The sequence below is a fragment of the Mycobacterium sp. AZCC_0083 genome, assembly GCF_014202335.1.
Lineage (GTDB): Bacteria > Actinomycetota > Actinomycetes > Mycobacteriales > Mycobacteriaceae > Mycobacterium.
In genome coordinates this window covers 1-55,707 of sequence record NZ_JACHGP010000004.1, presented here as the reverse complement: position 1 = coordinate 55,707, position 55,707 = coordinate 1, and the positions used below count along the sequence as shown (strand labels likewise).

The 55,707-nt window shown below is 67.1% G+C and carries 61 protein-coding genes (1 of these 61 only partly in view); 29 read left to right on the top strand and 32 right to left on the bottom strand.

Features of this window, described 5'->3' with window-relative positions; genetic code table 11:
* Nucleotides 1-558: the 3' portion of a phosphate signaling complex protein PhoU gene (gene phoU / locus HNP02_RS10555; protein ID WP_184437947.1), read on the top strand. Its footprint begins 111 nt before the window's first position; 558 of the gene's 669 nt are visible here — the last part of the coding sequence; its start codon lies beyond the left edge, outside the window; it ends in the stop codon at nt 556-558.
* Between the two features lie 4 nt (nt 559-562).
* Here the strand turns inward: phoU and HNP02_RS10550 are convergent, their stop codons facing one another.
* Together HNP02_RS10550 and HNP02_RS10545 are read right to left on the bottom strand one after the other, a co-directional pair.
* Complete coding sequence (locus HNP02_RS10550; protein ID WP_184437945.1) at nt 563-1,486, bottom strand: NADP-dependent oxidoreductase; 924 nt, start codon at nt 1,484-1,486, stop codon at nt 563-565.
* 28 nt (nt 1,487-1,514) lie between these two features.
* Entirely contained in the window at nt 1,515-2,024 is a 510-nt protein-coding gene (locus HNP02_RS10545) for a MarR family transcriptional regulator (RefSeq protein ID WP_184437943.1), read from the bottom strand.
* A gap of 81 nt (nt 2,025-2,105) precedes the next feature.
* On the opposite strand from HNP02_RS10545, the gene HNP02_RS10540 reads away from it, so the two are divergent.
* Complete coding sequence (locus HNP02_RS10540) at nt 2,106-3,077, top strand: zinc-binding alcohol dehydrogenase family protein (protein ID WP_184437941.1); 972 nt, start codon at nt 2,106-2,108, stop codon at nt 3,075-3,077.
* 58 nt (nt 3,078-3,135) lie between these two features.
* Here the strand turns inward: HNP02_RS10540 and HNP02_RS10535 are convergent, their stop codons facing one another.
* The 7 genes from HNP02_RS10535 to HNP02_RS10505 form a co-directional block, all read right to left on the bottom strand.
* Nucleotides 3,136-3,822: a response regulator transcription factor gene (locus tag HNP02_RS10535; protein WP_255506416.1), complete on the bottom strand. Its 687-nt coding sequence runs from the start codon at nt 3,820-3,822 to the stop codon at nt 3,136-3,138.
* A 59-nt stretch (nt 3,823-3,881) separates the two neighbouring features.
* Nucleotides 3,882-4,658, bottom strand: coding sequence for a phosphate ABC transporter ATP-binding protein PstB (gene pstB, locus HNP02_RS10530; RefSeq protein WP_184437940.1), 777 nt, complete (start codon nt 4,656-4,658; stop codon nt 3,882-3,884).
* Between the two features lie 15 nt (nt 4,659-4,673).
* Nucleotides 4,674-5,579 carry a phosphate ABC transporter permease PstA gene (pstA, locus tag HNP02_RS10525; protein ID WP_184437938.1) on the bottom strand — a complete coding sequence of 302 codons (906 nt, stop codon included), beginning with the start codon at nt 5,577-5,579 and terminating at the stop codon, nt 4,674-4,676.
* The gene (gene pstC, locus HNP02_RS10520) at nt 5,576-6,544 is read right to left on the bottom strand and encodes a phosphate ABC transporter permease subunit PstC (protein ID WP_255506415.1); all 969 of its coding nucleotides are present in this window, start codon (nt 6,542-6,544) and stop codon (nt 5,576-5,578) included. Before pstC ends, pstA begins: the two co-directional genes overlap by 4 nt.
* A gap of 94 nt (nt 6,545-6,638) precedes the next feature.
* Complete coding sequence (pstS, locus tag HNP02_RS10515) at nt 6,639-7,757, bottom strand: phosphate ABC transporter substrate-binding protein PstS (RefSeq protein ID WP_184437934.1); 1,119 nt, start codon at nt 7,755-7,757, stop codon at nt 6,639-6,641.
* Nucleotides 7,758-8,072: 315 nt separating this feature from the next.
* Nucleotides 8,073-8,942, bottom strand: a complete 870-nt coding sequence (mshD, locus tag HNP02_RS10510) for a mycothiol synthase (protein WP_184438877.1) — start codon at nt 8,940-8,942, stop codon at nt 8,073-8,075.
* Between the two features lie 14 nt (nt 8,943-8,956).
* Entirely contained in the window at nt 8,957-9,745 is a 789-nt protein-coding gene (locus tag HNP02_RS10505; RefSeq protein ID WP_184438875.1) for a response regulator transcription factor, read from the bottom strand.
* Between the two features lie 181 nt (nt 9,746-9,926).
* On the opposite strand from HNP02_RS10505, the gene lmeA reads away from it, so the two are divergent.
* From lmeA to HNP02_RS10470, 8 genes are all read left to right on the top strand, one after another.
* Nucleotides 9,927-10,724, top strand: coding sequence for a mannan chain length control protein LmeA (lmeA, locus tag HNP02_RS10500; RefSeq protein ID WP_184437932.1), 798 nt, complete (start codon nt 9,927-9,929; stop codon nt 10,722-10,724).
* Nucleotides 10,721-11,146: a thioredoxin family protein gene (locus tag HNP02_RS10495; protein ID WP_184437930.1), complete on the top strand. Its 426-nt coding sequence runs from the start codon at nt 10,721-10,723 to the stop codon at nt 11,144-11,146. Before lmeA ends, HNP02_RS10495 begins: the two co-directional genes overlap by 4 nt.
* Before the next feature lie 14 nt (nt 11,147-11,160).
* Entirely contained in the window at nt 11,161-11,280 is a 120-nt protein-coding gene (locus HNP02_RS44020) for an Ms5788A family Cys-rich leader peptide (RefSeq protein WP_375373663.1), read from the top strand.
* A gap of 90 nt (nt 11,281-11,370) precedes the next feature.
* Complete coding sequence (locus HNP02_RS10490) at nt 11,371-11,835, top strand: DUF4395 domain-containing protein (protein WP_309241504.1); 465 nt, start codon at nt 11,371-11,373, stop codon at nt 11,833-11,835.
* A gap of 36 nt (nt 11,836-11,871) precedes the next feature.
* Nucleotides 11,872-12,705: a sulfurtransferase gene (locus HNP02_RS10485; protein WP_184437928.1), complete on the top strand. Its 834-nt coding sequence runs from the start codon at nt 11,872-11,874 to the stop codon at nt 12,703-12,705.
* A gap of 1 nt (nt 12,706) precedes the next feature.
* The gene (locus HNP02_RS10480) at nt 12,707-13,009 is read left to right on the top strand and encodes a DUF1416 domain-containing protein (protein WP_184437926.1); all 303 of its coding nucleotides are present in this window, start codon (nt 12,707-12,709) and stop codon (nt 13,007-13,009) included.
* Nucleotides 13,010-13,236: 227 nt separating this feature from the next.
* Nucleotides 13,237-13,902, top strand: coding sequence for an FABP family protein (locus HNP02_RS10475; protein WP_184437924.1), 666 nt, complete (start codon nt 13,237-13,239; stop codon nt 13,900-13,902).
* Nucleotides 13,902-14,171 (top strand): hypothetical protein, encoded by a 270-nt coding sequence (locus tag HNP02_RS10470; RefSeq protein ID WP_184437922.1) that lies wholly within the window; start codon nt 13,902-13,904, stop codon nt 14,169-14,171. The genes HNP02_RS10475 and HNP02_RS10470 overlap by 1 nt, the downstream gene beginning before the upstream one ends.
* Nucleotides 14,172-14,180: 9 nt before the next feature.
* On the opposite strand, the gene HNP02_RS10465 is transcribed toward HNP02_RS10470, so the two are convergent.
* Complete coding sequence (locus tag HNP02_RS10465) at nt 14,181-15,017, bottom strand: ABC transporter substrate-binding protein (RefSeq protein WP_184437920.1); 837 nt, start codon at nt 15,015-15,017, stop codon at nt 14,181-14,183.
* A gap of 128 nt (nt 15,018-15,145) precedes the next feature.
* On the opposite strand from HNP02_RS10465, the gene HNP02_RS10460 reads away from it, so the two are divergent.
* Nucleotides 15,146-15,706, top strand: coding sequence for a MarR family winged helix-turn-helix transcriptional regulator (locus tag HNP02_RS10460; protein WP_184437918.1), 561 nt, complete (start codon nt 15,146-15,148; stop codon nt 15,704-15,706).
* 548 nt (nt 15,707-16,254) lie between these two features.
* On the top strand, nt 16,255-17,622 hold the full coding sequence (locus HNP02_RS10455; protein WP_184437916.1) for a hypothetical protein: 1,368 nt from the start codon (nt 16,255-16,257) through the stop codon (nt 17,620-17,622).
* Between the two features lie 330 nt (nt 17,623-17,952).
* Here the strand turns inward: HNP02_RS10455 and HNP02_RS10450 are convergent, their stop codons facing one another.
* Nucleotides 17,953-18,810: an aminodeoxychorismate lyase gene (locus HNP02_RS10450; RefSeq protein ID WP_184437914.1), complete on the bottom strand. Its 858-nt coding sequence runs from the start codon at nt 18,808-18,810 to the stop codon at nt 17,953-17,955.
* Nucleotides 18,811-18,865: 55 nt separating this feature from the next.
* Between HNP02_RS10450 and HNP02_RS10445 the strand changes: the two genes are divergently transcribed.
* Together HNP02_RS10445 and HNP02_RS10440 are read left to right on the top strand one after the other, a co-directional pair.
* Complete coding sequence (locus tag HNP02_RS10445) at nt 18,866-19,945, top strand: folate-binding protein YgfZ (RefSeq protein WP_184437913.1); 1,080 nt, start codon at nt 18,866-18,868, stop codon at nt 19,943-19,945.
* A gap of 148 nt (nt 19,946-20,093) precedes the next feature.
* On the top strand, nt 20,094-20,267 hold the full coding sequence (locus tag HNP02_RS10440) for a DUF3073 domain-containing protein (RefSeq protein ID WP_184437911.1): 174 nt from the start codon (nt 20,094-20,096) through the stop codon (nt 20,265-20,267).
* Between the two features lie 18 nt (nt 20,268-20,285).
* Here the strand turns inward: HNP02_RS10440 and purM are convergent, their stop codons facing one another.
* Nucleotides 20,286-21,368, bottom strand: a complete 1,083-nt coding sequence (purM, locus tag HNP02_RS10435; RefSeq protein ID WP_184437909.1) for a phosphoribosylformylglycinamidine cyclo-ligase — start codon at nt 21,366-21,368, stop codon at nt 20,286-20,288.
* Between the two features lie 137 nt (nt 21,369-21,505).
* Here purM and HNP02_RS10430 point away from each other — a divergent pair, with 137 nt between their 5' ends.
* Nucleotides 21,506-21,940, top strand: a complete 435-nt coding sequence (locus HNP02_RS10430) for a cupin (RefSeq protein ID WP_184437907.1) — start codon at nt 21,506-21,508, stop codon at nt 21,938-21,940.
* A 47-nt stretch (nt 21,941-21,987) separates the two neighbouring features.
* On the opposite strand, the gene purF is transcribed toward HNP02_RS10430, so the two are convergent.
* Both purF and HNP02_RS10420 read right to left on the bottom strand, forming a co-directional pair.
* The gene (gene purF, locus HNP02_RS10425) at nt 21,988-23,538 is read right to left on the bottom strand and encodes an amidophosphoribosyltransferase (RefSeq protein ID WP_184437905.1); all 1,551 of its coding nucleotides are present in this window, start codon (nt 23,536-23,538) and stop codon (nt 21,988-21,990) included.
* A 152-nt stretch (nt 23,539-23,690) separates the two neighbouring features.
* Entirely contained in the window at nt 23,691-24,083 is a 393-nt protein-coding gene (locus HNP02_RS10420; RefSeq protein WP_184437903.1) for a sterol carrier family protein, read from the bottom strand.
* 17 nt (nt 24,084-24,100) lie between these two features.
* On the opposite strand from HNP02_RS10420, the gene HNP02_RS10415 reads away from it, so the two are divergent.
* Both HNP02_RS10415 and HNP02_RS10410 read left to right on the top strand, forming a co-directional pair.
* Nucleotides 24,101-25,309 (top strand): MCE family protein, encoded by a 1,209-nt coding sequence (locus tag HNP02_RS10415; RefSeq protein ID WP_184437901.1) that lies wholly within the window; start codon nt 24,101-24,103, stop codon nt 25,307-25,309.
* A 44-nt stretch (nt 25,310-25,353) separates the two neighbouring features.
* Complete coding sequence (locus HNP02_RS10410) at nt 25,354-25,776, top strand: PPOX class F420-dependent oxidoreductase (RefSeq protein ID WP_184437899.1); 423 nt, start codon at nt 25,354-25,356, stop codon at nt 25,774-25,776.
* Here HNP02_RS10410 and HNP02_RS10405 read toward each other — a convergent pair.
* Genes HNP02_RS10405 through HNP02_RS10385 form a run of 5 tightly spaced genes read right to left on the bottom strand, consistent with a single transcriptional unit; the run spans nt 25,773 to nt 32,136 of the window.
* Nucleotides 25,773-26,402 carry a CPBP family intramembrane glutamic endopeptidase gene (locus HNP02_RS10405; protein WP_184437897.1) on the bottom strand — a complete coding sequence of 210 codons (630 nt, stop codon included), beginning with the start codon at nt 26,400-26,402 and terminating at the stop codon, nt 25,773-25,775. The two genes, HNP02_RS10410 and HNP02_RS10405, sit on opposite strands and share 4 nt — an antisense overlap.
* On the bottom strand, nt 26,402-28,126 hold the full coding sequence (locus tag HNP02_RS10400) for an alpha/beta-hydrolase family protein (protein WP_184437895.1): 1,725 nt from the start codon (nt 28,124-28,126) through the stop codon (nt 26,402-26,404). Before HNP02_RS10400 ends, HNP02_RS10405 begins: the two co-directional genes overlap by 1 nt.
* Complete coding sequence (gene purL, locus HNP02_RS10395; protein ID WP_184438871.1) at nt 28,123-30,423, bottom strand: phosphoribosylformylglycinamidine synthase subunit PurL; 2,301 nt, start codon at nt 30,421-30,423, stop codon at nt 28,123-28,125. Before purL ends, HNP02_RS10400 begins: the two co-directional genes overlap by 4 nt.
* A gap of 57 nt (nt 30,424-30,480) precedes the next feature.
* Nucleotides 30,481-30,846: a VOC family protein gene (locus HNP02_RS10390; RefSeq protein WP_184437893.1), complete on the bottom strand. Its 366-nt coding sequence runs from the start codon at nt 30,844-30,846 to the stop codon at nt 30,481-30,483.
* A gap of 15 nt (nt 30,847-30,861) precedes the next feature.
* Entirely contained in the window at nt 30,862-32,136 is a 1,275-nt protein-coding gene (locus HNP02_RS10385; RefSeq protein ID WP_184437891.1) for a M18 family aminopeptidase, read from the bottom strand.
* A gap of 52 nt (nt 32,137-32,188) precedes the next feature.
* Here HNP02_RS10385 and HNP02_RS10380 point away from each other — a divergent pair, with 52 nt between their 5' ends.
* From HNP02_RS10380 to HNP02_RS10370, 3 genes are all read left to right on the top strand, one after another.
* The gene (locus HNP02_RS10380) at nt 32,189-33,205 is read left to right on the top strand and encodes a Dyp-type peroxidase (RefSeq protein ID WP_184437889.1); all 1,017 of its coding nucleotides are present in this window, start codon (nt 32,189-32,191) and stop codon (nt 33,203-33,205) included.
* Nucleotides 33,202-33,999 (top strand): family 1 encapsulin nanocompartment shell protein, encoded by a 798-nt coding sequence (locus tag HNP02_RS10375; protein ID WP_184437887.1) that lies wholly within the window; start codon nt 33,202-33,204, stop codon nt 33,997-33,999. Before HNP02_RS10380 ends, HNP02_RS10375 begins: the two co-directional genes overlap by 4 nt.
* Nucleotides 34,000-34,169: 170 nt before the next feature.
* Nucleotides 34,170-34,919, top strand: coding sequence for an SDR family NAD(P)-dependent oxidoreductase (locus tag HNP02_RS10370; protein ID WP_184437885.1), 750 nt, complete (start codon nt 34,170-34,172; stop codon nt 34,917-34,919).
* Nucleotides 34,920-34,995: 76 nt separating this feature from the next.
* Here the strand turns inward: HNP02_RS10370 and purQ are convergent, their stop codons facing one another.
* The 3 genes from purQ to HNP02_RS10355 all read right to left on the bottom strand — a co-directional run bounded on the left by purQ (nt 34,996) and on the right by HNP02_RS10355 (nt 36,658).
* A complete protein-coding gene (gene purQ, locus HNP02_RS10365; RefSeq protein ID WP_184437883.1) occupies nt 34,996-35,670 on the bottom strand; it encodes a phosphoribosylformylglycinamidine synthase subunit PurQ in 675 nt (224 codons plus the stop codon).
* On the bottom strand, nt 35,667-35,918 hold the full coding sequence (purS, locus tag HNP02_RS10360; protein WP_184437881.1) for a phosphoribosylformylglycinamidine synthase subunit PurS: 252 nt from the start codon (nt 35,916-35,918) through the stop codon (nt 35,667-35,669). The genes purQ and purS overlap by 4 nt, the downstream gene beginning before the upstream one ends.
* A gap of 65 nt (nt 35,919-35,983) precedes the next feature.
* On the bottom strand, nt 35,984-36,658 hold the full coding sequence (locus HNP02_RS10355; protein WP_184437879.1) for an ATPase: 675 nt from the start codon (nt 36,656-36,658) through the stop codon (nt 35,984-35,986).
* A gap of 46 nt (nt 36,659-36,704) precedes the next feature.
* Here HNP02_RS10355 and HNP02_RS10350 point away from each other — a divergent pair, with 46 nt between their 5' ends.
* Nucleotides 36,705-37,358 (top strand): MBL fold metallo-hydrolase, encoded by a 654-nt coding sequence (locus tag HNP02_RS10350; RefSeq protein WP_184437877.1) that lies wholly within the window; start codon nt 36,705-36,707, stop codon nt 37,356-37,358.
* A 111-nt stretch (nt 37,359-37,469) separates the two neighbouring features.
* The gene (locus tag HNP02_RS10345; protein WP_184437875.1) at nt 37,470-37,868 is read left to right on the top strand and encodes a hypothetical protein; all 399 of its coding nucleotides are present in this window, start codon (nt 37,470-37,472) and stop codon (nt 37,866-37,868) included.
* 36 nt (nt 37,869-37,904) lie between these two features.
* Here the strand turns inward: HNP02_RS10345 and HNP02_RS10340 are convergent, their stop codons facing one another.
* The 4 genes from HNP02_RS10340 to HNP02_RS10325 all read right to left on the bottom strand — a co-directional run bounded on the left by HNP02_RS10340 (nt 37,905) and on the right by HNP02_RS10325 (nt 41,415).
* Nucleotides 37,905-39,551 (bottom strand): FAD-binding dehydrogenase, encoded by a 1,647-nt coding sequence (locus tag HNP02_RS10340; RefSeq protein WP_184437873.1) that lies wholly within the window; start codon nt 39,549-39,551, stop codon nt 37,905-37,907.
* A gap of 22 nt (nt 39,552-39,573) precedes the next feature.
* Complete coding sequence (locus tag HNP02_RS10335; protein WP_184437871.1) at nt 39,574-40,278, bottom strand: DUF2334 domain-containing protein; 705 nt, start codon at nt 40,276-40,278, stop codon at nt 39,574-39,576.
* Nucleotides 40,279-40,351: 73 nt separating this feature from the next.
* A complete protein-coding gene (locus HNP02_RS10330; protein WP_184437869.1) occupies nt 40,352-40,846 on the bottom strand; it encodes a glutathione peroxidase in 495 nt (164 codons plus the stop codon).
* 14 nt (nt 40,847-40,860) lie between these two features.
* Entirely contained in the window at nt 40,861-41,415 is a 555-nt protein-coding gene (locus HNP02_RS10325) for a TetR/AcrR family transcriptional regulator (protein ID WP_184437867.1), read from the bottom strand.
* 86 nt (nt 41,416-41,501) lie between these two features.
* Between HNP02_RS10325 and HNP02_RS10320 the strand changes: the two genes are divergently transcribed.
* Complete coding sequence (locus tag HNP02_RS10320) at nt 41,502-41,948, top strand: DoxX family protein (RefSeq protein WP_184437865.1); 447 nt, start codon at nt 41,502-41,504, stop codon at nt 41,946-41,948.
* Here the strand turns inward: HNP02_RS10320 and HNP02_RS10315 are convergent.
* Together HNP02_RS10315 and HNP02_RS10310 are read right to left on the bottom strand one after the other, a co-directional pair.
* Nucleotides 41,877-44,015: a S9 family peptidase gene (locus HNP02_RS10315; RefSeq protein WP_184437863.1), complete on the bottom strand. Its 2,139-nt coding sequence runs from the start codon at nt 44,013-44,015 to the stop codon at nt 41,877-41,879. The two genes, HNP02_RS10320 and HNP02_RS10315, sit on opposite strands and share 72 nt — an antisense overlap.
* The gene (locus HNP02_RS10310; RefSeq protein ID WP_184437861.1) at nt 44,012-44,902 is read right to left on the bottom strand and encodes a phosphoribosylaminoimidazolesuccinocarboxamide synthase; all 891 of its coding nucleotides are present in this window, start codon (nt 44,900-44,902) and stop codon (nt 44,012-44,014) included. The genes HNP02_RS10315 and HNP02_RS10310 overlap by 4 nt, the downstream gene beginning before the upstream one ends.
* A gap of 30 nt (nt 44,903-44,932) precedes the next feature.
* Here HNP02_RS10310 and HNP02_RS10305 point away from each other — a divergent pair, with 30 nt between their 5' ends.
* Both HNP02_RS10305 and HNP02_RS10300 read left to right on the top strand, forming a co-directional pair.
* Nucleotides 44,933-45,550, top strand: a complete 618-nt coding sequence (locus tag HNP02_RS10305; RefSeq protein ID WP_184437859.1) for a hypothetical protein — start codon at nt 44,933-44,935, stop codon at nt 45,548-45,550.
* 107 nt (nt 45,551-45,657) lie between these two features.
* Nucleotides 45,658-46,515 (top strand): type IV toxin-antitoxin system AbiEi family antitoxin domain-containing protein, encoded by an 858-nt coding sequence (locus HNP02_RS10300; protein WP_184437857.1) that lies wholly within the window; start codon nt 45,658-45,660, stop codon nt 46,513-46,515.
* 38 nt (nt 46,516-46,553) lie between these two features.
* On the opposite strand, the gene HNP02_RS10295 is transcribed toward HNP02_RS10300, so the two are convergent.
* Both HNP02_RS10295 and purB read right to left on the bottom strand, forming a co-directional pair.
* Nucleotides 46,554-47,804: a cytochrome P450 gene (locus HNP02_RS10295; protein ID WP_184437856.1), complete on the bottom strand. Its 1,251-nt coding sequence runs from the start codon at nt 47,802-47,804 to the stop codon at nt 46,554-46,556.
* Nucleotides 47,801-49,219 carry an adenylosuccinate lyase gene (purB, locus tag HNP02_RS10290; RefSeq protein ID WP_184437854.1) on the bottom strand — a complete coding sequence of 473 codons (1,419 nt, stop codon included), beginning with the start codon at nt 49,217-49,219 and terminating at the stop codon, nt 47,801-47,803. The genes HNP02_RS10295 and purB overlap by 4 nt, the downstream gene beginning before the upstream one ends.
* Before the next feature lie 41 nt (nt 49,220-49,260).
* On the opposite strand from purB, the gene HNP02_RS10285 reads away from it, so the two are divergent.
* Both HNP02_RS10285 and relZ read left to right on the top strand, forming a co-directional pair.
* Nucleotides 49,261-50,133, top strand: a complete 873-nt coding sequence (locus tag HNP02_RS10285) for a DUF429 domain-containing protein (protein WP_184437852.1) — start codon at nt 49,261-49,263, stop codon at nt 50,131-50,133.
* A gap of 4 nt (nt 50,134-50,137) precedes the next feature.
* Nucleotides 50,138-51,883 carry a bifunctional ribonuclease/(p)ppGpp synthase gene (gene relZ, locus HNP02_RS10280; protein WP_184437851.1) on the top strand — a complete coding sequence of 582 codons (1,746 nt, stop codon included), beginning with the start codon at nt 50,138-50,140 and terminating at the stop codon, nt 51,881-51,883.
* Between the two features lie 4 nt (nt 51,884-51,887).
* On the opposite strand, the gene HNP02_RS10275 is transcribed toward relZ, so the two are convergent.
* Nucleotides 51,888-53,063, bottom strand: a complete 1,176-nt coding sequence (locus tag HNP02_RS10275; RefSeq protein WP_184437849.1) for a 4-hydroxybenzoate 3-monooxygenase — start codon at nt 53,061-53,063, stop codon at nt 51,888-51,890.
* Nucleotides 53,064-53,210: 147 nt separating this feature from the next.
* Entirely contained in the window at nt 53,211-53,822 is a 612-nt protein-coding gene (locus HNP02_RS10270; RefSeq protein WP_184437847.1) for a TetR family transcriptional regulator, read from the bottom strand.
* Between the two features lie 97 nt (nt 53,823-53,919).
* On the opposite strand from HNP02_RS10270, the gene HNP02_RS10265 reads away from it, so the two are divergent.
* Together HNP02_RS10265 and HNP02_RS10260 are read left to right on the top strand one after the other, a co-directional pair.
* Nucleotides 53,920-54,831 carry an alpha/beta hydrolase family protein gene (locus tag HNP02_RS10265; RefSeq protein ID WP_184437845.1) on the top strand — a complete coding sequence of 304 codons (912 nt, stop codon included), beginning with the start codon at nt 53,920-53,922 and terminating at the stop codon, nt 54,829-54,831.
* A 277-nt stretch (nt 54,832-55,108) separates the two neighbouring features.
* A partial coding sequence (locus tag HNP02_RS10260; protein ID WP_184437844.1) for a transposase occupies nt 55,109-55,707 on the top strand: 599 nt, incomplete at its 3' end.

The following is a 55,707-nucleotide window of genomic DNA, read 5'->3' as shown; positions in this document are numbered from 1 at the left end:
GATCTGGCACTCGCCGAGCAGGTCATCACCGATCACGAGCAGATCGCCACCATGAGCACGCGCGCCGAGGAGGCCGCATTCGTGTTGCTGGCGTTGCAGGCACCGGTGGCAGGCGACCTGCGCGCGATCGTGAGCTCGATCCAGATCGTTGCCGACGTCGACCGGATGGGCGCGCTGGCGCTGCACGTCGCCAAGATCGCCAGGCGCCGTCACCCGCAGCACGCCCTGCCCGAAGAGGTCAACGGCTACTTCGCCGAAATGGGCAGGGTCGCCGTGGAGTTGGGCAACAGCGCGCAAGAGGTGCTGGTCACCCGAGATCCGGAGAAGGCCGCCAGGATTCGCGAAGAAGACGACGCGATGGACGACCTGCACCGCCACCTGTTCAACGTGTTGATGGACCGGGAGTGGAAGCACGGGGTCACCGCCGCCGTCGACGTGACGTTGCTGAGCCGTTTCTACGAGCGGTTCGCCGACCACGCGGTGGAAGTCGCCCGGCGAATCATCTTCCAGGTCACGGGCCAGTTCCCCGAGGAAGAAGACGTGCCCACCCCTCGCTAAGGGGTCAGGGGCGAAGCACCAGCTTGCCGCGGGTGTGCCGCGCCTCCAGTGTTTGGTAGGCCTGCCGCACGTCGTCGAGGGGGAACGTGCCGGCGATCGGCACCTCGAGTTGCCCTGCGGCGATCAGTTCGGCGAGTTCGGCCAGCATCGCGGTGTTTCCCTCGGCGTTGCCCGCGGCCTTGACGCCGAATCGTTCCACTGCGGCGAAGTCGATGATGGTGTCCACCCGGTCGGGGGCGATGCCGAGGTCGGTGACGGCAAGTTCCACGTAGCCGCCGCCGAAGAAGTCCAGGAAGGCGTCGATGCGCCCGAAGCCGCGGAGCCGGTCGGCCAGGCCGTCGCCATAGTTGACCGGGATGGCGCCGTGCTCGGTGAGCCACTCATCGTTCGACGGCCCGGCGATGCCGAGCACCGTGGCGCCGGCCCTGACGGCCAACTGCACGGCGATCGTGCCGACCCCGCCCGCCGCGCCTGCGATGGCCACCACGTCGCCCTGCGTCAACCGCACCGCGCCAACGGCCGCGTAGGCGGTAGTACCCGCGACGTACAGTGCGCCCGCCACGTCCCACGGCACCGCCGCGGGTTTGGCCGTCAACTGCCCCGCGGGCACCACGACGAACTCGGCCTGACTGGCCCGTGAATCGGTGAAACCCAGCACCTCGTCGCCCACGGCGAACCCCTTGGCGTCATCGCCGACGTCGGCCACCACACCGGCGAAGTCACTTCCCTGGCCGGACGGAAAGGTGGACGGCCAGCGGTCGTGCAGTACTCCCTTGCGGATCATCGCCTCGCCGGGGTTGATGGCGGCCGCCTTCACCTGGACCAGAACCTCACCCGGACCCGCCTGCGGACGCGGTACGTCCCGCACTTCGAGGACGTCGATGCCGCCGTACTGATCGAACTGCACTGCCCGGGACTGGTTGGCCATGACGGGTATGACGGCTTCGGTCCTGGCGCTATTCCCCGACTACGAGGCGCACTCCGACCTTTCTGGCTGCCTGCAGATCCCGCAACACCATGGCGAGCACTTGCAGTTCGGCGCCGCTGTAGCGCAGCAGGAAGTCGTGCAGTCCGTCCGCCATCTCCTCGTGCAACCGCCGGTGGGCATCGACGATGAGCTCACCATCGGCGGTCGGGCTCAACTCGATCTCCTTGCGGTTGCCTGGGACGGGCGTGCGGGCCACCAGACCGGCGTCCACCAGCCGTTGGACGTGTTTGGACACGGTGCCCTTCAACTGACCGGACCGCGCAGCCAGCCCGACGACGCTGACGGGCCCTTCGGCAATGACGGCAAGGAGGTGCATCGACAGCGTGGGGAGCGACCGGACATTGTGCTCCAACCGCTTGGGACACCGTTCCACGATGAAGTCGCGCTCCGCGTCGCCGTCCTCGTCGGCGTCGAACTTGTCACCAACGGCACCGACCAACTCGTCGATCTCCGCGATGAGGGCCGATTTGGTTTTCACGGAAACCATCTTGCCACGAACGCATCACTTCGGTACATTGTTTCCACAGAAACCATTTCTGCCGAAACGAAGGAACGCGTGATGAAAGCCGCCGTAGTGAACGAATGGGGCCAGACGCCCGTCTACACCGATCACCCCGAGCCGGAGGCCAGCGACGGCGCGATGATTGCCGCGGTCGAGGCGTCCGCGCTGAGCAACCTCAGCCGCGGCATCTCCTCGGGAAAGCACTACTCCAGCAGGGGGATTCATCTTCCCGTGATTCCTGGCGTCGACGGCGTGGTCCGCTTCGACGACGGCAGGCGGGCCTACGTAGGCCCGCTGTCGCCCCACGGCATGATGGCCGAACGCACGCTGGTCGATCCGCACGAGGCCGTCGAAGTCCCCGAGGACGTCGACTCGGTGACCGCAGCCGCCATCCCCAATCCCGGCACCTCGGCCTGGATGTCCCTCGAACACGCGGCGGCGGTAGGTCCCGGCGATCACGTGCTGGTGCTCGGCGCCACCGGGGTCACCGGGTCCATCGCCGTGCAACTGGCGAAGTCGGTGTTCGGCGCGGGCCGGGTGGTGGTGGCGGGCCGCGACACCACGCGCCTGCAGTGGTTGCAGGACACCGCTGCCGCCGACGACGCGATCGCGCTCGGCAGCGAGGATCTCGGCACCCGCGTCGCCGCCCTGCACGCCGAGCGCCCGTTCGACGCGGTGCTGGACTACCTCTGGGGCGAGCCGGCCGAGCAGGTGCTCACCGCGCTGACCAGCCAGCGGGCGGCCTATCACGTCACACGGTTCGTCCAGATCGGCTCGATGGCCGGGCCGACCATGAATCTGGCTGCCGGCATCCTGCGCAGCACGGCCATCACCATGTCCGGTGTCGGGCTTGGCAGCGTGCCGCCAGACGTCGTGGCGCGGATCCGCACCGAGGCCCTGCCGCGGCTGTTCGCCATGGTCGCCTCCGGCGATCTGGACCTGCGCACCCAGGCCCGGCAGCTGGCCGACGTCGAACGGGTATGGACGTCCGCCGAGCCGTCGGGCACTCGGGTCGTCTTCACCCCGTAGCGATTTGGGCGCGGAAACGGTCGCTCACCGATCGGAAACGCGCCCAGTCGCTGGGAAACTAGGCGCAGATGGAGGGGGCGAGCCGGTACCCGGCCCCGCGGACGGTGCGGATGTACTCACCGTGCTCGGGGTCGGCTCCGAGTTTCTGACGGAGCCGTTTGACATGCACGGCAACGGTATTGGTCTCCGACGGGTGTCCCCACACCGCCTGACTGATCTCTTCGGTACTGGTCACCGTGCCCTGGTGGACGATGAGGAAGATCAGCAGTTCCAGTTCACGCTGCGTCAGTTCGACGTAGCGATCGCCCACTCGGGTTTCGTAACCGCGCCGGTCGACGCGGATCGGGCCCGCGACGAACAGGCTGGGCTGTTCCTGCTGTTTACCGTTGGCGTTGAGCGCAAATGGCGCAATCGCGGTGATGTCGTACGGCCGGACGATGACGGCAGAGGCGCCGGCCTCCAGTGCTTCGCTGGCGAGATCCTCCTCGCCCGGTGCGGCCCCCACCAGGATGGGCAGACTCCAGCGACTGCGCACCGCGGCGGAGATCCGCGCCGCGCTGACGGTGTCGGTGTGAGCGGCGATCACCAGGACGCTCGGCGGGTTGGCGCCAACGGTCAGCAGCGCGTCGGCACCGTCACGACACCACGTCGTGTCGATCCCGATCAGCGCCGCGGCCTCCATGAGTGCAGCGGCCACAGTCGAAAGCGCTTCGACGACAACCAGACTGCCCGTCTCGGTGGTCAATCCCGTTGACCGCCTCTCTGCCTAACCATGCGCACGTGCGCACGCGGGACCCGGTCGGGTCAGCCGAAGCGTCCCGAGATGTAGTCCTCGGTCGCCTTCTGGGTCGGGTTGGAGAAGATCTTCTCGGTGTCGTCGATCTCCACCAGTCGGCCGGGCTTGCCCGTGGCTTCGAGGTTGAAGAACCCCGTCTGGTCGCTGACCCGCGCGGCCTGCTGCATGTTGTGGGTGACGATGACGATCGTGTAGTCCTGCTTGAGCTCGGACATCAGATCTTCGATCGCCAGCGTGGAGATCGGGTCGAGCGCCGAACATGGCTCGTCCATCAGCAGCACGTCCGGTTGCACGGCAATGGCCCTGGCGATGCACAACCGCTGCTGCTGACCGCCGGACAACCCGCCGCCGGGCTTGTCCAGCCGGTCCTTGACCTCGTTCCACAGGTTGGCGCCCTTGAGTGAACGCTCGGCGGTCTCGTCGAGCGTCTTCTTGCTACGGACTCCCTGCAGCCTCAACCCGGCCACCACGTTGTCCTTGATCGACATCGTCGGGAACGGGTTCGGCCGCTGGAACACCATGCCGATGGTCTTGCGCACGCTGACCGGGTCGACGCCTGCGCCGTAGATGTCCTCGCCGTCGAGCAAGACCGAACCCTGGACCCGGGCGCCGGGGAGCACCTCGTGCATCCGGTTCAGGGTGCGCAGCACGGTGGACTTGCCGCAGCCCGACGGGCCGATGAAGGCCGTCACGCTGCGGGGTGCCACCGACAGTGCCACGTCCGCGACCGCGTGAAACGAGCCGTAGTAGATGTTCAGATCCTTGAGATCCAAGCGCTTGGCCATATCAGCTCCTAAGTCCTACACGCGATTTCGGTTGAGTAGCCGGATTACCAAGGCGGCCGCGAGATACAGCGCTGCCACCAGCAGGATCAGCGTGAGCGCAGCGCCCCAGACCCGCAGTCGCCCAGCGGCTTCGGGGTTGGTCAACTCGGTGTAGACCAGCAGTGGCAGTGACGCCATGTTGCCGTTGAATGCGTCGTAGTTGATCGACCTGGCGTAGCCGACCAGCACCAGCACCGGGGCGGTCTCGCCCATCACCCTGGCCAGCGCGAGCAGGATTCCACTGATGATGCCGGGGAGCGCAGTGGGAACGACGATGCGCGCGATGGTCTTCCACTTCGGAATCCCGAGCGCATACGAAGCCTCACGCAGTTCGTCGGGCACCAACTTCAGCATCTCTTCGGTGTTGCGCACCACGACCGGCAGCATCAACAGCACCAGGGCCAAGGACACCGCAAACGCGCTCTGCTCGAACCCCAGTGTGGCGATCCACAACGCGAAGACGAACAGTGCGGCCACGATCGACGGCACGCCCGCCAGGATGTCGACCATGAACGTGGTCACCTTCGCGAACCGGCCGCGGCCGTACTCGACCAGGTAGATGGCCGCCATGATGCCCAACGGCACCGCCAGCACGGCCGCGATCAACGCCTGGATGATCGTTCCGTAGATCGCGTGATAGACACCGCCGTTGAACTGCTCCGGCAGCACTCCCGCCAGCGACCGGCTCCACCACGTCGACGAGATGATCGCCTGGAAACCCCGCGAGAGCACGGTGTAGAGCAGCCACACCAGCGGGATCATGGCGATCACGAACGATGTTCCGAACAGGATCGTGGCGATGTTGTTCTTGAGCTTGCGGGCTGTACCGATCGGGTGAAAGGTCGGCGATTTGACCGCGCGGTCCAGCATGGTGTCGGTCATCCTCCGCTCACCCTCCCTCCGGCTGCCAAACGGGCCAGCGCATTGACGATGAATGTCAGCGCGAAGAGCACGAAGCCCGCCGCAATGTAGGCACCCGTTGGCAGCGGCGCGCTGAATTCCGCAGCGGCCGAAGCAATCTTGGATGCGAACGTGTAGCCACCGTCGAACAGTGACCAGTGCCCCGCCTGCGCCGCCGTCCGCAGGATGATCAGGATGGCGATGGTCTCACCGAGGGCACGCCCAAGGCCGAGCATCGATCCGGCGATCATTCCGCTGCGGCCGTACGGGAAGACGGTCATCCTGACCACTTCCCACTTCGTGGCACCCAGAGCCTGGGCGGCCTCGACGTGTCCCTTGGGGGTCAGGCTGAACACTTCACGCGTCACCGAGGTGATGATCGGCAGGATCATCACCGCGAGCACGATCCCCGCTGTGAAGATCGTCCCGCCGCCGGCCAGCGAGACGTTGCCGTCGCCGAACAGGAAGAACCAACCGAGGCTGTCGTTGAGGAACTTCGCCACCGGCTCGAGCCATGGTGCGAGCACGAAGATCCCCCACAGGCCGAAGACGATCGACGGCACCGCGGCGAGCAGGTCGACGAGCATGGCGAATGGCCTGGCCAGGTTGCGCGGCGCGTAGTTCGTCAGGAACGCGGCGATGCCGATGGCGATCGGTACCGCGATCACCAGAGCGAAGATCGAGCTGAGCACCGTGACCTGGAAGAGGTCGCGGATGCCGAACCGCAGGTTGTCCGCATCGGTGGTGTTGAACTCGGTGCTGGTGATGAAGTTGGCGTGGTTGGCGCCAAGCGACGGGATCGCGCGGATCAGCAAGAACAGCGCCATCAGGCCGATCGCGCCGATGATGGTGGCACCGGCGGCGATGGCGACGGACTTGAAAACGCGGTCTCCCCAACGACCGTCACCGCTCTTAAGGGTGGGCCCCTTAGGTGGTTTCGTTGGCATATCCGGAGTATCCCCGATCTTCTGTGGGCTCGCCGGTGGTGTCGACGAGCCCACAGAGGTCGAGTCTGGTGAAACCGACATCAGTTCCGATTACTTACGCGATTGCCTTGACGGCGTCAGCCAACCGGGTCTTGAACTTGTCGGGCACGGGGATGTACCCGTTCTCGTCCAGGCCCTTCTGCCCATTGCCCAGCGCCGACGTCAGGAACGCCTTGACGGCCTTGGAGACGTCGGCATCCGCGTACTTCGAGCAGACGATCTCGTAGGTCCCGAGCATGATCGGGTACGAACCCGCCTCGGTGGGCTTGTAGAACGACGCGGTGTCCAGCACCAAGTCGTTGCCCTCGCCCTTGATCTTCACGCCGTCGATCGCCTTACCTGCAGTCTCGGCGCTGAGCTCGACCGGATCGGGGCCCGCCGAGGTGACGATCTTGGCAATCGCGAGGCCCTGGCTCTTCGCGAACGACCACTCGTTGTAGGTGATCGAACCCGGGGTGCTCTTGATGGCCGCCGACGTGCCCTCGTTGCCCTTGGCGCCCTCGCCGACACCGCCGGCGAACGTCTTGCCTGCGCCCTTGCCCCATGCGCCGTCGGATGCGGCGTCGAGGTACTTCTGGAAGTTGTCGGTGGTGCCCGACTCGTCGCTGCGGAACAGGACGTTGATCGGCTCGCCCGGAAGCGTCGCGCTCGCGTTCAGCGCCTTGATCTCCGGGGCGTCCCACGTCTTGACCGTGCCGTTGAAGATCTTGGCCAGGGTGGGTCCGTCCAGCACCAGTCCGTCGACGCCCGCCACGTTGTAGGTGACGGCGATAGGACCGAACACCGTCGGCAGGTTCCATGCGGGGCTACCGCAGCGTGCCGCAGCCTTGTCGACCTCGCCCTTGTCCTTGTTCAGCGGCGAGTCCGAGCCACCGAAATCGGTTTGGCCGCCGATGAACTCGGAGACGCCGGCACCGGATCCGCTCGACGTGTAGTTGAGGGTGGAGCCGGGGCAGTCGGACTCGTAGGCGGTGACGAAGCGCGTCACCGCGTTCGCCTGCGCCGAGGAGCCACTGGCCTTGAGCGCCTTCTTGCCACCGCAGTCACCGGCGGCGGCAGTGCTGCCGCCTGATGTCGATCCTGGAGCGGCGTTGTTGTCACTACCGCACGCCGACAGCAGCAGGGTGCTTGCGGCCAGCAGGCTCAGCACGGCACCCGTTCGATTGGCCTTCACGTAGCTCCTTCAAGATGAGGTGACGCTGGTGCACCCGACAGGCGCAGCCCATCGACGGGAACACAGTGCGTCGAGCGAAACCGTCGCCGCTCGGCAGAAAACCTAAGTGCTGACCATGAACGACGAACCGCCGCAATATGAACGGCAAATGAACCCGGGCTGGGCGGTGGACGCCGCTCCCGGCAACTGCTGAAATCACAGAATCAACCCATGGGCAACGACTCAACGCTCGCTGAGAATTCCTCGGAATCGTTGAAGCGGGCTTCGATCCGTACCGCGCTTGCAATTACGGCAAACGGCGGTTGGCGATGAGGTTCAGCCGCGGGTGTACGCCACGTCGGTGGCGAACACGTCGAATCCCAGCCGCCGATACGTCTTCACCGCACCGGCGTTGTCGGCCTCGACGTAGAGCATCACGGTGTCGGCGCCCCGCTCGGCGAGGTGGTGCAGCCCGACCAGTGTCAGGGTGGCGCCAAGACCCCGGCCCTGGGCGTCCGGGTCGACGCCAAGCACGTACACCTCGCCAAGTTCGGGTCCGTGGGTCTTGGTCCAGTGGAATCCGAGCAACCCGCCGGCATCGGCGTCGAACGCGAGGAACAGTCCGTCGGCGTCGAACCACGACTCCTCGCGACGCTCCGCGATCTCGTCCTCCGTCCACCCCCCTTGTTCGGGGTGCCATGCGAAGGCGGCATTGTTCACCCGCAACAGCTCGGCGTCGTCTTCGGGGCCGGAGTAGGTGGTCAGCCGGACGTCGGGCGAGACGGTCACCGGCGGCAGGTCGGTGAGGCTTCGGCGCATCTGCAGTAGCTCGCGCGCTTTCACGAGACCCATGGCGGCGGCCGTCGCTCTTGCCGGTTCGAGGTTGCCGTGCGCCCAGACCTGCGCGCCGTCGCCGGCTTCGGCCAGACCAGCCTCGATCAACTCCGACCCGATGCCCCGCCGTCGGGCATCCGGGGACACCACCACCTCGGCCATCGCAGCCGAATCTGGCGTCGCTGCAACGAGATTGAGATAGCCGACGATACCGTCGCGGACACGGGCCACCAGGTGCCGGGTCCGATCGTGGGGCAGCTCGCGCAGCACCTGATCGCCGACGGGTGCGACGCCGTCGTGCGCAGTGGCGGCATCGATCAAATCCCGGATCCGGTCTTGGTCGACGTTGGAGAGCGCCGTGACCCTGCCGATCGTGAAGTCGCTACTCACTGACTGCGCAGCGGGTCGCTGAACGACTCCGGTATGGCGTCGGGCGCGGCGTCGTAACCGTCGGGGTCGTCGATGTCGTCGGGCAGCTCGGCACCGGCAATGGGGGGCCGTCCGCGCGCCGGCCGCACCGCCTTGTACCCGACGTTGCGCACCGTGCCGATCAACGACTCGTACTCAGGACCCAGCTTGGCGCGCAACCGCCGGACGTGAACGTCCACCGTGCGGGTGCCGCCGAAGAAGTCGTAGCCCCACACCTCTTGCAGGAGTTGCGCGCGGGTGAACACCCGGCCCGCGTGCTGCGCCAGATACTTCAGCAGCTCGAATTCCTTATAGGTGAGGTCGAGCGGACGCCCGCGCAGCCTCGCGGTGTAGGTGCCCTCGTCGATGACGAGCTCGCCGAGGTTGACCTTGCCGAGGCTCTCCTGATCGGCGACACCGCCGCGTCGGCCGACGAGCAGCCTCAGTCGGGCGTCGATCTCGGCGGGTCCGGTGCTTGGCAGCAGGATCTCGTCCAGCCCCCACTCGACGTTGACCGCAACGAGTCCACCCTCGTTCACCACGGCCACGACGGGGACCGACGTCCCGGTGGTGCCGAGCAACCGACACAGACCGCGTGCAGCGGCCAGATCAGTGCGCGCGTCGACGATCGCCACGTCGGCGGTGCCCGCCTCGAGTAGCGAGGACACCTCGGTCGGTGCCGACCGCACGTTGTGCGCCAGAAGCGCCAACGACGGCAGAACCGACTCGGGATGCGGGTCGACGGTCAGTAATAACAGGTCCAACAGGTCCTCCAGCACGCCCGGGGGGTCGCCCGGCCCCATCCACGACGACGGAGTCCGGTCACCGCCCAGTTTCATGGCTGACACGTGGTCGTTACCGACCAACGATTGCCTAACGATAGCGTGCTACCTGCTAATTAGCCGCGCTGAGCGTCGAGGACGGGTTCCGGTGGGCCAGAATGTGCGGATGCGCAAGGTGCTGATCGGCCTCCTAGCGGCGGTGACGTCGCTGGTAGTGGCCGCCGTCGGCGCCGACTTTGGTGCGGCGATCTACGCCGAATACCGCTGGGCACGCTCCGTGCGCGCGGCAAACGAGCTCAGTTTCGACCCCTGGGTGGGCATCCTCGGATTCCCGTTCGTCACGCAGGCCGCCGGACACAAGTACCGGGAGGTGGAGATCCGCGCGGGCGCCGTCGACCACCCCGTCGTCGGCAGGGCGTCTCTCGAGGCGACGTTGCACGCCGTCGACCTGACCGACGCCTCCTGGTTGATAACGCCCTCCGCAAAACTGCAGGTCGGCAAGCTGGAGAGCCGGATCATCGTCGACTCGACCCATTTCGGGCGCTTCATGGGCATCAAGGACCTGCTGGTCGAGGCGCCACCGAAGGAGACCAACGACGCTACCGGCGGCACCACCGAATCGGGGATCTCGACCAGCAAGGGGCTGGTGTTCACCGGCACCCCGAAGGCGGCTGACTACGACGAGAAGGTCAGCGTGTCTGTCGACCTGTCCGTGGCGGGTGACGAGTCGAGGACCCTGGTGTTCACTGCCACCGGCGTGCTCACCGGTGCGGGGACGGCCGATCGGGAGGTGCCCGAGGACAAGAAGGCTGCGGTGCTGAAGTCGTTCACCGGCAGCATGCCGGGAATGACGCTGCCGTTCGGCATCGCGCCGACCAGCGAGGGCGCCAGAGGCTCCGACATCATCATCGAAGGCATCGCGACGGGAGTAACCGTGGCACTCGATGGGTTCAAACAACCATGAGCTCTTCACTCGTCGTCGTGATCGCGGTGCTCGTCGCCGCGCTCGGGGTGGCGTACGTGATCGGCAGGCTGCTGACGCTCCGCGCCGGGATGCTGCGCCAGACCGCCGAGGATGCCGCCAACGTCGACACCTCCGACCTGGGGTTGTCAGGCACCGGACCGACGGTGGTGCACTTCAGCGCGGTGTGGTGCGGTCCGTGCGCAGGGGTGCGACGAGTGGTCAACCAGGTGTGCGCGGACCTGCCCGAAGTGGCTCACGTCGAAATTGACATGGATGCCAATCCAGCGGCTGCGCGGCGGCTTTCGGTGTTGTCGTTGCCCACTACCTTCATCTTCGACGCCGACGGACGACAGCGGTATCGCGCCCCCGGCGTTCCGAAGGCTGCTGACCTGCGTTCCGCGCTCGAACCGCTATTGGCTTGACGGCTTCGTTTTTTATGGCGGACTTGGGTAAGCTCACGGGCGTGTCACCCCGCATTGAGCTCGTGCTCACCAAGCGCCGCGCAGTCGATCTGTGCCGCGTCGCGGGTTGCTGCTGTTGTTGTTGTAGCTGCTGAGTAGCCGCGCCCCTTCTTCGCGCCGCACTCGGAGCAGCCCCCTGTGGCTTGCCCCACAACCCCTCTTTGACAACAAGCAGGAGCATTCTCGTGTCGAACAAGATCACCGGACCGCAGCAGGTAGACGTGCGCGGCCCCCGTTTCACCGCGTGGGTGACGACGGTCGTCATCGTGGCCACGCTCGTCGCCTCCGCATTCAGCAATGTCGCGGCGGCCGTCATCCTCGGCCTGCAAGCCGTGGTGTTCGCCATCGGTGCGGTAGGCGGCCCACGTCAGCATCCCTACGGCCGCATCTTCGCCACCTTCGTAGCACCGCGAATCGGCCCCGTAACCGATCGGGAGCCGGTGCCGCCGCTCAAGTTCGCCCAGCTCGTCGGGTTCCTGTTCGCGGTGGTCGGCGCAGCCGGCTTCGCGTTCGGGCTTCCGGCGCTGGGTCTTACGGCCACCGCATTCGCGTTGGTCGCCGCCTTCCTCAATGCGGCGTTCGGCATCTGCCTTGGCTGCCAGCTCTACCCGCTCGTCACTCGTTTCCGCCGTACCCCCAGCCCGGCCTAACGGCCGAATCGCGAAGCAATCGAAAGGATTTCATCCATGACACGCTCCGACGTCCTGGTCACGACTGACTGGGCCGAGAGCAATCTCGACGCGCCGAACACCGTATTCGTCGAGGTCGACGAGGACACCAGCGCCTACGAAGGCGGCCACATCGCCGGCGCCGTCAGGCTGGACTGGAAGACCGAGCTGCAGGACCAGGTCAAGCGCGACTTCGTCGACGCCCAGCAGTTCTCCAAGCTGCTGTCGGACAAGGGCATCAGCAACGACGACACCGTGATCCTCTACGGCGGCAACAACAACTGGTTCGCCGCGTACGCCTACTGGTACTTCAAGCTGTACGGCCACCAGGACGTGAAGCTGCTCGACGGTGGCCGCAAGAAGTGGGAGCTGGACGGCCGCCCGCTCGTCAAGGACGTGCCCGATCGCGCGTCGACGTCGTACACCGCGCAAGCGCCGGACAACGACATCCGCGCATTCCGTGACGAGGTCATCGCCGCCATCGGGGACAAGAACCTGGTCGACGTCCGTTCCCCCGACGAGTTCTCGGGCAAGATCCTGGCGCCGGCGCACCTGCCTCAGGAACAGAGTCAGCGGGCTGGGCATATCCCGACCGCCATCAATGTTCCGTGGAGCAAGGCGGCCAACGAGGACGGGACCTTCAAGTCCGACGACGCTCTCGCCGCGTTGTACGCCGACGCTGGGCTCGACGGATCGAAGGAGACCATCGCGTACTGCCGGATCGGTGAGCGTTCGTCGCACACCTGGTTCGTGCTGCGTGAGCTTCTCGGCCACACGAATGTGAAGAACTACGACGGCAGTTGGACCGAATACGGCTCCCTGGTGGGAGTCCCGATTGAGTTGGGAAGTTGATATGTGCTCAGCACCGAAGCAAGGACTGACGTTGCCCGCCAGCGTTGACCTCGAGAAGGAGACGGTGATCACCGGCCGCGTCGTCGACGGCGCTGGCCAGTCCGTGGGCGGTGCGTTCGTGCGCCTGCTGGACTCCAGTGACGAGTTCACCGCCGAGGTCGTCGCGTCGGCCACCGGCGACTTCCGGTTCTTCGCCGCGCCCGGCACCTGGACGCTGCGCGCCCTGTCGCCCGCAGGCAACGGCGACGCCAGCGTCGCGCCGTCCGGTGCAGGCATCCACGAGGTCGACGTCAAGGTCGCCTAGTCCGACGAGCGGTGCCCCGACGTGTCGGGGCACCGCTGAGGCTGGGCTGAACCCCCGGGTCGCTCCGCTCCTGCCCGCCGGACGTCGATCCCCCGGTCGCTCCGCTCCTGCCCGCCGGATAGACTCAACATCGTGGTGCTCTTCTTCGAGATCATGCTCGTTGCGGCGACCGTGGTCATCACCTGGTTCGCGCTGTACGCGGTGTACCGGCTGATCACTGACGACTAGTGAGCGCCGAGGACATCCCCCAGGGTTCGGTTCCCCAGCTTTCCGGAGACCGCGCCGTCGCGGCAGCCGTTGAGCGGGCCAAGGCCACCGCAGCGCGCAATGTGCCCGGCTTCGAGGACCTTCCGCTTCCCGCCGACACCGCCAACCTCCGCGAAGGCGTCGGACTCAACGACGCTCTCCTCGCGCTGCTGCCCCTTGTCGGCGTCTGGCGCGGCGACGGCGAGGGCCGCGATGCGCAGGGCGACTACCGATTCGGCCAACAGATCATCGTGTCCCACGACGGCCGTGATTACCTGAACTGGGAAGCCCGCTCTTGGCGTCTCTCCGACACTGGCGAATACGAAGGGCCGAGTCTGCGTGAGACCGGTTACTGGCGTTTCGTCGACGACCCGAACGACGTCGCCGAGTCACAGGCCATCGAACTGCTGCTCGCCCATTCGGCTGGCTACGTCGAGCTGTTCTACGGCAGCCCGATCACCCAGTCATCCTGGGAGCTCGTGACGGATGCGTTGGCCCGCAGCAAGTCCGGCGTCCTCGTCGGCGGCGCCAAGCGGCTCTACGGCATCGTCGAGGGCGGTGACCTCGCCTACGTCGAGGAGCGCGTCGACGCCGACGGCGGCCTGGTGCCGCATCTGTCCGCCCGGCTGACGCGGTTCGTCGGCTGATGCGGTTGCCCCACCCGGCCGCGCGCGTCAGCGCCGCGGTCGCGCTCTTCACGGTCGCCCTCTTCGCCGCGTCCTGCGGATCTCCGACCGAACCGCAACCCGCACCAACGACCCAACCGGTGGGCCACGGTTCGTATGCGTCCTGCCTTGCCCACAACGGGGTGCCAACGCCGCCTGCCGGGCCCGCTGCACCTCCTGGCGTCGATCCGCAGACCTGGGCGAACGCACAGCAGGCCTGTGCGGACAAGGCGCCGGGACCGGCGTCCTGACCGAGCGCACTACGACAGCACGGGAGCCTTCCCTGCATCGGAGAGCCACGTCTCCTGCAGCTTGGTCAGCGTGCCGTCCGTCCGCAGCGCATCGACCGCGGACGACACGCACCGGGTCAGCGGACTGTTCTTGCCGAGCACGATGCCGAACTGCTCGACTTCCCCTGCTACGTCCGGCAACTGGCCGATGATCACACCGTCGCGCAGCTCCCCCGCGACGGCGAAAGCGGTCGGCAAATCGGCCACCAGCGCGTCGATCTCGCCAGTGTTGAGCGCCATCTTGGCGTCGCCGTTGGTGTTGTACACCGAGACCGGGATGCTGGCGCCCACGGCTATCGCGGCCGTGTAGCTCGTAGTGCCCACTTGCACACCGAGTTTCAGCGACTTGAGGCCACCGAGATCGCGGACGTTGGCAGCGGGCGACGTCTTCACCGCGACGACGGCCTGCGTCACGTCGAAGTACGGTGACGAGAAGTCGACCGCGCCCTGCCGTTGCTGGGTGATCGAGAACTCGGAGAGGTTGATGTCGAACGACTTTGGGCCAGGGTCCAACGCGGCGTTGAACGGCACCCGCACCCACCGGACGACGTCCCGTCGGTAGCCTAGATGACCGGCAACCGCATACGCCAAGGCGGATTCGAAGCCCTCGCCACTGGTCGGGTTGTCGCCCATGTACCAGGGCGGGTACACGGGTTGATCGGTTCCCACGGTCAGCACGCCGGGGTACATGGTCTTCAGCGAGTCAGTGGTGCACCGCTCGGACCGTGGCATCGTCGTCTCGGCGGGGGCCGCGCACGCCGCAGCGAACACGACCACGGTAACCACCGAGGCCAGCACACTGCGCATCGCCGCATCATCGCCCACCCGACGGTCGGTGGCTAGCCATGTGTTCAGCGCCGATGGCTGACATCCGATGAAGTCACTTTCAAAATTCAGAGGCGGCGGATGAACAGTGCCGCCTAGCATCACCGCCCATGGACGACGGGTGTCTGGAGTTTCCACCAAGTGATCCACCGGCACTCGACGACACCGAGCAGCGCAGTTGGCAACACTTCCTCGACGCGGCGATGCGGCTCTACATCTTGCTGAACCGGAAGTTGATGGACGCGCACAAGCTCACGCTGTTCGACGTGCTGCTACTGGAAATGCTGGCTGCGTCCCACTCCGGATCCGCGCGAATGGGCGATCTGGCCCACGCTCTGATGTTGACGCCGAGTCGAGTGAGCCAACAGATCCGGCGGCTGGAGTCGCAAGGGCTGGTGCAGCGCAGCACCAGCAATCGCGATCGGCGCGGTGTGGTCGCGACCATCACCCACGACGGTCTGGCGCGGATCAGACCGGCACTGGTGACCTACGCGAAGGCAGTGCGCAGGCACTACCTGAATCAGCTGTCACGGCCACAGATGGCAGCGCTTGGCGACAGTAGCCGGCGGATCAACACCGGAATGAATCACCTTGGTCCACCGGCAAATTCAGCCAAGAAGCGTCTGGCGAAGCGATTACCGAACCGCGCATCGAAAGATGGTCCGTCATGACCGTTGCCGGCAGCGACTCGTCCGTCGGCGCTGAGTAGTCACACCCCTTCAAGACCAGTGGGCCCATCGGCGTCTCACTGAATCCCCTTGGACTACCCGCAGATTCAGCCAGCAAGCGTCTGGCGAAGCCATCAGGGATCCACTGACCGGCAGGTGGTGTGTTCCAACCGTTGCTGGCGCTCGACAGGACTGCGTCTGATCTCGCGGTGAGAGACATTAGTCCCAATTGGGAGTAGCTACGTAAGGAATTGCTGCGAATACCGGCCTTTACCTGGAAGTTGTTCTAGATCTCTGATCTATGGCAAATCGAAACACGAAATAGAACGTGTTTTAAATATACTCGCGGGGTCGTTGCAGATTTAATTATCCGCATTTAAATGGCGCTTTGCTTACCTTGGATAACGACTCCAATGACCAGCAAGGACCCATCTCGTTGCTGATTGCGGGTGGTCAGGGCGCTGCAACGAACCCAAAAAATCTTGCCGAAGCACAGCTTCTGCTCAGGTAACTTTCCGGCGTCACGACCTCGTCAATTAAGGAGAGATGGCATGCAGGTTGCCGTTCGATCACGTCTCAACATGGGTATTGCGCTGGCGGGTGCAGGTGCGATCGCGCTTGCCCCGATCGCCCAGCCGATGCCCGCCATCGCCGAACTCCAAGCGCGAGCGGTCTCTTCGGCACAGGTTGCGCTGACTGCGGCGGCGAACCCCATCGAGCAGTGGGCGCAGATCATCCAGGACACTCTCGCCAACGGCGGCACGCTGGTCCAAAACTATCTGAACAACCCGTTGCCGATCGTGCACCAGCTGATCCTCAACGGGGCCGGCTACGTCGGGCAGACGGTCACCGCGCTGCAATCCTCGTTCTCGAATCTCGTCGATAGCTTGCGATTCGACAACCCGTATGGCTTCCCGGCAGGGGTTCAACAAGGCTTGAGCCAGATCCTGGCCGGCCAGATCTACGAGGGTTACAACACGTTGTTCAGTGCCGGGCTCGGACTCATCATCGGCCCGGTCTTCCCGCTGCTCGACCTGCTTCAAATTCCGGTCACCATGGTGCAGAACGTCGCGAACGTCGTCGCGAAGGTTCCGAACACTCTGCTTTTCATGGGTTTGGGAGCCATCGGCACGATCAACGGCACCCTCCAAGCGACCGCGTTTCAAGTACAGGCCGTCGTCGATGCCCTGAAAACCGGGGACCTGTTTGGCGCGGTCGGCGCGATCGTCGCCACCCCCGGCGCGATCGTCAACGCAGTGCTGAACGGATTTGCCTTCTCCGGCGCCCCCGGTCTCCTCAGCCCAGGCGGACTGATCGACCAGGTGATGCAGGCCCTCAACACGTTCGCCCAGGCGATCGCACCAGCGACGGCCACGCCCCTTGCGGCGAAGGTAGCCGACACCAGCCCGTCGGCGCTGCCGTCGGCCGCGTTGTCGGTTGCGACTGCCACGCTGGGCTCCGAGACGGTGGCGACGCCTGAGGCCAAGACGGCAACGGCGGAGACCACCGCGGCAGAACCCGCCGCAACGGAGCCCGCCGCGACGGAACCCACCGCGACGGAGCCTGCTGCGACGACGCCCGAGACTCCTTCCACCCCAACCGAAACCAAGCCCGAGACGAAGCCGGAATCGGGTGCGACGTCGGGCAGCACTACCACGCCAAACGGTGGCACCGATGCCACCGGTGGCAACAAGGCCGAGCCCGGCAAGCCGGGTGAGCCCACGAAGCCGAGCGGTTCGACCGGGAGCGAGACGGGCTCGGGCTCCACGGGCTCCGAGAGCACCGGCTCCGGCAGCGGCACTGGCGCATCAGGCTCGGGCAGTGGTGCGTCCGGTAGCGGTGCTTCCGGAAGCGGTAGCGGCGCAGCCGGTGGCGGCGCATCCGGCGGCAGCAGCAGTTCGTCCGGCGCTGCTGCGTAGTCACACCCCTTCAAGACCAGTGGGCCCCGCTCTTGAGCGGGGCCCACTGTCGTCTGGCGTATCGAGTGGTCGCCAGACATGGAGCGGCCCCCGAGCCTTGGTTCCTGGTTGGACGGACCGAGGGGCTCGGGGGCCGGGTGGCTGCGGGGAATTCGCTAGCGCGCGCAGGTGATTCACTTGCGCGTAGAGCAACGAATACGCCCGGCGCTGCTAGCTTGCAGCCACCTCACATGTCCATAAGTTAATCAATTCGGCGGACCACCTCCTTCCTTGTGTACGAGCGACCGTACTCCCGAAGTCTGAGGCCGACAACCGTTTTTCGCCTGCCGCTCAATCGGCGCGCATGATCGCGGCATCGACGAGGCCAGCCACCTCCGCCGCCATGGGCGCGTGCCGCAACGGCACCCCGTCCAGCGTATGCACCCTGGCGGCCAGCGTGACGCTCGACAGTAACCAGACACCCTGGGCAGCAACGAGTTCAGCGACATCGATCGGACGTTCCTCGCACACCAGGCCGCGTTCGCGCGCCTCGTCGAACGCGGCGCGGACGGTGGTACCCGGCAGGATCGGCAGCGACGCGGGCGGAGTTAGCAATACACCGTCGTCGGTGGCGATGAGGACCGCCGATCGCGGCCCCTCCAACACCGAACCGTCGGAGCCGACGAACACCACGTCCTGTGCGCCGACGCGCTCGGCGTGCCGGAGTGCAGCGGTGTTCGGCGCGTAGGACAACGACTTCACGCCGGCCACCGACCACGGTGCGTGCCCATCGCCATTGGCGCGTACGCCGCGGCCGAGGGTCACCGCCGCCACGCCGTCTCGTCGCGCCACGAGAGCCCGCTCGGGGACCGCGGAGACGGTCACGAAGGCCGTCGGCCCCGATGCGCGTCCGCGGCCCAGCACCAACCGCAGCACCGCGTCCCCGTCGCCGGTCCACAGCGCGGCCGCGGCCGCCACGGCGTGCCGCCATCGTGCGGGTTCGGGTGCGGCCAAACCGGTGATGGCCGCCGACACCGCCAACCGGGCCAGGTGCGCCCCCAGCAGGGACGGTCGGCCGTCGCGGAGCAGCAGCGTCTCGAAGACGCCATCGCCGCGCAACAGCGTTGGGTCGTCGGCATAGACCGACGGCGCCCCTGGGTCGATCACCGCCCCGTCGAGGGTGACGACGATGCCGAGTCCGTTCACCACGAGCACTGACGGTAGTGCGCGGCCCCGCCGCCGTGAACTCCGTAGAGTTTGGGGCATGTCCGCAGTTCCCGCCCCCGATGGCGGCCCCGACGCAGGCGCAGTGTGGCACTACGGCGATCCACTGGGCGAGCAGCGGGCCGCAGCGCTCTCCGCCGTCATCGTGGATCGCTCCCACCGCGCGACGATTCAGCTCACCGGCGACGAGCGGCGGTCCTGGCTGCACACCATCTCCAGCCAGCACGTCAGCGAACTTCCCGACGGTGTGGTGGTCGAGAATCTGAGCCTCGACGGCCAGGGGCGTGTCGAAGATCACTGGGTGCAGACCCAGTTGGACGGCGTCACGATCATCGATACCGAACCGTGGCGTGGCGAGCCGTTGCTGGCCTTTCTCCGCAAGATGGTGTTCTGGGCCAAGGTCGTCGTCGAGCCCGCTGATCTGGCGGTGCTCTCGCTGCTCGGTCCCAACGTGCGTGACCAGGCGGTACTCGCCGCGCTGGGGGTCGACTCCCTGCCTGCGACGTCCACCGCCGCACCTCTGGCCGGTGGCGGGTTCATTCGCACCATGGCCCCCGACGAGGTGGACCTCGTGGTGCCCCGCGACACCGCCGCCGATTGGCGCGCCAAGCTGGTCGCGACGGGTGTCCGGCCTGCGGGTGTCTGGGCGTACGAGGCGCACCGGGTCGCGGCACTGCGGCCAAGGCTTGCCCTCGACACCGACGAGCGGACCATCCCGCACGAGGTCGGCTGGATCGGCGGCCCCGGCGAGGGCGCCGTCCACCTGGACAAGGGCTGCTATCGCGGCCAGGAGACGGTGGCACGAGTCCAGAACCTGGGGAAACCCCCTCGCATGCTGGTCCTACTGCACCTCGACGGTGACTCCGACCGGCCCTCGGTTGGCGATCCGGTGCTGGCCGCCGGGCGCGCGGTCGGGCGGCTCGGCACCGTCGTCGACCACGTCGACCTTGGCCCCATCGCACTCGCATTGGTCAAGCGCGGCCTGCCTGCCGACATAGAACTGACCACCGGTGGCGAATCTCAGGTGGCGGCCGCGATCGACCCCGATTCGCTGCCCGACACCGACCACGTGGGCGCCGGACGGCTTGCCGTGGAACGTCTGCGGGGCCAATCGCGTTGAACCCGATGGTCCGACGGTCGTCGCTGGGCCGGGCCTGCCAGCACGGAGCCGGAGGGCACGGTAAAGTGGCGTCAGGACGATAAAACACACTCAGATCGGAGCCGCCTGCTAATCGGGCCGCTCCGTTATTGCGCGAGGGGGTCCCCTTATGGGCCGCGGCCGGGCAAAGGCAAAGCAGACCAAGGTCGCTCGGGAGCTCAAGTACAGCTCTCCGCAGACCGATTTGAGGCAATTGCAGCGTGAGCTGTCACACGCCCCAGACGACCCCATCGGCAGTGATGTCCCCGATGAATTAGTCGAAGAGGACGACTGGCGCCGCTAGTCCGGCCCCATCGCTCGATCAGAATCGCGGGTGCTGCCCCACCAGGTGCGCCCGTGATTCGCCTTTTGCGCCCTTCGTGACGGTGCCGAGGGTCCAGCAGTCGAGGTGCCGGGCGGTCAGAATCGCCAACGCGCGGTCGGTGTCCTCCGGCGCCACGATGGCGACCATGCCGACACCCATGTTGAACGTCTTGTCCATCTCGGCGCGGTCGATCCGCCCACGCTGGGCGATCATCCCGAACACCGGCGCGGGCGTCCAAGTGCCCCGGTCCATCTCGGCGGCAAGCCCATGGGGGATCACTCGCTCGAGGTTTCCGGCCAAACCACCGCCGGTGACGTGGCAGAACGTGCGGACCTGAGTCTCGGCGGCCAGCGCGAGGCAGTCCTTGGCGTAGATCCGGGTGGGTTCGAGGAGTTCCTCGCCCAAGGTGCGCCCGAATTCCTCGACGTGTCCGGCGAGATCCATCCGGTCGATCTCGAGCAGCACATGGCGGGCCAGGGAGTAGCCGTTCGAGTGCAGCCCGGTGGACGCCATCGCGATCAGCACGTCGCCCGGCTTGACCCGCTCGGGCCCCAGCACGTCGTCGGCCTCCACGACGCCGACGCCGGTTGCCGAGATGTCGTAATGATCGGGCGCCATCAGCCCGGGATGCTCTGCGGTCTCGCCGCCCAGCAGCGCGCATCCGGCGAGCACACAGCCTTCGGCGATGCCCGACACGATTTCGGCGACCCGTTCGGGGACGGTCCGCCCGACGGCGATGTAGTCCTGCAGGAACAGCGGCTCGGCGCCGCACACCACCAGGTCGTCGACGACCATGGCGACGAGGTCGATGCCGACGGTGTCGTGCTTGTCCATGGCCTGCGCGACCGCGAGCTTGGTGCCCACGCCGTCGGTCGAGGCGGCCAGCAGCGGTTCGCGGTAGTCGCCACGTAGCGCGAACAGGCCCGCGAATCCGCCCAGTCCGCCGCGGACCTCGGGCCTGGTCGCCTTGGCGGCCCAAGGCTTGAAGAGTTCGACGGCGCGGTCACCGGCTTCGATGTCCACCCCTGCCGACGCATAGGAGGCGCCGCGCGGCTCGGCTTTCCCGCTCTTACCTGTCATCGCTGATTCGCCCGCAGACCCTCGCTCATCGCGCCCAAGGTTACCGGTCCACACGACGCAGGCGCACGCGCCACCTCTCGAGCTAATTCTGCCGGTCGCCATCCGAGACCTCGCCGCGTGTGACACCCTGACCGATCATGAATGGAGTTCGCTGGTTGGCACCGGCCGGAATGGCAGCAATCCTGGTCTCGATAGGTCCAAGCGCGACGGCGACAGCAACGCCCGGAGTGGGCGTAGAAGTCGAAACGCTGTCGCAGGCGACCGTCGACGGCCAGGACTACGTCACCAAGCAGATCACCATCGCGCCAGGCGGCAGTACCGGCTGGCACTGGCACCCTGGCCGGGTGTTCGGCGTGATCCGCGAAGGCACGCTCACGCACGACATGGCCAACTGCGCGGAGGACGGCAGCTATCCGGCGGGCTCCCCCGTCACCGAGGGCACCGGTCCGGACAACGTGCACATCGGCCGCAACATCGGACCGGACCCGGTGGTGATGTGGGTGTCCTACATCGTTCCGGCGGGCAGCCCGCTCTCCAACGACGTGCCGAATCCCGGCTGCCCGTTTGGATAGTGCGGCGTCAGTTCAGCTGAACCGCATTGGTTTTCAGGGCCTACTTTTCAGGGTCTACGCAGTGCCGAGGCGTTGTCGTTGTCGGCCATTATCGGTTGGATCGGGATGCCGCTGCGCGCGGCGGTGGCAAGCATCTGCTCGACGACGTTCTTGCCGAGCGCGCTCTCGCCCGGCAGTTCGATCGGGTAATTGCCGTCGAAGCAGGCAGCGCACAGTCGCGACGCGGGCTGCTCGGTGGCGGCGATCATGCCCTGACGGCTGATGTAGCCGAGCGAATCCGCGCCGATGGCCCGGCGCACGCCGTCGACCATCTCCTCCTCGTCGGCCTCGAAGCTCGACGAGTTCGCGATCAGCTCGGCCGGGGTCGCGAAGTCGATGCCGTAGAAGCAGGGCCACTTCACCGGCGGTGAAGCGATCCGGACGTGCACTTCGACGGCGCCGGCCTCGCGCAGCATCCTGATCAGGGCCCGCTGAGTGTTGCCGCGCACGATCGAGTCGTCGACGACGATGAGTCGCTTTCCGCGGATGACTTCCTTGAGCGGGTTGAGCTTGAGCCGGATGCCGAGCTGGCGGATGGTCTGCGACGGCTCGATGAAGGTCCGCCCGACGTAGGCGTTCTTCATCAGACCCTGCCCGTAGGGTATTCCCGAACCCTGGGCATAGCCGACGGCTGCAGGGATGCCCGACTCGGGAACCCCGATCACCAGGTCGGCGTCGACGGGCATCTCGCTGGCCAGCCTGCGGCCGATGTCCACGCGGGTGGCGTGCACCGAGCGGCCTGCGATCACGCTGTCGGGGCGGGCAAGGTAGACGTACTCGAAGACGCACGCCTTGGGCGTCGGGTTGGCAAAGCGGGTCGACCGCACGCCGTCGGCGTCGATGGCCAACAGCTCGCCGGGCTCGATGTCGCGCACGAAGGACGCGCCGACGATGTCGAGGGCGGCCGTCTCCGACGCGACGACCCAGCCGCGGTCGAGGCGGCCGAGGGACAGCGGGCGCACGCCGTGCGGGTCGCGTGCCGCGTAGAGGGTGTTCTCGTCCATGAAGGTCAGGCAGAACGCGCCCCGAACGGTCGGCAGAAGTTCCAGTGCGGCCTGCTCGATGGTGGAGTCCGCGGCGCCGTGCGCCAGGAGCGCGCCGAGGATGTCGGAGTCGGTGGTGGCCGCGGGGGCACCGCGGGTGTTGATCAGGCCAGCGCCACGGGCGCGCGCGGCCAGCTCGGTGGTGTTGACCAGGTTGCCGTTGTGGCCAAGGGCGACACCGGTGCCCGCGGAGGTATTGCGGAACACCGGTTGGGCGTTCTCCCACGTGGTGGAGCCCGTCGTGGAGTAGCGGCAGTGCCCGATCGCGACGTGGCCCTCCATCGCGGCCAGCGTTGCCTCGTCGAACACCTGGCTGACGAGCCCGAGATCCTTGAATACCAACACCTGCGACCCGTCGGCGACGGCGATGCCCGCCGCCTCCTGGCCACGGTGTTGCAATGCATAGAGGCCGAAGTACGTGAGCTTGGCCACTTGCTCGCCAGGTGCCCAGACGCCGAAGACGCCGCACTCTTCTCGGGGTTCGTTTTCCGGTGGTGCGATCTGCTCGGCGGTCACGATCAGCTAGCTCCCTGGGGGCGGTTGGGTGACGGTGGTCAGTCTACGGTCAACACGCCTCGAAGACGGAATCGAAGCGGGGTGTTGCACTGATTTCAACAACGGTGGCGAAGCACGCATTTCCCGACGACGCCCGGATCGGGTGAGCGACGTCACTCCGGGAGCCGGACCAGGGGCAGCCAGTCGGCGATCTCGCCGGCCCGCGACCCGGACGACTGCAGCGTTCCGGCGGCCGCAGCGTCGGCCAACGTCGCCAGGCCGGTAGCCAGCAACAGCCAGGTGCGCGGATCGGTCTCCACCACGTTGGGCGGATTACCCCGGGTGTGACGGGGCCCCGAGATGCATTGCACCGCAACGAACGGCGGGACACGTACCTCGACACTGGCGCCTGGCGCCTGTGCCGCGAGGGTGCGCGCGGTCAGTCGGACGGCCTCGGCGAGCACGGTGCGATCGGGTGCGGGAGTTGATCCGTCGCGCAACCAGTCGGCCAGCGCCGACACGGCTTCACGGGTCTTCACCGGATCGGCAGTACGGCGAGACGCCATACCGTTAGTGTCGCAAAGTGCTCATCGACCGGCACGAGCCGCCGTACAAGGTGGCCGGGGCGGTGCTCCTGGCCATCGCCGTCGCCCTCGGAATACTGCTCGCCCTGCAGTACCGCGGCACGTTCACGTCGCGCGAGGAACTGACCGTCATGTCGTCGCGGTCCGGCCTGGTGGTGGACCCGGGGTCCAAGGTCACGCTCAACGGGGTCGAGATCGGTCGGGTGGCGCACATCGCCGCCGTCGATCGGGACGGCACCGAACAGGCAGCACTGACCCTCGAGGTCGACCCGGACTACCTGCACCTGATCCCCGTCAACGTGGTCGCCGACGTCAAGGCCAGCACGGTGTTCGGCAACAAGTACGTAGCGTTCAGCTCACCGAAGAACCCGTCCCCGCAACATATTTCGGACGGCGACGTCATCGCGGCGGCATCGGTGACCACCGAGTTCAACACACTTTTCGAGACGGTCACGTCGATCGCGGAGAAGGTCGACCCCATCAAGGTCAATCAGACGCTGACCGCAGCGGCGCAGGCGCTGTCCGGTCTCGGCTCGAAATTCGGCGAGTCGCTCGAACACGCCAACGTGATCCTCGACGACCTCAATCCCCAAATGCCGCGACTGCGCGAGGACACCGCACGGGTGGCCGACCTCGCCGACGTCTACGCCGCAGCCTCACCGGATTTGTGGCGCAGTCTGGATTCCGCGGTGACGACGGCGCGCACGTTCAACGCACAGCAGGGTGACGTCGACGCGGCGTTGATGGCCGCCATCGGGTTCGCGAACACCGCCACCGGGCCGATCGAGCAGTCGGCGCCGTATCTGATCCGTGGTGCCGCAGACCTGGTGCCGACAGCCCAGCTGCTCGATGACTACCGCGGAATGATCTTCTGCACCGCCCGCAACCTCAGCGAGGTGCAACCGCTTGCGGCGAGGACGCTGGGCGGCAACGGTTACTCCCTCGCCCAGTACGGCACGCTGCTCGGCTTCGGCGCGGGCAATCCGTTCGTCTATCCCGACAACCTGCCGCGCATCAATGCGCACGGTGGACCCGAGGGCAGGCCCGGCTGCTGGCAGAAGGTCACCAGGGACCTGTGGCCCGGGCCTTATCTGGTGACGGATACCGGGTTCGATCTCGCTCCGTACAACCACATCGAGCTCGGTCAGCCGATCGCCGTCGACTACGTGTGGGGTCGCCAGATCGGCGAGTACACCATCAACCCGTGAAAAGCGCTTGACCTGAACCGTCATCGAGGTTCTACGGTGGCGCCATGACTTTCAGACCTCACGAGATCGAGTTCCTGCGCGGTACCGCACTGGGTCGGTTGGCGACCATCCAGCCCAACGGGACCCTGCAGAACAGCCCGGTCGGGTTCAGCTTCAACGAAACCCTCGGCACCATCGACATCTTCGGCTTCCACATGTCGAAGAGCCAGAAGTACCGCAACATCGCGGCCAACCCGACGGTGGCCTTCGTCGTCGATGACATCGTGTCGACCGATCCGTGGCGCGTGCGCTGCCTGGAGATCCGCGGTACCGCCGAGCAGGCGGAGGCCCCGCCGTCCGAGGGCGGCGCCGGCGACATACTCGACACGGCGATCATCCGGATCACGCCGCGCCGGATCATCGGCTTCGGCATCGACAACACCGACATCGATCCGCACCTGCTGGAGATGGACGCCCGCGACGTCTAACGCATCTTCCGTTGGACGGCCAGCGCGGCGACGGCGCCTGCCTCGTTGATTGCCAGGTGCGCCAGCATCGGCGCGGCCAAGCTGCCCGACCGCGCGTAGAGCCAGCCGAACGCCCAGCCGGCGGCACCCGTCACCAGCACGGTGCCAAGCACCGACTGTCCTGCTCGACGGGCGTCGGCGACATGTGACAGCCCGAACGCGGCCGCCTGCACCACCCGGCCCCAGCTCGGCCCGAACGCGCCGTCGGCCACGCTGCCGAGGGCCGCGCGAAAGGCCGCCTCCTCGCTCCACACGGTGCCGATCGGGATGCGCACCAGCAGCCACACCGCGGCGTCGGGCAGGTCGCGCTCGGCCATCCCGTCGCGGACCCGCGGTGCGGCGGTCGTCGCTGCGACCCCCGCCGTCGCGGCACCGGCTACTGCAAGTCCCAGCCGCAGTCCACGCCCGAGTGCGGGCGGGCGCAGCCCGAGTGACGCTCGGGTGAACAGCACCAGAGCGGTGGCCAGGACGGCGTGCACCGGAAGCTGCCACCGGGGTGCCAGCCGAGGCCCGACGAACCCGCTCCAGCCCACCAGTGAGGCGGCCAGCAGCAGTGCGCGCGCTGGGCGAGTTCGGCTGTGTCCCATCAGTACTCGGGGCCGCGCGTGGCCTGGGAGTCACTGAGCGCAACCCGGATGCGTTCGGTGTCCTGGTCGGTCCAGCCGTCCGGCGGCACCACCGCAGCCCAGCCGTCGAGTACCGAGTCTCCGTAGTTGTGGCCGTGCCCGCCAGGGACGCTCAATGCGTTCGTCATGTCGGCACCCACCTGCCAGAACGAGATGATGGGATACCAGCGCATCGACACCGTGCGGTCCGCGCCGGGCGGTTCGACGAGCCATTCCGGTTGGGCGAGCAAGAGTTTCGGCGACCACCAGATGATCGGATCGGATGGGTGCTGCAGGAACAGCACGCGCGTGCCCTCCCACGGAGGGTCCGCGATCTTGGCGATGTCGGACGCGTCGGTGGCCTGGCTGAACCGCACCGTTCGGCCGTTGTCGTAGCGCGGTTGCACTTCCGGGGTGCCGGGATCGCGCCGTTCCACCAGCCCACTCCACAGGGAACTTTCGTGCGGCGGGCCCACCCACAGCACAGCCGAGAAGTCCATCCGCGCGATATCGGGTAGCCACGGGAACGCGCCCTGTCCCCCCAACGATCCGAGGCTTTCGCCGTACAGCACCAGCTTGGGTCGCTTGTCCGACGGAAGCTTCAGCCAGCGGTCGTGAATCGTGTCGATCAGAAGCCGCCCCGACTCGATCGACTTGTCCCTGTCACCGAGGAACGAAATCCAGCTTGGCAGATACGAGTACTGCATGCCGACGAGTGCGGTGTCACCGTTGTACATGGTCTCGATGCTGCGGGCGGCGACCGGATTGACCCATCCGGTACCGGTGGTGGGGATGATGACGAGCAGCTTGCGGTCGAAGGCGCCGGTGCGCTCGAGTTCACGGACGATGACGTCGGTCCTGGCGGCGTCGGTGTCGGCGGTCAGCAACCCGGCGTACACCCGAATGGGTTCCTTGGCAGGCCTGCCGTTCACCCGGGCCAGCGCATCGAGATCGGGTCCGGTGGCCACGAAGTTGCGTCCCTCGTAGCCCAGCGTGTCCCATGCCGCCAATGACGTTGGACTGCCGGATCGTTCGGGCTCGGCCGGTTGGTGAATCCCGGCCCGGGTCGTGGAGTTCTGGGGTTGGAACACCCGGCTGGCACCCGCGAGGAAACCGCGGTACAGCACACCGTTGATCAGCGTGATGAGTAGCACCACGACGATCGCCGTCCCGATGAAGAGCGCGACCTCGTGGTGCAGATGCCAGCGCCGGATGAGTCTGCGAGCCAGCAGCTTGATCGCGTCGCGCACCACCCGCGACGCCCCGACGCACGCACCGCCAACGACCAGTGCGGCGAACAGCGTGCGCAGGTAACCCAACGTGGCAGGACCCTCGATGCCCATCAGCGCCGACACCTGACGCTGCCAGGCCGCGGCGGGAATCAACACCAGGATGCTGGCGGCGATCGACAGTGCGATGGTGACGGCCTTGATCTGGTACATCACCCGTTTGGTCGGTGGCCACCAGGGTCTGCGTCGTAAGGCGAAGTGGCGGACCGCCTTTCCGATCACGACACCGATGGCGTAGCCGATGGATGCGTTGATGCCGCCGATCAGGCCGGCGAACAGCCAGTCACGCGGGAGCAACGACGGGGTGAGCGACAGGCAGAAGAACAGCGTGCCGAAGCCGAGACCGACGAAGTCGAGTCGGACCAGGCCCCAGGCCCAGACCAGGAGGGGATGTCGTGTGTTGGCCGGGGCCCTCACCCGAACAGACCGGGCAGTACGCCTTCCGACGTGGCCCGCAGTTCGGTCAGGCTGACGATGAACTGGCCCTGTACCTCGACCGCGGCGTCTTCGCCCCGTGGCCCTTCGTCGACAACGCCGATGCGCACGGCGGGCAGGCCGCGCGCCTCGCACATGGCGCGGAACCGGCTCTCCTCGGTTCGCGGTACCGCGACGAGCACGCGGCCCGCCGACTCGGAGAAGAGGAAGACAAAGGCCTCAACAGCAGATTCACAACCACTGGGAAGCACCAACCGGCAACCGGTTTCGCCAGCCAGCGCGGACTCCACCACCGCCTGGATCAGCCCGCCCTCGGACAGATCGTGGGCCGCGGAGACGAGTCCGTCGCGCGATGCGGCACATAGGACGTCGGCGAGCAGTCGCTCTCGCTCCAGGTCGACCTTGGGTGGCACCCCGCCGAGATGGTCGGCGGTGACCTGAGCCCAGATCGAGCCGTCGAATTCGTCGCGGGTGTCGCCGAGGAGGATGAGTGACTCGCCGGGCTCGGTGCCGAAGCCAGTGGGAAGACGTCGACTCACATCCTCCAAGACGCCGAGCACGCCGACCACGGGGGTCGGCAGAATCGCCGTGCTGCCGGTTTGGTTGTAGAAGCTGACGTTGCCGCCGGTGACCGGGATGCCCAGTACCGCACAGCCATCCGCGAGGCCACGGACCGCCTGGGAGAACTGCCACATCACACCAGGGTCCTCGGGTGACCCGAAGTTCAGGCAGTTGGTCACCGCGAGGGGCGTGGCGCCGGTGACGGCGACGTTGCGGTAAGCCTCGGCCAGGGCCAGCTGGGCTCCGGTGTACGGGTCGAGTTGCGTGTAGCGCCCGGAGGCGTCGGTGGACACCGCGATGCCGCGGCCGGTCTCCTCGTCGATGCGCAACACCCCACCGTCGGCGTGCTCGGCCAGCACGGTGTTGCCACGGACGTAGCGATCGTACTGCTCGGTGATGAACGCGCGGCTACACAGGTGCGGACTACCAACCAGCGCAAGCAGTGTCGCGCGCAGTTCGTCGCCGGTGCCGGGGCGGGGCAGCTTCGCCGATGTGTCGGCGATCAGTGCGTCCTGGGTGTCGGGCCGGGCGACGGGGCGCTCGTAGACGGGTCCCTCGTGCGCCACCGTGCGCGGCGGGACGTCGACGACGGTCTCGCCGTTCCAGGTGATCTGCAGATGATCGCCGTCGGTGACCTCGCCGATGACCGTGGCCAGCACCTCCCACTTGCGGCACACCGCCATGAAGGCGTCGACGTTCTCGGGTGAGACGACCGCGCACATGCGTTCCTGCGACTCGCTCGAGAGCACCTCGGCTGGGGTCATGTGCTTGGCCCGCAGCGGCACCTTGTCCAGCTGGATCGCCATGCCGCCGTCGCCCGCCGATGCGAGTTCCGATGTGGCGCAGGATAATCCGGCACCGCCGAGATCCTGGATGCCGATCACCAGGCCGGCCGCGTAGAGCTCGAGGCAGCACTCGATGAGCACCTTCTCCATGAACGGGTCGCCGACCTGCACCGAGGGAAGCTTCTTGCGGCCGGGGCCGCCACCCTCGTCGCCGCCGAACGTCTCCGACGCCAGCACCGAAACGCCGCCGATGCCGTCGAGGCCGGTGCGCGCGCCGAACAGGATGATCTTGTTGCCGGTTCCCGACGCGAAGGCCAGGTGCAGATCCTCCTTGCGCAGCACGCCGACGCACATCGCGTTCACCAGAGGGTTGCCCGCATACGAGGGGTCGAACACCGTCTCGCCACCGATGTTGGGCAGTCCCAACGAGTTTCCGTAACCACCGATGCCGCGCACCACGCCGTCGAGCACGCGGCGGGTATCGGGGGCGTCGGCCGCACCAAACCTGAGCTGGTCCATGACCGCCACCGGCCGTGCACCCATCGCCATGATGTCGCGGACGATGCCGCCGACGCCGGTGGCCGCACCCTGGTACGGCTCGACGTAGGACGGGTGATTGTGCGACTCGACCTTGAACGTCACCGCCCAGTCGTCACCGATGTCGACCACGCCTGCGTTCTCGCCGATGCCCGCAAGCATCGACGACCGCATGGCCTCGGTGGTGGTCTCGCCGAAGTAGCGCAGATGGACCTTCGACGACTTGTACGAGCAGTGCTCGCTCCACATCACCGAGTACATCGCCAGCTCGGCGTCGGTGGGACGACGACCGAGGATCTCGCGGATCCTCTGGTATTCGTCGTCCTTCAGCCCAAGCTCGCGGAAGGGCTGCGGCTGGTCGGGGGTAGTAGCGGCGTGTTCAACGGTATCGACCACATGGGTGAGCCCAGACGTCACGGCAACAGTCTAGTTGGAAGCCCCGACCTCGGCGGTTCAGGTAGCAGCGGCGACGTCGCCACCGGCCACGCAGAACGCGTTTCCGTCCGGATCGGCGAACACCACCCAGCGGAATTCCGGTCCTGCTTCGCCGCGGCCGGTCTCGGCGGCGCCCAAGCCCACCAGCCGCGTGACCTCCGCCTCGAGGTCGGCGGAGGAGAAGTCGACGTGCACGCGGTTCTTTCCCGGTGTCGGATCGTCGACCTTCTGGAACGCCAGCCCGGGGCCGGCGGGGCGAGACACGGTGAGGAAGAAGCCTGGCGCCAAGGCGTTGACCGTGCCGTCGACGACGCGGGCCCACCACTCGGCAAGCCGGTCGGGGTCGGTGGAATCGAAGGTGATGTTTTCGACGGAGAGTGCCATGCCGGTGACCCTAGATCAGCCCGGTGACAAGAACGCCCGAAGTGCAGAGGAGTAGGCGGGCACATCCTCGGCGCCCATCAACTCGCGGGCCGAGTGCATGGCCAGCTGCGCGGCGCCGATGTCGACGGTCGGAATGCCGGTGCGCGCCGCCGTCATCGGGCCGATCGTCGACCCGCACGGCAGGTCGGCGCGGTGCTCGTAGCGCTGCAGTGGCACCCCCGCCTGTGCACATGCCAACGCGAACGCCGCCGCGGTGCGCCCGTCGGTGGCGTACCGGAGGTTGGGCTGCACCTTGAGCACCGGCCCTGCGTTGACCTCGATCAGGTGGTCGGGCTCGTGCCGCTCTGGATAGTTGGGATGGGTGGCGTGGGCCATGTCGCCGGAGGCCACCATCGATCCGGACAGCCGCCGCAGGAAGTCCTCGCGGCTCCCCCCCGCGGCCAGCGTGATGCGTTCCAGCACGGTCGGCAGCAGCTCGGACTGGGCGCCGTGATCCGACGTCGAGCCGACCTCCTCGTGGTCGAACAGCGCAAGCACCGGCAGGTAGTCCCCCGGCTCGGCGGCGAGGAACGCCTCCAACCCGGCGTAGCAGGTGCCCTGGTTGTCCAGTCGGGGCGCGCTGACCAGATCGCGGTTGGCCCCGATCACCGTCGACGGGGTCAAGTCGTGGGTCATCAGGTCGGCGGCCAGCACGGCGGCCGGGTCGACGTCGGCGCGCTCGGCCACGTAGTCGACGAAGGACCGGGCGCCGGTGCCGACGCCCCAGACGGCGTTGACGTGGCGTTGCGGATTCAGTTCGACGGCCTTGCGGTCCTCGGATAGGTGGATGGCCAGCTGCGGCACCCGAAGGATCGGGTCGTCGATGCGGACCAGCACGTCCTGCACGGTTTGGCCCGTTCGGATCGAGAGCCTGCCGCTGATCCCCAGGTCACGGTCCAGCCAGGAGTTCAGCCATGCCCCGCCGTAGGGTTCGAGCGCCACCACCTGCCAGCCGGAGGTGAACCGGTCCGGATGCTGTTTGACCCGCAGGTTCGGGCTGTCGGTGTGCCCGCCGACGATGCGGAACGGAACTCCGGCGTCGTCACCCGATCTCCAGGCCACCAGGGACCCCGACCGGACCGTGAAGTAGCCGCCTGCCTCAGCCGGCCACGCCTCACCCTCGGTGAGCTCGGTGAAGCCCGCCGCCGTCAGCCGTTGCGCCGCGGTGACGCAGACGTGGAACGGCGACGGCGAGGCGTCGATGAAGTCGCAGAGTCCCGCTGCGGAGGCGTTGGACGCGGGGCTGGTCATGTAGCCCATCCTTACCGGATTTCCCGTCGGAGTTGACGTTAGGGTTCTCATCGTGCCCGCAGGACGCCCACAAGCCGTGCTGACTCCGTTGACGAAGGCAGCGATCTTCCTGGTGGCCACCATCGACGACGATGGCGAAGACGTCGCGCACGATGCGCTCGCCGACGTCTCCGGTCTGGTCCGGGCAGTCGGGTTCCGCACCCCTGCCGCCCAGCTGAGCATGGTCACGTCGATCGGCTCGAACGCGTGGGACCGGCTGTTCAGCGGGCCGCGGCCGGCCGCGCTCCATCCGTTCGTGGAAATCTCCGGTGAACGCCACCACGCGCCGTCCACACCTGGCGATCTGCTCTTCCACATCAAGGGCGAATCCATGGACGTGTGCTTCGAACTCGGCGGCCGGGTGCTGGCCGCGATGGCGGGCGCGGTGACCGTCGTCGACGAGGTGCACGGCTTCCGATTCTTCGAGCAGCGCGACCTGTTGGGCTTCGTCGACGGCACCGAGAACCCCGATGGGCCCGACGCCGTCGTCGCCTCGCGGATCGGTGACGACGATCCCGACTTCGCGGGCGGCAGCTACGTGCACGTGCAGAAGTACACCCACGACATGGCGGCGTGGAACTCGCTGAGCGTCACCGAGCAGGAGTTGGTGATCGGTCGGACCAAGCTCGAGGACATCGAGATGGACGATGCCGTGAAGCCGCCGAACTCGCACCTGGCGCTCAACGTGATCGAGGACGCCGATGGCAACGAGCTGCAGATCGTGCGGGGCAACATGCCGTTCGGCACGTTGGGCAACGGCGAGTCGGGCACGTACTACATCGCCTACAGCTCCGATCCCGACGTGACCGAGCGGATGCTGCGCAACATGTTCATCGGCGACCCGCCGGGCAACACCGACCGGATCCTGGACTTCTCCACGGCCGTCACCGGCGGCATGTTCTTCACGCCCACCGTCGACTTCCTCGACAACCCGCCCGCGTTGCCCGGCGCCGACACCGTGACAGCGCCACCCGCACCCACTCACGACGGCTCACTGTCGATCGGCAGCCTGAAAGGACGACCCCAATGAACAACCTCTATCGCGAACTGGCACCGATCACCGAAGAAGCCTGGGCTGAAATCGAATTGGAGGCGACGCGGACCTTCAAGCGGAACATCGCCGGACGCCGGGTGGTCGACGTCAGCGACCCCGGCGGGCCGGTCACCGCGGCGGTGAGCACCGGTCATCTGGTCGACGTGACGTCCCCCGGCGACGGCGTGGTTGCGCACCTGCGCGAGAGCAGGCCGCTGGTCCGGCTGCGGGTGCCGTTCACGCTCTCGCGCACCGACGTCGACGACGTCGAGCGCGGTTCGCAGGACTCCGACTGGGACCCGGTCAAGGACGCCGCCAAGCAGCTGGCGTACGCCGAGGACCGGGCAATCTTCGAGGGCTACGAGGCGGCGTCGATCGGCGGCATCCGCAAGTGCAGCTCCAACCCCACCCTTGCGTTGCCCGCCGATCCCCGGGAGATCCCCGACGTGATCAGCCAGGCGCTCTCCGAGCTGCGGCTGGCCGGCGTCGACGGCCCGTACTGCGTGCTGCTGTCCGCCGACGTCTACACCCAGGTCAGCGAGACCACCGAGCACGGCTATCCGATCCGCGAACACCTCAACCGGCTCATCGACGGCGAGATCATCTGGGCGCCCGCGATCGACGGTGCGTTCGTGCTGTCCACGCGCGGCGGCGACTTCGACCTGCAGTTGGGCACCGACGTGTCGATCGGCTACCTGTCACACGACGCGAACACCGTGCAGCTCTATCTCGAGGAGACGTTCACGTTCCTCTGCTACACCGCCGAGGCCTCGGTCGCCCTGACGCGCTGATTGATCTCCCGCGAGCGTGCGCGTCTGCTGCACGACACGCCGTGAATCGTCGACACTTCGCGCACCCTCGCGGCGTGGCCAGGGCGCGCATCGACGTTATGGAATAAACGGTCAGTAATGGGCCTTGTGGCGAGAGGCTTCAACAAACTTCTCCCTCGGAGGCAAGTCCCATGACCAACACACTCACCGGCTCAACCGCCCTCGTCACCGGCGCGACCGCAGGCATCGGCTACGCGATCGCGCTGCAGCTCGCCAGCGAAGGGGCCGAGGTCATCGTGCACGGACGCAATGCCGAGCGCGGCGCCAAGACCGTACGCGACATCGAAAATGCGGGCGGTAAAGCACGTTTCGTTGCTGCCGACGTATCCGAGCCCAGTGACGTGCGGCGGCTCGCCGACGAGGCGGGCGACGTCGACATCCTGGTGAACAACGCAGGCATCTACCGGTTCGCCCCGACCTTCGAGACCACGGACGCCGACATCGACGATCACTTCAACACCAACCTGAAGGCGCCGTACATCCTGGTCCAGAAGCTGGTCCCGGGGATGGTGCAGCGAGGACACGGCACGGTGATCAACGTGACCACCGTCGCAGCCACCACTCCGGCCGCCGGCGCGGGCATCTACGGCGCCAGCAAGGCGGCCCTGGAACTGCTGACCAAGCTGTGGGCCGATGAGTTCGGCGGCTCGGGCGTGCGGGTCAACGCCGCCGCTCCCGGACCGACGCAGACACTGGGCACCGAGGCATTCGAGAGTGATCTCATCGAGGGGCTCGGCCGCACCACGGCGCTGGGCCGCACTGCCGAGGCCGACGAGATCGCCAGCGCGGTGACGTTCCTGGCCTCCCCCGCCGCGAGCTACGTCAACGGCGCGATCCTCACCATTGGTGGTGGCGCGCAGGCGATCAAGCCCGCCGCCTAACCACCATCCCCCCTTGCGATTTCGGCGCGCTTGCGGTCGGTCACCAACCGGGGGCGCGCCGAAGTCGTTTGGGGGACTACGCCGCAAGCACCGCGTCCAGCGCCGAGTAGAACAGGCCGAGCCCGTCGTCGGACGGCCCGGTGAGCGCCTCGGTGGCGTGCTCGGGATGCGGCATCAATCCCACCACGCGGCCGTTGGCCGAGCTAATCCCAGCGATGTTGCGCATCGAGCCGTTGGGGTTGTCGCGGTAGCGGAAGACGACGCGGCCGTCCCCCTCGAGTTCGTCGAGCACTGCCTCGGAAGCGACGTAACGTCCCTCCCCCGACTTCAGCGGCACCAGCAGATCGGCGCCGAGTTCGTAGCGCGTCGTCCACGCCGTCGTATTCGATGCGACCTCGAGCCAGAGGTCCCGGCAGACGAAGTGCAGTCCGGCGTTGCGGGTCAGCGCTCCTGGTAGCAGACCGGCTTCGCACAGCACCTGAAATCCGTTGCAGATCCCCAGGACTGGCAGGCCTCCGCCTGCTGCGTCGATCACGGAGCCCATCGCGGGCGCGAACTTGGCGATCGCGCCGCAGCGTAGGTAGTCGCCGTATGAGAAGCCACCGGGGACGACGACGGCGTCGACACCCTTCAGATCGGCGTCGGCGTGCCACAGGCTGACCGCCTCGGCGCCTGCGGCTCGCACGGCGCGCGCCGCGTCCACGTCGTCCAGCGTGCCTGGGAACGTGATGACGCCGACGCGCGCGCTCACTGCGGTTCCCCGGATGGTTCGCGGCTGACCGTCCAGTCCTCGATCACGGTATTCGCCAACAACGACTCGGCGATCTCGGCGACGGTGTCGTCGGCGACGTCGTCGTCCACCTCGAGTTCGAAGCGCTTGCCCTGCCGGACATCCGAGATCCCGGCCACCCCCAGACGGCCCAGCGCTCCGACGATCGCCTGACCCTGTGGATCGAGGATCTCGGCCTTCGGCATCACGTGCACTACGACACGGGCCACGCGCGACTCCTTAAGGTCCGACGAATCGATCGGCGCTTACTCTACCGGCGACGACTACGCGCGACTCACCGGCACGAGCCGACGTACGCCGTGCACAGCGGGCCGGCCATCGCGTCGAAGACCACCGGGTCCGGTACCGCGCGCCACTCGACGGCCTTCGGCAGCGTCGTCCACATCGCCAGGTCCACCAGCGTGCCGTTGCGGACATCTGCCAGCAGGTACTCGTGCAACACCTGCTTGTCCGCAGTGCTGATCACCGCGGCCACCCGGCTGGACTCGACGGTGGTGATCGACGGCGAGGTCCACGGCGCCGTTACCGAGCACGCCCGCAACGCATCGACCGCGTTCTGCATGGCCGCCGAGGCCAACTGACCCGATTTCCAGGAATCGCCGCGCCAGTGCACCACCTGTACCTGCAGTTGCCACTGCCCGTTGGGTTGGGTCACCTGGGCACTAGCGGCGACCGCGGGACCCCGTGGATCGGCCGGAACCGGCGGCGACGCGCAGGTCTCCTCGAAACGGAACCGGGGCGACGGCGCCGTCGTCGCGAGACCGGCCAGGGCCGGCCAGTGGTACACGTCCGCCAGTGGGATGGCAGCCGGCGCGATCCACGCTGAATCGGGAATGCCGTCGCAGAATGGCGGACAGTCGCCAGGCATGGCGTTGGCAGGCGCCGTCGCACCGACGAACCCGCTGAAGACCCCCCAGACCAGCAACACCGAAGCCAAAATCATTCGCACGTGTTCGCTCCTCCCCGTAGCGTCCCGTGCGCGCCACAATATAGGAATGCAGCTCACCCACTTCGGCCATTCTTGCCTGCTCGCACGATTCCGGGACGATTCCGGCACCGACACGACGGTGCTGTTCGATCCGGGCACCTTCTCGCACGGATTCGAGGGCATCACCGGCCTGTCCGCGATTCTCGTCACCCATCAGCATCCCGACCATGCGGACGTCGCGCGGCTGCCCGCGCTGATCGAGGCGAACCCGCAAGCCGCGCTGTACGCCGACCCTCAGACCGCGGCCCAGCTCGGCGAGCCCTGGACGGCAGTGCACGCCGGGGACGGGTTCACCGTCGGCCATCTGTCCGTCCGTGGGGTCGGCGGCCGGCACGCGGTGATCCATCCCGAGATCCCGGTGATCGACAACATCTCGTACCTGATCGGCGACGGCGAGCATGCCGCCCGTCTGATGCACCCGGGCGATGCGCTGTTCGATCCAGGCGAACCGGTCGACGTGCTGGCCGCGCCCGCCGCCGCGCCGTGGATGAGGATCTCCGAGGCCGTCGATTACCTGCGCGCCGTGGCGCCGGCGCGCGCGGTGCCAATCCACCAGGCCATCATCGAACCCGCCGCCCGCGGCATCTACTACGGGCGCCTCACCGAGATGACCGACACCGACTTCCAGATACTCGACCCCGAGAAAGGCACGGACTTCTAGGTCGTTTCCCGCTTGCGGGTGAACGCAGGGTTACGGTCCGTCGACGCGATCGTCGACGGTGAGTAAACCTGTGGGGTCGCTGGATTATCGTCCGTCGGCAAGGATTTCGGAGTGTCGACACAGTCCGGGCAAGCGTCTCTCGACGAGTTCATCGTGCCCCTGCCGCGCAAGCGGCGGCCGAGTCTCTACTCGGCCCACAACGGTGTGGGACGGACGTCAGGCTCATCCGAGCCCGAGGCCTCGCAGCCACGACCGCAGGCGCGATCCCGACAGCGCCCACCTCATCCCGCTGACCTCGCACAATCCCGGCTGTTCGAAGCACTTCTCCTGGACGACATCGACGAATTGGAGGATCGGGCGGCCACCGCTGAACGGCGTTGGCAGCGGAGGCGTGAGCGCAAGGTCGAGGACGTCGAAACGTTGCCGCACGACCTCAAGCAGCTTCGGCAGCTCATCACCGAAGCCCGTCGACTACTCGACGCGTTGCGCGAGCGGTTCCCTCCGGACTAGGCGCGAAGCCGCCTTTCGTTCAACCAGATTCGAAGGCTAGGCGGTATCGCGCGCGGCGGCGCGGCCCGCCGCCCGGCCGGAGAACACGCAGCCTCCGAGGAAGGTGCCCTCCAGTGAGCGGTAGCCGTGCACGCCGCCCCCACCGAAGCCGGCCGCCTCGCCCGCCGCATATAGGCCGCCGAAGACCGTGCCATCTGGCTTGAGTACTCGGGAGTCCAGATCGGTTTCCATACCGCCCAAGGACTTTCGGGTCAGGATGTGTAGCTTGACCGCGATGAGGGGGCCGGCCTTCGGGTCGGTGATCCGGTGCGGGGCGACGACGCGGGTGACCCGGTCGGCGAAGTAGTTGCGCGCGCCGCGGATCGCCGTCACCTGGCCGTCCTTGGTGTACTTGTTGGCCACTTCGCGGTCACGGGCGGTCACCTCGGCCTCCACCGTCGCGTAGTCCAGCGGTTCCACGTCGGGTACCTCGTTCATCTTGGACACCAAGTCGCGCAACGAGGTTGCGGAGACGAAGTCGACGCCGCGGTCGACGAAGCGTTGCACGGGCGGCGGTGGGCCGGGCTTGATCCGGCTCAGCACGTCGCGCACGCTGCGGCCGGTCAGGTCGGGGTTCTGCTCCTGCCCCGACAGCCCGAATTCCTTCTCGATGATCCGGGCGTTGAGCACGAACCAGGTGTAGTCGTATCCGGTCTTGGCGATGTACTCCAGTGTGCCGAGGGTGTCGAAACCGGGGTAAAGCGGTACGGGCAGCCGTTTTCCGGTGGCGTCGAGCCACAGCGAGGACGGTCCCGGCAGGATTCGGATGCCGTGCTTCGGCCAGATCGGATCGTAGTTGGTGATGCCCTCGGTGTAGTGCCACATCCGATCGGAGTTGATCACGCGGGCGCCCGCAGCCTCGGCGATGCCGACCATCCGGCCGTCCACGTGCGCGGGTACCCCGCTGAGCAACTGTCCGGGCACGCGCCCGATCCGGGCAGGCCAGTTCTTACGAACCAGGTCGTGGTTGCCGCCGATGCCCCCGCTGGCCACGATGACCGCCTGTGCGCGGAACTCGAACTCGCCCACGGTGGTTCGCGACGACGCGACGGCGCGCGCCGCCGACGTCGGCTCCAGTACCGCACCCCGCACCCCGGTCACGGCACCACCTTCGACGATCAGTTCGTCGACGCGATGCCGATGTGCGAAGCGGACTTTGGGCCCGGCGGCCAGGAGCCGACGGGCGAAGATGTCGACGATCGCGGGACCCGTTCCCCACGTGATGTGAAACCGCGGCACCGAGTTGCCGTGTCCGTTGGCGTTGTATCCGCCGCGCTCGGCCCAGCCGACGAGCGCGAACGTCTGAAGGCCGCGCTCGCGCAGCCAGCTGCGTTTCTCGCCTGCGGCGAAGTCGACGTAGGCGTGCGCCCACTGCCTGGGCCAGTGGTCCTCCGGCCGGTCGAACCCTGCCGAGCCCAGCCAGTCCTGCAGTGCCAGTTCGTGGGTGTCGCGGATGCCGAGCCTGCGTTGTTCGGGGCTGTCGACGAAGAACAGCCCGCCGAACGACCAGAATGCCTGTCCACCGAGGTTGGCGGCATTCTCCTGGTCGACGATCAGTACTGATCGGCCGCGGTCGATCACCTCGCAGGCGGCGACCAGTCCTGCCAATCCCGCTCCGACGACAATGACATCAGCATCAGCCATGACGCCACGTTAGCGTTCGTGGCTAGGCGGCGTCCGTCATCGCCGGCCTGGGCTCCCACCGGTACACCGTTGGCATGCAGTGGTGCATCAGGGCGAGATCGATGGCGTCGATCATCGCCTGGCGGGGGCCCGGCTTGCGCAGCTGCTTGGCCGACGCGGCGACGCGGACGATGCCGGAGCGACGAGCCGTGCGCTCGGCCGCCAGCACCAGGGTCCGGCACCACCACGGCTCGGTGAGGAAGCCTTCGCCGATGCCGAGCACCCGCGCCCGCACCGTCGTGTTGCGCATCAAGTCGGTGATCCCGTTGATTCCAGCGAGCAGACGGAAGCCGTTGCGCGGCAACGCGGTTACGGTTCCCTGTGAGACGTTCCAGCCAGGCGCGGCGAACAGCCGGGTACGCAACCCGAGATGTTCGAGGACCCGGTCGGCACCCATCAGACGAAGGTTCGCCTCGTGCGCCTGCAACGTCGCGAATTCGCCGCGACGCTTCTTGGTGGCCGCCTCGTCGTAGCCGTGCAGAACGAGGGCGTCACCCGCAGCCCGGCGGGTTTGAAGCCATTCGACGGTCGGCCGATCTTGGTCGAGCCGGTAGCCGCCCTTGAGCCGCGGCGCCACCAGCAACGACACCGGCACCCCCCGCGCTTCGAGCTCGGCGCGGAAGTCGGCAACGTCGTCGATCGTGCGGTCCTTGATCCCGGAGATCGAGACGATCAGTTCTCCAGCCACGCAAGCAGTATGGCAACGTCAGGTGTCCCAACGGTTTACGACACGTGGGCGGGAGTTGACCGTTTGGGGGCAGCTATCGAGGCAACACGGCTTCGATAGCGCCGATCACCTCTGGCGCATCCGGAACGGTTCGCGGACGGAACCGGTTGACCACCTCACCGCCCGGCGCCAGCAGGAACTTCTCGAAGTTCCACTGCACGTCGCCCGCCTCGCCGTCGGCGTCGGCGGCCTTGGTCAACTCCCCATACAGCGGGTGCCGATCTGCGCCGTTGACGTCGACCTTGCTGAGCAGCGGAAATGTCACGCCATAGGTGGTGGAGCAGAACGTCTGGATCTCGTCGGCACTGCCCGGCTCCTGACCCATGAACTGGTTGCACGGCACCCCGATCACCGTCAGCCCGCGGTCGCCGTAGTCCTGCGCCAGCTGCTCCAGCGCGGTGTATTGCGGTGTCAGACCACACTTGGAGGCCACGTTGACCACCAACACTGCGCCGTCGGCATATTCGGCCAGAGTGGTCGGTTCGCCGGAGAGCGTGGTGAGGGCGATGTCGGTGAGGGGTTGCGTCATGATCCCGACGTTACCTAACCGTCGAAGAGCATGAGCGCCAGGCGCTCGATGGTGGCAATCGGATCACCCGACCTGTCGACGGCATCGTTGAGCCACAGCAGCGAAAAACCATGCACCAGTGACCAAGCCGCGAGCGCTGCACTCTCGGGGTCGGCCTTGGCGTGCGCGTCCCCGAGTGTGCCGACGCCCCGGCTGAGTTCGGTGCCCGCGGCAGTCTCGGCGGCGACCAGCGCGGCGTCGGTGTCGTCGTAGAGCGACTTGTCGAACATCACGGCGTAGTGGCCAGGGTGACCGAGCGCGAACTGTACGTACGCTCGCGCGGCGTCGATGAACCTCGGCCGCGCGTCGGTGAGCGCTTCGGCCAGCAGCCCGAACCCCTCGGTGGCCAGCGCGGTGAAGAGCCCGCGTCGGTCGGTGAAGTGGTGGGCGGGCGCGGCATGCGAAACACCGGCCACTCGCGCCAGTTCGCGCAGCGAGATCCCATCGGCGCCGCGTTCGGCCACCAGGGTCGCGGCCTGCGCCAGGATCGCGGCCTTCAGGTCGCCGTGGTGGTACGCGTCCCTGCTCATGGGCTCAGCATAGCCGGGAATCTTGACAGTGGATAGATTGTTGTTACGCTACATCTTGTCACTGTCTAGATTAAAGGGTGTCCACCATGGCCGTTTTCTTGAGCCTCGTTCTTGGAAGCCTCGTCGCCCGCGTCGTCGGCTGGTTCGGGGTCGACTACGTCGACTCCTGGCCCGCGGCGATCGCCGTCGGCCTCGCGCTGATGTTCACGATGACCGGGGTGGCCCACTTCGTGCCGGCGATGCGGCGCGACATGATCGCGATCGTGCCGCCGCGGCTGCCGAAGCCCGCGCTGCTGGTGACGATCACCGGCGTCCTCGAGCTGCTCGGCGCGATCGGGGTGCTCTACCCGCCCACCCGTGTCGCCGCGGCAGTGTGCCTCTTGGCGTTGATGCTGGTGATGTTCCCTGCCAACGTCTATGCGTCCCGGATGCCCAATCCGCCGAAGTCGATGACGTCGCGGTTAGACGTTCGGAGTGGGGAAGAGGTGGTCTACCTCGCCGCCGCCGTGGTGGTCGCGATCTGCGGTGGCTAGCACCCACGCGTACTGGAAGGCAGCTTCCTTCCACCGCTCGTAGCGTCCGCTGATTCCACCGTGGCCTGCGACCATCTCGGTCTTCAGGAGCAGCGGATTGGAGCCGGTCTTCGTATGCCGCAGCGCGGCAACCCATTTCGCCGGTTCGGTGTAGTAGACCCTGGTGTCGTTGAGCGACGTCATGGCCAGGATTGCCGGATAGTTCTTGGCCTCGACGTTCTCGTACGGCGAGTAGGACTTCATGTAGTGGTAGACCTCGGGGTCGGCCAGCGGGTTACCCCACTCATCCCACTCGGTGACCGTCAGCGGCAACGACGGATCCAGGATCGTGGTGAGCGCGTCGACGAACGGCACCTGGGCCAGGATGCCCGCGAACAGGTCGGGCGCCATGTTGGCCACCGCACCCATCAGCAGGCCACCCGCGCTGCCGCCGAGCGCCACCATGTTCTCCGGTCGCGTCACGTCGGTGCCGACCAAATGTGCTCCCACCGCGATGAAGTCGGTGAACGAGTTCTTCTTCTCCAGCATCTTGCCGTGCTCGTACCACGGCCTGCCCAACTCGCCGCCGCCCCGCACGTGGGCGATGACGAACACCATCCCGCGGTCCAGCAGCGAGAGCCGCGCGATCGAGAAGCGCGGGTCCTCGCACGATTCGTAGGCGCCGTAGCCATACAGCAGCGTCGGCGCCGGAAACCGAAGGCCGGCACGGTGAATGACCGATACCGGTATCCGCGCGCCGTCGGGCGCCACCGCCCAGTCGCGCCGTTCCACGTACTCCTCCGGCCGGTAGTCACCGAGCACCGGCTGCTCGCGCAGTAGAATCCGTTCACCCGTGGCCAGCTCGATGTCGTAGACGCGTACCGGGACGACGAACGACGTCGTGCCCACCCGCAGCCGCGGTGACGACCAGTTCGGATTGCCCGACAATCCCGACGACGTCAGCTCCGTCTCGAAGGTGATCTCCTCTGGATGGCCGTAGCTGCCGTCGGCGTAGATGGGCCACAACTGAATTCGTGGCAACGCCTCGCTGCGGTAGCTCACGACGAGATGGCTCTCGAAGGCGTCCACGGCGTCGAGGCGGACGTCCTCGCGATGCTCGATCAGCGTGCGGAACGCGGTCGGGTCGCTGACCGGTGCCTCGACGAGGGTGAAGTTCTCGGCACCGTCGTTGTGCAAAATCAGGAACCGGTCCTCGCCTCCCACCACCGCGTGTTCGACCGAGTACTCGACGAGCTCACGCCGCGGCAGGATGGAGGTGAAAGTGGCCCCCGTGTCACCGGCGTCGCCGTAGAACACCTCCGAGGTCACCGCGCTGCCCGCCGCGATGAAGACATACTTGTTGCTGCGGCTGCGGCCGACGGCGAGCCAGAAGCGCTCGTCGGGTTCGTGGTGGACCCGCTCCCCCGGCCGCCCGGAACCAAGTCGATGCCGCCACACCGTATCTGGCCGCCAGGCGTCGTCGACGGTGATGTAGTAGACGGTCCGGTTGTCGGCCGCCCACGTAGCACCCGCGCCGATGCCGACGATCGTGTCGTCGTACATCTCGCCGGTCGACAAGTTCCTGAACTTCAGCGTGTACCGCTCGTCGCCGACGACGTCGACGGAGAACGCCAGGGTGTTGCCGTCCAGCGACACCGACGCCGCCCCCAGTGAGAAGAACTCGTGCCCGTCGGCTTCGACGTTCTCGTCCAGCAGCACCTGCTCCCCTGGGATCTCGGTGTGCTCGTCGAGTTCGGGCGGGGTCCAGTCGTCGGGATCGCCGATCGGGCAACGGCATTGCACGCCGTACTGCTTGCCCTCGAAGCTGCGGCCGTAGTACCACCAGTCGCCGCGGCGCGTCGGTACCGACAGATCGGTCTCCTTCGTGCGGGCCTTGATCTCGTCGAAGATCCTCTGCCGCAGCGGCGCCAGGTGCGCGGTCTGCTCGTCGGTGTAGGCGTTCTCCTCCTCCAGGTAGGAGACGACGTCGGGATTGGCCTTGTCGCGCAGCCATTCGTACGGGTCGACGAAGACGTCGCCATGGTGTTCCCGGCGAGTATCGACGCGCTTGGCGATGGGGGGATTCATGCTGGTCCGATCCAGTCGTCGAAGTTCAAGCCCGAAATACGTTCGTAGGCTTCGATGTACCGCGCGCGGGTGGCCGCAGCGATGTCAGGCGGCAAGGGTGGCGGTGGTTCGTCTCCGCCGCGGTCCCAGCCGGAGTCCGGCCCCGTGAGCCAGTTCCGCACGAACTGCTTGTCGAAACTGGGCTGCACGACGCCTTCCTGGTACCCGTCGGCCGGCCAGTACCGTGACGAGTCGGGAGTGAAGACCTCGTCGGCCAGCACTACCGTCCCGTGCTCGTCGACGCCGAACTCGAACTTGGTGTCGGCGAGGATGATTCCCTTGCTGAGCGCATGCTCGGCGGCCTTGGCGTAGATCTGCAGCGTGCTGTCCCGCACGGCGGCCGCGCGCTCGGCACCGACCAGCTTGACGACGTCGTCGAAGGTGATGTTCTCGTCGTGCTCGCCCAGGTCGGCCTTGCTCGCAGGAGTGAACAACGGCTCGGCGAACTTGCTGGCCTCGGTGAGCCCCGGCGGCAGCTCGATGCCACACACCTGTCCGGTCTTGCGGTAGTCAATGATGCCGGAGCCGGTCAGGTAGCCGCGGGCCACGCACTCGACGGGGATCATGTCCAGCTGCCGCACCACCAGCGCGCGGCCCAGCACCTCCGCGGGGATGCGCTCGTCGTCGGGCGGGCCTGCGAGATGGTTGGGCGCGTCGAGGAAGTCGAAGAAGAACACGCTCATCGCGGTCAGGATCCGGCCCTTGTCGGGGATCTCGGTCTGCAGGATGTAGTCGAACGCGGAGATGCGGTCGGAGGCGACGAACAGCAGGTGCTCGTCGTCGATGCGATACAGCTCGCGAACCTTGCCGCTCGCCAGATGCAAGTAGTCGCTCAGAGGTGGGCGCATCGGGCCAGACTATCTGCTGAGATCATCGGCATGACGTCCCGTTATCTGCCCTACGCCACCACACCGGCTCGCCTGCTCGCACAGCTGGTCAGCGACGTCGTGGTCGTCGTATGGACCGCCGTATGGGTGCTGGTCGGCATGGCAGTTCATGCCGCCGTGTCGACCATCGCCCAGGTCGGCAGGCAAGTCCAGGATGGCGCCAACGGCGTCGCGGGCAACCTGAACTCTGCCGGTGACAGTGCCGACAACGTGCCGCTGGTCGGTGATTCGCTGAGCAAGCCGCTGCGGGCGGCCAGCGAAGCGGCGCTGGACATCGCCGGTGCGGGTCACAGCCTCGACACGACCGCGAGCTGGCTGGCGTGGGTGCTGGCGCTGGCGGTGGCCGCGCCGCCGATCCTGGCCGTCGTGATGCCGTGGCTGTTCGTCCGGGTGCGGTTCTTCCGGCGGAAGTGGACCGCCATCACGCTTGCGGCCACGCCGGCCGGCGAGCAGCTGCTCGCGTTGCGCGCGCTGGCCAACCGGCCGCTGGCCAAGCTCGCCGCGGTCAGCATCGACCCGGTGGGCGCGTGGCGCCGCGACGACGCCATCGCCGTGCGCGGCCTGGCCAACCTGGAGTTGCGCGCCGCAGGCGTCACCCGCCGCCCCTAACCCCTCCCTCCCGCGATTTCGGCGTGGTCTGTGTCGCTGGACGTGACTGAACACGCCGAAATCGCGCAGTGTGGAACCGCTGAGGCGCGCTCTACGTCGATCCAAAGGTGCTGAACGAGCTGCTGCGACAACACGACGGAGTGCTGACACTCGCTCAGGCCCAAGACATTGGCCTCAGCAGGCAAGCCATTCATCGACGAGTATCCGCAGGACATTGGCAGCGTTGCGCGCCCGGTGTCTACTTCGTCAACGACAGGCCGTTCGACGACGCCGCACGTATTCGCGCCGCCGTGTGGAGCTACGGCGACTCAGCGGCGGCTAGCGGGCTAGCAGCGGCCTGGTGGCTCCGCCTGACACGATTCGCCCCACCGATCGTCGAGGTCACGGTTCCCCGTAATAGCAACGGCCGCAGCCACGCAGGTTCGCAGGTCAGGCGTCGAGATCTCGCGCCCACTGACATCGAGGTCCAACGGGGAATGCGGGTGACGGCGCTCCCCCTGACGGTGATCGAAGCCGCGGTTCGAATGCGGGGCGGAGCCAAGCTGATGGACACTGCACTGCAACGTCACGTCGAATTGCGACCCCTATGGAACGCACACCTCCGCAACAAGGGGCGATATGGCGCCCCCGCGGCAAGACGCTTATTGCAGGCGGCTGACGACGGCGCCCGATCGGAGGCCGAGCGTCTCCTTATCCGCCTGCTCAAGGCTGCGGGCATCACGGGGTGGAAGGCGAACTATCCAGTCGCCGGCTACAAGGTCGACGTCGGGTTCCAGGGCTGCACGGTCGCGATCGAGGTCGATGGCTTGGCCTTCCACAGCGATTCGGACGACTTCCACAACGACCGCGTACGGCAGAACGCCATTGCGCTGGCCGGATGGCAGGTGTTGAGGTTCACCTGGCTCGACCTCACCGAGTATCCGGACCGGGTCGTCGCCGAGATCCGACGAGCGACTTCGGCGTGATTAGTTACGGCGAGCGCAACAGAACACGCCGAAATCGCTTAGGGGGTGAGGGTGATGACCAGGTGGCGGATGCCGGTGTGCCGGTTGCTGCGGGTCCACTCGACGGGCTCGATGAGGCGGGCCGACGAGAACCGGCCAAGCAGCTCCTCGAACAGCACCCGCAGCTCCAGACGCGCCAGGTTGGCGCCGAGGCAGTAGTGCACACCTTGCCCGAACCCCAAGTGCGGATTGGGCTTACGGCCGATGTCGAACGAGTCCGCGTCGGCGAACACCACCCCGTCGCGGTTGGCCGAGCCCTCCCAGATCTGTACCTTCTGCCCGGCTTCGACCTGACATCCGCCGAGTTCCACGTCACGGGTGGCGGTGCGCCGCTTCGACGGCGACGGCGACGTCCAGCGCACCATCTCCTCGACTGCGGTCGGCAGCAGATCGAGATCGTCTCGCAGTAAACGCATTTGGCCGGGATGATCGATCAGCGCCAGCAGGCCACCTGCGACGGAGTTGCGGGTGGTCTCCGCACCCGCGCTGAACAGCAGGCTGAAGAACAGGTACAGCTCCATGTCGGAGAGCACCGGCATCGCGTCGTCCTCCAGCACCGCGTTCGCCACCACGGACAGCATGTCGTCGGTCGGCTCGGCACGCTTCGACGCGATCAGTTCCTGGCCGTAGGTGTACATCCGCGAGCCGGCTTCCTCCACCGACATCCGCGACGCCTGCCCTATCTGGGCCCTCCTGGCCATACCGAAGTCGAACTGCGGCTCGATCGCCTCGAACAGCCAATGCCGTTCGGACTCAGGAACTCCGAGCAGGATGCAGATCATCTGCATCGGCAGCTCGGCGGCCACGTCGACGAGGAAGTCGAAGGGCTCGCCCGGCACCACGTCGTCCAGCAGGCGTCGGGCCCTGGCCCTCAGGTCGTCCTCGACCACCCGGATCATCCGCGGCGTCAGTCCGGAGCTGACCAGCCGCCGGATCGCCGAATGCCGCGGGTCGTCCATCATGTTCAGCACCTGGCCTGCGACCGACAGGTCCTGCAACAACGTTCCCCCGAACGGCCGCGAGCCACCCGTCACCGATGAATACGTCACCGGATCGCGAAGCACCCCAAGAGATTCGGCGTACGTAGCCACCGACCAGAAACCCTCGCCGTCGGGCGTATTGTCGGTCGGTTCGTGCCAGTAGACGGGCGCTTCGGCACGATGCACCGCGAACAGCTCGTGCGGAAAGCCCGCGGCGAAGTTGTCCAGATCGGTGAAGTCGATCCCCGAGAGGGCGCCCGTCAACGTCACAAAATGGCACCCGAGGTGTACTTGGCCGCTTCGGGATAACGGCTCACCAGCTCGTCGACGGCAGCCACCACGGCGTCGACCTGCGCACCCGCGGCACCGGTGAACGCCTGTTTGTCGGCCAGAGCCGCGTCCAATGCAGGCCGATCCAGCGGCAACCGAGGATCGGCAGCCAATCGGTCCAACAAATCGGGCTCCAAACCGTGTTCGCGCATCGCCAGCGCGACGGCGACCGCATGCTCCTTGATCACCTCGTGCGCGGTCTCGCGGCCCACACCGGCGCGCACCGCGGCAATGAGAATCCGGGTGGTGGCCAGGAACGGCAGGTAGCGGTCCAGCTCTCGCTGGATGACGGCCGGGTAGGCGCCGAACTCGTCGAGCACCGTCAGGAACGTCTCGATCTGCCCGTCGACGGCGAAGAACGCATCGGGCAGCGCCACCCGGCGCACCACCGAGCAGAACACGTCGCCCTCGTTCCACTGCGCGCCTGCGAGTTCCGCGGCCATCGACCCGTACCCGCGCAACACCACCTGCAGCCCGTTCACGCGCTCGCACGAACGGGTGTTCATCTTGTGCGGCATCGCCGACGAGCCGACCTGCCCTGGTGCGAAGCCCTCGGTGACGAGCTCGTGGCCTGCCATCAGCCGGATGGTGTGCGCCATCGACGAAGGCCCTGCGCCCAATTGCACCAGAGCGGACACCACGTCATGGTCGAGCGATCGCGGATACACCTGTCCGACGCTGGTGAAAACGTCTGCGAAACCGAGGAATTCAGCAATCCGCCGCTCGAGGTCGGCCAGCCGGGAACCGTCCCCGTCGAACAGGTCGAGCATGTCCTGCGCGGTGCCCATCGGCCCCTTGATGCCTCGCAGCGGGTAGCGGTCGATCAGCTCGGCGAGCCGCTGCAGCCCCAACAACGTCTCCTCGGCGGCCGACGCGAACCTCTTGCCCAGAGTCGTCGCCTGTGCGGCCACGTTGTGCGACCGGCCCGCCATCACCAGATCGCGGTACAGCACGGCCCGCTCGGCGAGCCGCGCGACCACCGCGACGCCGTGCGCATGCACGAGCTCCAGCGACTGCCGGATCTGCAGCTGCTCGACGTTCTCGGTGAGATCGCGGCTCGTCATGCCCTTGTGCACGTGCTCGTGGCCGGCCAGGGCGTTGAACTCCTCGATGCGGGCCTTGACGTCGTGACGGGTGACCCGCTCACGCGCGGCGATCGACGCAAGGTCGACGGCGTCGATCACCCGCTCGTAGTCCGCCACCACACCGTCGGGCACCGTCACGCCCAGCTCAGCCTGCGCCCGCAACACCGCAAGCCACAATCGACGCTCGGCGACGACCTTGGCCTCCGGGGACCAGATCGCCACCATCTCGTCGCTGGCGTAACGGTTGGCCAGGACATTCGGAATGCTCACAAATGTTCAGCTTACTGAGGCACATACGGCAAGGTAGCGATGTGTACTTCGTCGGCCTCGACCTCGCATGGGGCGAGAACAACCCGAGCGGCGTCGCGGCTGTCGACTCCGACGGCCGACTGCTTCACGTCGGCATCGCGCAAGACGACGAGGACATCATGGCCGCGATCGCGCCGTACGTCGAAGAACAATGCCTCGTCGCGATCGATGCGCCGTTGATCGTGCCCAACCCGACCGGGTCCCGACAATGCGAGAAGGATCTCAATCACGACTTCTCCGTCTTCGAGGCCGGTGCCCGACCGGCGTTCAGCGACAAGCCCGAGTTCAAGAACCCCCGCGGCGCCCGGCTGGCCAATGCTCTCGACCTCGACATGGACCCGACCTCGAGTTCGGTCCGACGGGCCATCGAGGTCTTTCCACACCCCGCCACCATCGCCTTGTTCGGGCTCAAGAAGACCCTGAAGTACAAGCGCGGTCCGTTCGACGTGCGCCATCAAGAGCTGATGACGTTGATGGGGCACATCGAGGACCTCGACACGGCGACGCCGCGACTTCGGGCCAACCGCAGCATCGCGTGGGTCGAGCTCCGACGGCGGGTCGATGCTGCCACCCGACCGAGTCAGCTCGACCGGGACGAGGATCCCGTCGATGCCGTCCTCTGCGCCTACGTCGCGCTGTACTGGTACCTCCGCCCGGAGGACGTCACGATCTACGGTGATTTCGACTCCGGGTACATCGTCACGCCTGCCTTGCCAGAAGGCCTGACGCCTGCGGCTCGAGGTGCGCCAGCAAAGCCGCCGCGGGACCGTGACCTCCTCACCCGATTGGCCAACGCGGAGAAGAGACTCGCCGCCTTGACCGTGGAGCTGGACGACATCCGGCAACAACTCGATGCGCGCCACGGGGCAGGCTAGACGGATGTACTTCGTCGGCCTCGACCTCGCATGGGGCGAACACAAACCCACCGGAGTCGCGGTCGTCGACGACGCAGGCAAGCTCGTGCACATCGGCACCGCGCAGGACGACACGGGCATCAGGGCCGCGATCACGCCGTACGTTCAAGGCGACTGCCTGGTCGCGTTCGACGCGCCACTGATCGTGAACAACCCGACCGGTCAGCGCCCAAGCGAGGCGGCCCTGAACCGGGACTTCGCGAAGTTCGAAGCGGGCGCCCATCCGACCAATACCGGCAAGTCCGAGTTCGCGGGCCAGCCACGGGCCGCCAGGCTGTCCAAGGCACTCGATCTCGACATCGACCCGAATTCTGGATCGTCGCGACGGGCCATCGAGGTCTATCCCCATCCCGCGACGGTTGCGCTGTTCCGGCTCGGCCGGACCTTGAAGTACAAGGCGAAACCGGGTCGCAGCTTCGCCCAGTTGCGCTCGGAGCTGCTGCGGTTGATGGACCTCGTCGAGTCGCTGGCGCAAGCGACACCGGCGCTGCGGGTCGCCGACCACGACGGTTGGGTGGAACTGAGGCACGCGGTGGAGACGGCGGAACGCAAGAGCGAGCTGCGTCGCGCGGAAGACCCGGTCGACGCCGTCATCTGCGCCTACGTCGGGCTGTTCGCCACGCGCCGGCCCGAGGACGTGACGACCTACGGAGACGCCGAGACGGGGGCCACCGTCACGCCGACGCTGCCGCCCGACCTGACACCCGCACCCCCGGAGAACACGCCAGGCGCGGTGCGCGACGCCATCGCGCAGTTCGCGGATCGGCGCCCTGCGCTCGTCGGCGCGACGGACCGCTACCTCGCACTGGTCACCACCCTGCTCGACGACGCGGGCATCAACTACCTCAGCGTCACGGCGAGGACCAAGAGCGTGGCGTCGTTCGCCGAGAAGGCCGACCGCAGTGTCGACGGCCAGCGCCTCTACACCGACCCGTTGGCGGAGATCACCGACCAGGTCGGGCTGCGGGTGATCACGTTCCTGCGCGACGACGTCGCCACGGTGGCCAACGTGCTCGCCGAGGAAGTGCAGCTGCTCGACGACCGCGACATGGGTCAGGAGACCGCACGGGAGGGGCGGTGGGGCTACGCGAGCCGGCATCTGCTGATCGCGGTCGAAGGCGAGCAGCAGCCCGCGTCCATCCAGGTCCGCACCGTCCTGCAGCACGCGTGGGCGGAGTTCGAACACGACATCCGCTACAAGGGGTCGATCCCAGAGGAGGATGCGCCCGACTTGGACCGGCGGTTCACGCTCGCGGCCGGGCTGCTAGAGCTGGCGGACCGGGAGTTCTCCGCGATCCGCGAGCGGCTGAAGTCCTCGCCGCCCGCGCAGCGGTCCGAACAGTCCGGCGACCCGCGCATCGCCACCCCGGTTCTCGCGACGTATCTGGGCAATCGGTTCCCCGACGCGGGCTGGTCGCGCACCGAGCACTACGCGTGGATCTCGGGCCTGCTCCTCGAACTCGGCGTCGACTCACTCGACGAGCTCGACGACGTGCTCGACACCGTCGACACCGATGCGGTGAACCTGGCCATGGGCTACCGCTATCCGGCGGGCGCCGTGCGTCGCCTCGATGACGCGCTTCTGGCGAAGTTCGGGCAGCGCTACGTTGCGCTGCACGGGAATTCGGATCGGGTGTCGATGTTGGAGAGCCGGCTGGCGAAGCTGACCGACGCCCGTCAATCGTCCAAACCGGACAATTTCGCGACGTGACGCCCTAGCCGACGCTCAAGGGCAGGCCTGCGTAGTTCTCGGCAAGCCCCATGGCGGCCGCGCGGCTGTTGAACACCCAACGCAGTTGCGACCTTTGCAGTTCGGCGTCGAACGGGTCGCCGCTAATGTGCAGCATGCTGGTCATCCACCATGAGAAGTGGGTGCAGCGCCACACCCGTTGCAGCGCCGTCTCCGAGTAGGCGTCGGCCAACTTCGGGTCGCTCTTCTTGATCAGCGCGGTCAGCGCAGGAGCCAGCAGTGACACGTCGGCGATCGCGAGGTTGAGCCCCTTGGCGCCGGTGGGCGGAACGATGTGGGCGGCGTCGCCAGCCAGGAAGAGTTGACCGTGGCGCATCGGCGTCTGCACGTAGCTGCGCATCGGCAGCACGCTGCTCTCGGTGATCGGCCCCGACGTCAACGCCCAGTCATCCATCCCCGCGCCGAGCCGCGTCGATAGCGCATCCCAAATGCGTTGATCCGACCACGTATTGACGTCGGTACCGTTGGGCACCTGAAGGTAGAACCGGGACACCGTGTCCGATCGCATCGAGTGCATGGCGAAGCCGTCGGGATGCCAGGCATAGATGAGTTCGTCGGTGGACGGGGCAACGTCGACCAGCACGCCCAGCCAGGAGTAGGGGTAGGCCTTCTCCCAGACGCGCCTGACCGTTTCGGGCACCGCGGCTCGGCTGGGGCCGAACGAGCCGTCGCAGCCGGCGATCACGTCGGCTTCGAGGCGATGCGCGACACCGTCGACGGTGAAGGTGACACGCGGCCGGTCGGAGGTGACGTCGTGCAGAGCGACGTCGTCGGCGCCGTAGACGATCTGTTGCCCTCCGGCATGGCGGGCGGCGACGAGGTCCCGTTGCACCTCAGTCTGGCCGTACACCCACACATTGCGGCCGACGAGATCGACGAAGTCCAGGTGGTGGCGATCGCCGGGGGTTTGCAGATAGATGCCGCGATGCTCGATACCGCTCTGCGCCAACCGATCACCCAGCCCGACCGAGCGCAGCAACTCCACCGACGCGTGTTCGAGGATGCCTGCCCGGATGCGTGCCAGCACGTAATCCTCGGTGCGGGCTTCGACTATCACGGAGTCGACGCCGTCGGCCGCAAGCAGGTGCGACAGCAACATGCCTGCCGGGCCGGCGCCGATGATGGCAACTTGGGTGCGCATGCCCGTCAGTGAACGCGACCACACCGTCGTCCATCCAGCTCAGGCTTCCACTGGCCGGAAGTGCCGTCAGAGCGACGGTGCGATCGGTCGGCCGAAGTTCAGTTACACACTGCGCCTTCGGATTTTGCGTGCCGGCCGCTCCGCCCGTTAGTCGTAGGGCGCAAGCACGTCGATGACGTCGACCAGGGTGGCTCGCGCCGTCGCGCGGGGACCCTCGCCTACGCCGACCAACGAGGCCACCACTGCGCCGTCGACGGCGCACACCAATGCCGTCATCAACTCCGACTTCACGCATCGGCCGGACCGTTCGACCACCTCGACGACGGCGTCGGTGCGCTGCTTCATGATCTGGCGCTGAACGTCGCGCAGGCTGGGTTGGCGCGCGCAGGCGATGTAGCGCTCGTAGCGGGAGATCAACTGTTCGGCGTCCCGCGTGCCTGGCCCGTCGCCGACGAGGAGGTCGACGAGAACATCGGCGGTGGATTCGGCGCCGCGCTTGCGCCGCGACAGCGCCGCCACGCGCGAGTGCAATTGCTCCGTCTCACGGGTGCCGACGTGCTCGACGGCCTTGGCGATCAGGTCGTCCAGCGACGAGAAGTAGTAGGTGGTGGACGCCAGCGGGAGGCCGGCGCGGCGGGCGACGGCGCGGTGCCGCACCGCGTCGAAGCCGCCTTCGCACAGCAGATCGGCGGCCGCGCTGACCAGCGCGTACCTTCGCCGAACTCCCTTGGGAGTAACCGCTGCCGTCACGGGTTGCACTCTGCCAGCAACGGCCGTGCGGTTTCGGGCTTTCGGACACTCCTAAGGCTCTCCACAGGAAAGTCGGGCAGGCGCGGGTGGGTTGGTCCGCGATGGCATGATTCCCCGCATGACAGGACAGCTGAGCCGTCGCGCGATTCTGCGTCTCGGCGTCGGCGCCGCGGCAGGTGCGGCCGGTGCCTACGCTCTCGGATCCACGTTGCTCGATCCGTCGGTCACTGCGCCGCCGGTGTCGATGACGAGTGTCGGTGCGCCACTAGCGCCTCCGCCACTGCCTGCCGCACCACCCGCCGAACCCGCCGCCACATACGTTACGGGTTCGTTCGTCTCGGCGGCGCGCGACGGCGTGCCGACCAACTGGGCGATCGCCAGACCTCCAGGGCAGACGGCGCCGCTGCGACCGCTGATCGCGTTGCACGGCAAGGGTCAGGACGCGGCAGGGGTGATGGCCGGCGGCGTCGAGCAGGGTCTGGCCGGGGCCGTCGCGGCGGGCCTCCCTCCGTTCGCCGTGGTTGCCGTCGACGGCGGCGGCGGCTACTGGCACGGACGGGCGTCCGGGGAGAACTCCGGCGCGATGGTGCTCGACGAACTGATCCCGATGCTGGCCGGCCAGGGCCTCGACACGTCGCGGGTCGGGTTCATCGGCTGGTCGATGGGCGGCTACGGGGCACTGCTGCTCGGCGCGCGGCTGGGTGCGGCCCGCACGTCGGCGATCTGCGCGGTCAGCCCGGCACTGTGGACGTCATCGGGCGCGACGGCTCCGGGGGCGTTCGACGGCGCCGACGACTACGCCGCCAATAGCGTGTGGGGGCTGCCTGCGCTGGCGTCGATCCCGATCCGGATCGACTGCGGCAACAGCGATCCGTTCTACTCGGCGACCAAGCAGTACATCGCCCAGTTGCCCAATCCACCCGCGGGAGGCTTCTCTCCTGGTGGGCACGACGGTGCGTTCTGGAGCTCGCAGCAGCCCGCCGAGATCGCCTGGCTGGCACCGCTGCTCGTCGCCTGACCCGCGCTCGCCTAATGGGAGTCGATCAGCGTGTCCTTGACGGGGATCTTGGTTCTCGAGCGGGAGGCTGATTACCGAGCCGCCGGCCGGTGAGCACTGTCGTCGCCTGGAGCGATGGTCGATTCCTAGGGTTAGATCGTGCCCCGGCTGGTTGGTGAGGTCATCTGTAGCGCTCATGGGATGTCGTGCCGCTTCGAGCACTGATCCATTAGGTCGCCGCCGGGTGTCCTTCGGCTCGAACGGGTTCCATCCGCACTGAACCGAGGAGGCCAAGCTGATGCTTTTCGTCGGAGACGACTGGGCAGAAGACCATCACGACGTGTACTTGATGAACGATGCTGGCGACAGGCTCGCCTCGCGGCGGCTACCCGAAGGCCTCGCCGGGATCGGGCGGTTGCACGAGCTGATCGCCGAGCATGCCGAAGACCCCGCTCAGGTCGTGATCGGCATCGAAACCGATCGCGGCCTGTGGGTGGATGCCGTGACCGCGGCCGGGTATCAGGTGTTCGCGGTCAACCCGCTGGCCGCGGCTCGCTACCGCGACCGCCACCATGTCTCAGGAGCCAAGTCCGATCCCGCCGATGCCAAGTTGTTGGCCGATCTGGTGCGCACCGACCGGCACAACCATCGTCTGATCGCTGGTGACAGCGGCCAAGCCGAGGCGATCAAGGTGCTGGCTAGGGCCCATCAGAGCCTGATCTGGGCGCGCACCCGCCACACCAACGGGCTGCGTTCGGCGTTGCGGGAGTACTACCCGGCAGCGTTGGAGGCGTTCGAGGATCTGGCGGACCGCGACGCGCTGGCCATCCTGGGCCGTGCCCCAACCCCCGCCGATGCCAGGCGCCTGAGCCTGGCCAAGATCAGGGGAGCGCTCAA

Coding starts and splice junctions, on each gene's coding strand:
- HNP02_RS10550 (WP_184437945.1), bottom strand. CDS start 1,486: ATGGCCAACCAGTCCCGGGCAGTGCAGTTCGATCAGTACGGCGGCATC.
- HNP02_RS10540 (WP_184437941.1), top strand. CDS start 2,106: ATGAAAGCCGCCGTAGTGAACGAATGGGGCCAGACGCCCGTCTACACC.
- pstB (WP_184437940.1), bottom strand. CDS start 4,658: ATGGCCAAGCGCTTGGATCTCAAGGATCTGAACATCTACTACGGCTCG.
- pstA (WP_184437938.1), bottom strand. CDS start 5,579: ATGACCGACACCATGCTGGACCGCGCGGTCAAATCGCCGACCTTTCAC.
- pstC (WP_255506415.1), bottom strand. CDS start 6,544: ATGCCAACGAAACCACCTAAGGGGCCCACCCTTAAGAGCGGTGACGGT.
- lmeA (WP_184437932.1), top strand. CDS start 9,927: ATGCGCAAGGTGCTGATCGGCCTCCTAGCGGCGGTGACGTCGCTGGTA.
- HNP02_RS10495 (WP_184437930.1), top strand. CDS start 10,721: ATGAGCTCTTCACTCGTCGTCGTGATCGCGGTGCTCGTCGCCGCGCTC.
- HNP02_RS44020 (WP_375373663.1), top strand. CDS start 11,161: ATGGCGGACTTGGGTAAGCTCACGGGCGTGTCACCCCGCATTGAGCTC.
- HNP02_RS10485 (WP_184437928.1), top strand. CDS start 11,872: ATGACACGCTCCGACGTCCTGGTCACGACTGACTGGGCCGAGAGCAAT.
- HNP02_RS10480 (WP_184437926.1), top strand. CDS start 12,707: ATGTGCTCAGCACCGAAGCAAGGACTGACGTTGCCCGCCAGCGTTGAC.
- HNP02_RS10470 (WP_184437922.1), top strand. CDS start 13,902: ATGCGGTTGCCCCACCCGGCCGCGCGCGTCAGCGCCGCGGTCGCGCTC.
- HNP02_RS10465 (WP_184437920.1), bottom strand. CDS start 15,017: ATGCGCAGTGTGCTGGCCTCGGTGGTTACCGTGGTCGTGTTCGCTGCG.
- HNP02_RS10460 (WP_184437918.1), top strand. CDS start 15,146: ATGGACGACGGGTGTCTGGAGTTTCCACCAAGTGATCCACCGGCACTC.
- HNP02_RS10455 (WP_184437916.1), top strand. CDS start 16,255: ATGCAGGTTGCCGTTCGATCACGTCTCAACATGGGTATTGCGCTGGCG.
- HNP02_RS10445 (WP_184437913.1), top strand. CDS start 18,866: ATGTCCGCAGTTCCCGCCCCCGATGGCGGCCCCGACGCAGGCGCAGTG.
- HNP02_RS10440 (WP_184437911.1), top strand. CDS start 20,094: ATGGGCCGCGGCCGGGCAAAGGCAAAGCAGACCAAGGTCGCTCGGGAG.
- purM (WP_184437909.1), bottom strand. CDS start 21,368: ATGACAGGTAAGAGCGGGAAAGCCGAGCCGCGCGGCGCCTCCTATGCG.
- HNP02_RS10430 (WP_184437907.1), top strand. CDS start 21,506: ATGAATGGAGTTCGCTGGTTGGCACCGGCCGGAATGGCAGCAATCCTG.
- HNP02_RS10420 (WP_184437903.1), bottom strand. CDS start 24,083: ATGGCGTCTCGCCGTACTGCCGATCCGGTGAAGACCCGTGAAGCCGTG.
- HNP02_RS10410 (WP_184437899.1), top strand. CDS start 25,354: ATGACTTTCAGACCTCACGAGATCGAGTTCCTGCGCGGTACCGCACTG.
- HNP02_RS10405 (WP_184437897.1), bottom strand. CDS start 26,402: ATGGGACACAGCCGAACTCGCCCAGCGCGCGCACTGCTGCTGGCCGCC.
- HNP02_RS10390 (WP_184437893.1), bottom strand. CDS start 30,846: ATGGCACTCTCCGTCGAAAACATCACCTTCGATTCCACCGACCCCGAC.
- HNP02_RS10385 (WP_184437891.1), bottom strand. CDS start 32,136: ATGACCAGCCCCGCGTCCAACGCCTCCGCAGCGGGACTCTGCGACTTC.
- HNP02_RS10375 (WP_184437887.1), top strand. CDS start 33,202: ATGAACAACCTCTATCGCGAACTGGCACCGATCACCGAAGAAGCCTGG.
- HNP02_RS10370 (WP_184437885.1), top strand. CDS start 34,170: ATGACCAACACACTCACCGGCTCAACCGCCCTCGTCACCGGCGCGACC.
- HNP02_RS10350 (WP_184437877.1), top strand. CDS start 36,705: ATGCAGCTCACCCACTTCGGCCATTCTTGCCTGCTCGCACGATTCCGG.
- HNP02_RS10340 (WP_184437873.1), bottom strand. CDS start 39,551: ATGGCTGATGCTGATGTCATTGTCGTCGGAGCGGGATTGGCAGGACTG.
- HNP02_RS10330 (WP_184437869.1), bottom strand. CDS start 40,846: ATGACGCAACCCCTCACCGACATCGCCCTCACCACGCTCTCCGGCGAA.
- HNP02_RS10325 (WP_184437867.1), bottom strand. CDS start 41,415: ATGAGCAGGGACGCGTACCACCACGGCGACCTGAAGGCCGCGATCCTG.
- HNP02_RS10320 (WP_184437865.1), top strand. CDS start 41,502: ATGGCCGTTTTCTTGAGCCTCGTTCTTGGAAGCCTCGTCGCCCGCGTC.
- HNP02_RS10315 (WP_184437863.1), bottom strand. CDS start 44,015: ATGAATCCCCCCATCGCCAAGCGCGTCGATACTCGCCGGGAACACCAT.
- HNP02_RS10310 (WP_184437861.1), bottom strand. CDS start 44,902: ATGCGCCCACCTCTGAGCGACTACTTGCATCTGGCGAGCGGCAAGGTT.
- HNP02_RS10305 (WP_184437859.1), top strand. CDS start 44,933: ATGACGTCCCGTTATCTGCCCTACGCCACCACACCGGCTCGCCTGCTC.
- relZ (WP_184437851.1), top strand. CDS start 50,138: ATGTACTTCGTCGGCCTCGACCTCGCATGGGGCGAACACAAACCCACC.
- HNP02_RS10275 (WP_184437849.1), bottom strand. CDS start 53,063: ATGCGCACCCAAGTTGCCATCATCGGCGCCGGCCCGGCAGGCATGTTG.
- HNP02_RS10265 (WP_184437845.1), top strand. CDS start 53,920: ATGATTCCCCGCATGACAGGACAGCTGAGCCGTCGCGCGATTCTGCGT.